58 protein-coding genes (2 of these 58 cut by a window edge) are annotated in these 54,509 nt (G+C 64.2%); 22 read left to right on the top strand and 36 right to left on the bottom strand.

Annotation, left to right across the window (positions count from 1 at the left end):
* Positions 1 to 68, top strand: partial view of a M3 family metallopeptidase gene (locus ACCO56_RS30155; RefSeq protein WP_433644648.1) — the 3' end only. 1,984 nt of this gene lie to the left of the window's left edge; 68 of the gene's 2,052 nt are visible here — the last part of the coding sequence; its start codon lies off the left edge, out of view; the stop codon is at positions 66 to 68.
* Positions 69 to 275: 207 nt separating this feature from the next.
* On the opposite strand, the gene ACCO56_RS30160 is transcribed toward ACCO56_RS30155, so the two are convergent.
* The 8 genes from ACCO56_RS30160 to ACCO56_RS30195 form a co-directional block, all read right to left on the bottom strand.
* Complete coding sequence (locus ACCO56_RS30160) at positions 276 to 1,196, bottom strand: dihydrodipicolinate synthase family protein (RefSeq protein WP_433644649.1); 921 nt, start codon at positions 1,194 to 1,196, stop codon at positions 276 to 278.
* A 27-nt stretch (positions 1,197 to 1,223) separates the two neighbouring features.
* On the bottom strand, positions 1,224 to 1,565 hold the full coding sequence (gene fdxA, locus ACCO56_RS30165) for a ferredoxin (protein ID WP_433644650.1): 342 nt from the start codon (positions 1,563 to 1,565) through the stop codon (positions 1,224 to 1,226).
* A gap of 6 nt (positions 1,566 to 1,571) precedes the next feature.
* Entirely contained in the window at positions 1,572 to 2,351 is a 780-nt protein-coding gene (locus ACCO56_RS30170; protein WP_433644651.1) for an enoyl-CoA hydratase-related protein, read from the bottom strand.
* Positions 2,348 to 3,559, bottom strand: coding sequence for a CaiB/BaiF CoA transferase family protein (locus ACCO56_RS30175; RefSeq protein ID WP_433644652.1), 1,212 nt, complete (start codon positions 3,557 to 3,559; stop codon positions 2,348 to 2,350). The genes ACCO56_RS30170 and ACCO56_RS30175 overlap by 4 nt, the downstream gene beginning before the upstream one ends.
* 250 nt (positions 3,560 to 3,809) lie before the next feature.
* Positions 3,810 to 5,159 carry an FAD-dependent oxidoreductase gene (locus ACCO56_RS30180; RefSeq protein WP_433644653.1) on the bottom strand — a complete coding sequence of 450 codons (1,350 nt, stop codon included), beginning with the start codon at positions 5,157 to 5,159 and terminating at the stop codon, positions 3,810 to 3,812.
* Positions 5,160 to 5,189: 30 nt separating this feature from the next.
* Positions 5,190 to 6,032, bottom strand: coding sequence for an ABC transporter permease (locus ACCO56_RS30185; RefSeq protein ID WP_433644654.1), 843 nt, complete (start codon positions 6,030 to 6,032; stop codon positions 5,190 to 5,192).
* A gap of 1 nt (position 6,033) precedes the next feature.
* The gene (locus ACCO56_RS30190; RefSeq protein ID WP_433644655.1) at positions 6,034 to 6,861 is read right to left on the bottom strand and encodes an ABC transporter ATP-binding protein; all 828 of its coding nucleotides are present in this window, start codon (positions 6,859 to 6,861) and stop codon (positions 6,034 to 6,036) included.
* Between the two features lie 92 nt (positions 6,862 to 6,953).
* A complete protein-coding gene (locus ACCO56_RS30195) occupies positions 6,954 to 7,988 on the bottom strand; it encodes an ABC transporter substrate-binding protein (protein WP_433644656.1) in 1,035 nt (344 codons plus the stop codon).
* Between the two features lie 190 nt (positions 7,989 to 8,178).
* Between ACCO56_RS30195 and ACCO56_RS30200 the strand changes: the two genes are divergently transcribed.
* Entirely contained in the window at positions 8,179 to 9,105 is a 927-nt protein-coding gene (locus tag ACCO56_RS30200; protein WP_433644657.1) for a LysR family transcriptional regulator, read from the top strand.
* A 71-nt stretch (positions 9,106 to 9,176) separates the two neighbouring features.
* On the opposite strand, the gene ACCO56_RS30205 is transcribed toward ACCO56_RS30200, so the two are convergent.
* The 7 genes from ACCO56_RS30205 to ACCO56_RS30235 form a co-directional block, all read right to left on the bottom strand.
* Complete coding sequence (locus ACCO56_RS30205) at positions 9,177 to 9,647, bottom strand: MarR family winged helix-turn-helix transcriptional regulator (RefSeq protein ID WP_433644658.1); 471 nt, start codon at positions 9,645 to 9,647, stop codon at positions 9,177 to 9,179.
* A 127-nt stretch (positions 9,648 to 9,774) separates the two neighbouring features.
* On the bottom strand, positions 9,775 to 10,383 hold the full coding sequence (locus ACCO56_RS30210; protein WP_433644659.1) for a glutathione S-transferase family protein: 609 nt from the start codon (positions 10,381 to 10,383) through the stop codon (positions 9,775 to 9,777).
* 100 nt (positions 10,384 to 10,483) lie between these two features.
* A complete protein-coding gene (locus tag ACCO56_RS30215) occupies positions 10,484 to 11,230 on the bottom strand; it encodes a DUF899 domain-containing protein (protein WP_433644660.1) in 747 nt (248 codons plus the stop codon).
* 42 nt (positions 11,231 to 11,272) lie between these two features.
* Positions 11,273 to 11,812 (bottom strand): dihydrofolate reductase family protein, encoded by a 540-nt coding sequence (locus ACCO56_RS30220; RefSeq protein WP_433644661.1) that lies wholly within the window; start codon positions 11,810 to 11,812, stop codon positions 11,273 to 11,275.
* Positions 11,813 to 11,917: 105 nt separating this feature from the next.
* Entirely contained in the window at positions 11,918 to 12,397 is a 480-nt protein-coding gene (locus ACCO56_RS30225) for an SRPBCC family protein (protein WP_433644662.1), read from the bottom strand.
* Positions 12,394 to 12,894 carry an SRPBCC family protein gene (locus ACCO56_RS30230; protein WP_433644663.1) on the bottom strand — a complete coding sequence of 167 codons (501 nt, stop codon included), beginning with the start codon at positions 12,892 to 12,894 and terminating at the stop codon, positions 12,394 to 12,396. Before ACCO56_RS30230 ends, ACCO56_RS30225 begins: the two co-directional genes overlap by 4 nt.
* 36 nt (positions 12,895 to 12,930) lie before the next feature.
* A complete protein-coding gene (locus tag ACCO56_RS30235; protein WP_433644664.1) occupies positions 12,931 to 13,584 on the bottom strand; it encodes a glutathione S-transferase family protein in 654 nt (217 codons plus the stop codon).
* Positions 13,585 to 13,771: 187 nt separating this feature from the next.
* On the opposite strand from ACCO56_RS30235, the gene ACCO56_RS30240 reads away from it, so the two are divergent.
* Together ACCO56_RS30240 and ACCO56_RS30245 are read left to right on the top strand one after the other, a co-directional pair.
* Positions 13,772 to 14,290, top strand: a complete 519-nt coding sequence (locus tag ACCO56_RS30240; RefSeq protein ID WP_433644665.1) for a winged helix-turn-helix transcriptional regulator — start codon at positions 13,772 to 13,774, stop codon at positions 14,288 to 14,290.
* Positions 14,291 to 14,575: 285 nt separating this feature from the next.
* The gene (locus tag ACCO56_RS30245; protein WP_433644666.1) at positions 14,576 to 15,610 is read left to right on the top strand and encodes an aspartate-semialdehyde dehydrogenase; all 1,035 of its coding nucleotides are present in this window, start codon (positions 14,576 to 14,578) and stop codon (positions 15,608 to 15,610) included.
* 60 nt (positions 15,611 to 15,670) lie between these two features.
* Here the strand turns inward: ACCO56_RS30245 and ACCO56_RS30250 are convergent, their stop codons facing one another.
* Positions 15,671 to 16,075 (bottom strand): ACT domain-containing protein, encoded by a 405-nt coding sequence (locus tag ACCO56_RS30250; protein WP_433644667.1) that lies wholly within the window; start codon positions 16,073 to 16,075, stop codon positions 15,671 to 15,673.
* A gap of 117 nt (positions 16,076 to 16,192) precedes the next feature.
* Here ACCO56_RS30250 and ACCO56_RS30255 point away from each other — a divergent pair, with 117 nt between their 5' ends.
* A complete protein-coding gene (locus ACCO56_RS30255) occupies positions 16,193 to 17,476 on the top strand; it encodes an MFS transporter (RefSeq protein ID WP_433644668.1) in 1,284 nt (427 codons plus the stop codon).
* Here the strand turns inward: ACCO56_RS30255 and ACCO56_RS30260 are convergent.
* Entirely contained in the window at positions 17,473 to 18,279 is an 807-nt protein-coding gene (locus ACCO56_RS30260; protein ID WP_433644669.1) for a mechanosensitive ion channel family protein, read from the bottom strand. The genes ACCO56_RS30255 and ACCO56_RS30260 overlap by 4 nt on opposite strands.
* A 271-nt stretch (positions 18,280 to 18,550) precedes the next feature.
* Between ACCO56_RS30260 and rsfS the strand changes: the two genes are divergently transcribed.
* The 9 genes from rsfS (at position 18,551) to ACCO56_RS30305 (ending at position 27,246) form a co-directional block, all read left to right on the top strand.
* On the top strand, positions 18,551 to 18,922 hold the full coding sequence (gene rsfS / locus ACCO56_RS30265) for a ribosome silencing factor (RefSeq protein ID WP_433644670.1): 372 nt from the start codon (positions 18,551 to 18,553) through the stop codon (positions 18,920 to 18,922).
* A gap of 77 nt (positions 18,923 to 18,999) precedes the next feature.
* Positions 19,000 to 19,482 (top strand): 23S rRNA (pseudouridine(1915)-N(3))-methyltransferase RlmH, encoded by a 483-nt coding sequence (gene rlmH, locus ACCO56_RS30270; RefSeq protein WP_433644671.1) that lies wholly within the window; start codon positions 19,000 to 19,002, stop codon positions 19,480 to 19,482.
* A 132-nt stretch (positions 19,483 to 19,614) separates the two neighbouring features.
* The gene (locus ACCO56_RS30275) at positions 19,615 to 20,979 is read left to right on the top strand and encodes a murein hydrolase activator EnvC family protein (RefSeq protein ID WP_433644672.1); all 1,365 of its coding nucleotides are present in this window, start codon (positions 19,615 to 19,617) and stop codon (positions 20,977 to 20,979) included.
* On the top strand, positions 20,969 to 22,294 hold the full coding sequence (locus tag ACCO56_RS30280) for a S41 family peptidase (protein WP_433644674.1): 1,326 nt from the start codon (positions 20,969 to 20,971) through the stop codon (positions 22,292 to 22,294). Before ACCO56_RS30275 ends, ACCO56_RS30280 begins: the two co-directional genes overlap by 11 nt.
* Before the next feature lie 89 nt (positions 22,295 to 22,383).
* A complete protein-coding gene (locus ACCO56_RS30285; RefSeq protein ID WP_433644675.1) occupies positions 22,384 to 23,529 on the top strand; it encodes a divergent polysaccharide deacetylase family protein in 1,146 nt (381 codons plus the stop codon).
* Between the two features lie 26 nt (positions 23,530 to 23,555).
* Positions 23,556 to 24,077, top strand: coding sequence for an RNA pyrophosphohydrolase (locus ACCO56_RS30290; protein WP_433644676.1), 522 nt, complete (start codon positions 23,556 to 23,558; stop codon positions 24,075 to 24,077).
* A gap of 219 nt (positions 24,078 to 24,296) precedes the next feature.
* Entirely contained in the window at positions 24,297 to 25,517 is a 1,221-nt protein-coding gene (locus ACCO56_RS30295; RefSeq protein WP_433644677.1) for an NAD-dependent epimerase/dehydratase family protein, read from the top strand.
* Entirely contained in the window at positions 25,514 to 26,329 is an 816-nt protein-coding gene (locus ACCO56_RS30300; protein ID WP_433644678.1) for a glycosyltransferase, read from the top strand. The genes ACCO56_RS30295 and ACCO56_RS30300 overlap by 4 nt, the downstream gene beginning before the upstream one ends.
* Positions 26,326 to 27,246 carry an NAD-dependent epimerase/dehydratase family protein gene (locus ACCO56_RS30305; RefSeq protein ID WP_433644679.1) on the top strand — a complete coding sequence of 307 codons (921 nt, stop codon included), beginning with the start codon at positions 26,326 to 26,328 and terminating at the stop codon, positions 27,244 to 27,246. The genes ACCO56_RS30300 and ACCO56_RS30305 overlap by 4 nt, the downstream gene beginning before the upstream one ends.
* Positions 27,247 to 27,334: 88 nt before the next feature.
* Here ACCO56_RS30305 and ACCO56_RS30310 read toward each other — a convergent pair whose 3' ends face one another.
* The 7 genes from ACCO56_RS30310 to ACCO56_RS30340 form a co-directional block, all read right to left on the bottom strand.
* The gene (locus ACCO56_RS30310) at positions 27,335 to 27,742 is read right to left on the bottom strand and encodes a F0F1 ATP synthase subunit epsilon (RefSeq protein WP_433644680.1); all 408 of its coding nucleotides are present in this window, start codon (positions 27,740 to 27,742) and stop codon (positions 27,335 to 27,337) included.
* A gap of 104 nt (positions 27,743 to 27,846) precedes the next feature.
* A complete protein-coding gene (gene atpD / locus ACCO56_RS30315) occupies positions 27,847 to 29,406 on the bottom strand; it encodes a F0F1 ATP synthase subunit beta (protein ID WP_433644681.1) in 1,560 nt (519 codons plus the stop codon).
* A 65-nt stretch (positions 29,407 to 29,471) separates the two neighbouring features.
* Complete coding sequence (locus tag ACCO56_RS30320) at positions 29,472 to 30,350, bottom strand: F0F1 ATP synthase subunit gamma (protein WP_433644682.1); 879 nt, start codon at positions 30,348 to 30,350, stop codon at positions 29,472 to 29,474.
* Between the two features lie 18 nt (positions 30,351 to 30,368).
* Complete coding sequence (gene atpA / locus ACCO56_RS30325) at positions 30,369 to 31,898, bottom strand: F0F1 ATP synthase subunit alpha (protein WP_433644683.1); 1,530 nt, start codon at positions 31,896 to 31,898, stop codon at positions 30,369 to 30,371.
* Positions 31,898 to 32,458: a F0F1 ATP synthase subunit delta gene (locus ACCO56_RS30330; RefSeq protein WP_433644684.1), complete on the bottom strand. Its 561-nt coding sequence runs from the start codon at positions 32,456 to 32,458 to the stop codon at positions 31,898 to 31,900. The genes atpA and ACCO56_RS30330 overlap by 1 nt, the downstream gene beginning before the upstream one ends.
* A 236-nt stretch (positions 32,459 to 32,694) precedes the next feature.
* On the bottom strand, positions 32,695 to 33,090 hold the full coding sequence (locus ACCO56_RS30335) for a DUF4345 family protein (protein WP_433644685.1): 396 nt from the start codon (positions 33,088 to 33,090) through the stop codon (positions 32,695 to 32,697).
* An 81-nt stretch (positions 33,091 to 33,171) separates the two neighbouring features.
* Positions 33,172 to 35,355: a primosomal protein N' gene (locus ACCO56_RS30340; RefSeq protein WP_433644686.1), complete on the bottom strand. Its 2,184-nt coding sequence runs from the start codon at positions 35,353 to 35,355 to the stop codon at positions 33,172 to 33,174.
* Between the two features lie 87 nt (positions 35,356 to 35,442).
* Between ACCO56_RS30340 and fsa the strand changes: the two genes are divergently transcribed.
* Both fsa and ACCO56_RS30350 read left to right on the top strand, forming a co-directional pair.
* Entirely contained in the window at positions 35,443 to 36,096 is a 654-nt protein-coding gene (gene fsa, locus ACCO56_RS30345; protein ID WP_433644687.1) for a fructose-6-phosphate aldolase, read from the top strand.
* 3 nt (positions 36,097 to 36,099) lie between these two features.
* Positions 36,100 to 36,903 carry a 2-keto-4-pentenoate hydratase gene (locus ACCO56_RS30350; RefSeq protein WP_433644688.1) on the top strand — a complete coding sequence of 268 codons (804 nt, stop codon included), beginning with the start codon at positions 36,100 to 36,102 and terminating at the stop codon, positions 36,901 to 36,903.
* Positions 36,904 to 36,920: 17 nt separating this feature from the next.
* Here the strand turns inward: ACCO56_RS30350 and ACCO56_RS30355 are convergent, their stop codons facing one another.
* The 3 genes from ACCO56_RS30355 to leuS form a co-directional block, all read right to left on the bottom strand.
* Positions 36,921 to 37,829, bottom strand: a complete 909-nt coding sequence (locus tag ACCO56_RS30355) for a GNAT family N-acetyltransferase (protein ID WP_433644689.1) — start codon at positions 37,827 to 37,829, stop codon at positions 36,921 to 36,923.
* Positions 37,830 to 37,928: 99 nt separating this feature from the next.
* Positions 37,929 to 38,489 (bottom strand): LPS assembly lipoprotein LptE, encoded by a 561-nt coding sequence (gene lptE, locus ACCO56_RS30360; protein ID WP_433644690.1) that lies wholly within the window; start codon positions 38,487 to 38,489, stop codon positions 37,929 to 37,931.
* Positions 38,476 to 41,121: a leucine--tRNA ligase gene (gene leuS, locus ACCO56_RS30365; RefSeq protein WP_433644691.1), complete on the bottom strand. Its 2,646-nt coding sequence runs from the start codon at positions 41,119 to 41,121 to the stop codon at positions 38,476 to 38,478. The genes lptE and leuS overlap by 14 nt, the downstream gene beginning before the upstream one ends.
* A gap of 159 nt (positions 41,122 to 41,280) precedes the next feature.
* Here leuS and ACCO56_RS30370 point away from each other — a divergent pair, with 159 nt between their 5' ends.
* The 3 genes from ACCO56_RS30370 to ACCO56_RS30380 all read left to right on the top strand — a co-directional run bounded on the left by ACCO56_RS30370 (position 41,281) and on the right by ACCO56_RS30380 (position 42,685).
* A complete protein-coding gene (locus tag ACCO56_RS30370) occupies positions 41,281 to 41,943 on the top strand; it encodes a YggS family pyridoxal phosphate-dependent enzyme (protein ID WP_433644692.1) in 663 nt (220 codons plus the stop codon).
* A gap of 77 nt (positions 41,944 to 42,020) precedes the next feature.
* Positions 42,021 to 42,275: a type II toxin-antitoxin system Phd/YefM family antitoxin gene (locus tag ACCO56_RS30375; RefSeq protein ID WP_433644693.1), complete on the top strand. Its 255-nt coding sequence runs from the start codon at positions 42,021 to 42,023 to the stop codon at positions 42,273 to 42,275.
* Positions 42,275 to 42,685 (top strand): type II toxin-antitoxin system VapC family toxin, encoded by a 411-nt coding sequence (locus ACCO56_RS30380; protein ID WP_433644694.1) that lies wholly within the window; start codon positions 42,275 to 42,277, stop codon positions 42,683 to 42,685. Before ACCO56_RS30375 ends, ACCO56_RS30380 begins: the two co-directional genes overlap by 1 nt.
* On the opposite strand, the gene ACCO56_RS30385 is transcribed toward ACCO56_RS30380, so the two are convergent.
* The gene (locus ACCO56_RS30385) at positions 42,682 to 43,593 is read right to left on the bottom strand and encodes a LysR family transcriptional regulator (RefSeq protein ID WP_433644695.1); all 912 of its coding nucleotides are present in this window, start codon (positions 43,591 to 43,593) and stop codon (positions 42,682 to 42,684) included. The two genes, ACCO56_RS30380 and ACCO56_RS30385, sit on opposite strands and share 4 nt — an antisense overlap.
* Positions 43,594 to 43,711: 118 nt before the next feature.
* Between ACCO56_RS30385 and ACCO56_RS30390 the strand changes: the two genes are divergently transcribed.
* Both ACCO56_RS30390 and ACCO56_RS30395 read left to right on the top strand, forming a co-directional pair.
* A complete protein-coding gene (locus ACCO56_RS30390; protein ID WP_433644697.1) occupies positions 43,712 to 44,896 on the top strand; it encodes an MFS transporter in 1,185 nt (394 codons plus the stop codon).
* Positions 44,897 to 44,926: 30 nt separating this feature from the next.
* Positions 44,927 to 45,961 (top strand): aldo/keto reductase, encoded by a 1,035-nt coding sequence (locus ACCO56_RS30395; RefSeq protein WP_433644698.1) that lies wholly within the window; start codon positions 44,927 to 44,929, stop codon positions 45,959 to 45,961.
* Positions 45,962 to 46,129: 168 nt separating this feature from the next.
* On the opposite strand, the gene ACCO56_RS30400 is transcribed toward ACCO56_RS30395, so the two are convergent.
* A complete protein-coding gene (locus tag ACCO56_RS30400) occupies positions 46,130 to 46,402 on the bottom strand; it encodes an usg protein (RefSeq protein ID WP_433644699.1) in 273 nt (90 codons plus the stop codon).
* Positions 46,403 to 46,709: 307 nt separating this feature from the next.
* On the opposite strand from ACCO56_RS30400, the gene acs reads away from it, so the two are divergent.
* Positions 46,710 to 48,674 (top strand): acetate--CoA ligase, encoded by a 1,965-nt coding sequence (gene acs, locus ACCO56_RS30405; protein ID WP_433644700.1) that lies wholly within the window; start codon positions 46,710 to 46,712, stop codon positions 48,672 to 48,674.
* A 360-nt stretch (positions 48,675 to 49,034) separates the two neighbouring features.
* Here acs and purH read toward each other — a convergent pair whose 3' ends face one another.
* The 7 genes from purH to ACCO56_RS30440 all read right to left on the bottom strand — a co-directional run.
* Positions 49,035 to 50,651, bottom strand: a complete 1,617-nt coding sequence (purH, locus tag ACCO56_RS30410; RefSeq protein ID WP_433644701.1) for a bifunctional phosphoribosylaminoimidazolecarboxamide formyltransferase/IMP cyclohydrolase — start codon at positions 50,649 to 50,651, stop codon at positions 49,035 to 49,037.
* Between the two features lie 127 nt (positions 50,652 to 50,778).
* The gene (locus tag ACCO56_RS30415; protein WP_433644702.1) at positions 50,779 to 51,495 is read right to left on the bottom strand and encodes a helix-turn-helix transcriptional regulator; all 717 of its coding nucleotides are present in this window, start codon (positions 51,493 to 51,495) and stop codon (positions 50,779 to 50,781) included.
* Positions 51,492 to 51,698: a hypothetical protein gene (locus tag ACCO56_RS30420; protein WP_433644703.1), complete on the bottom strand. Its 207-nt coding sequence runs from the start codon at positions 51,696 to 51,698 to the stop codon at positions 51,492 to 51,494. The genes ACCO56_RS30415 and ACCO56_RS30420 overlap by 4 nt, the downstream gene beginning before the upstream one ends.
* Positions 51,699 to 51,771: 73 nt before the next feature.
* Positions 51,772 to 52,140: a VOC family protein gene (locus tag ACCO56_RS30425; protein WP_433644704.1), complete on the bottom strand. Its 369-nt coding sequence runs from the start codon at positions 52,138 to 52,140 to the stop codon at positions 51,772 to 51,774.
* A 57-nt stretch (positions 52,141 to 52,197) separates the two neighbouring features.
* Positions 52,198 to 52,797: a DJ-1/PfpI family protein gene (locus tag ACCO56_RS30430; RefSeq protein ID WP_433644705.1), complete on the bottom strand. Its 600-nt coding sequence runs from the start codon at positions 52,795 to 52,797 to the stop codon at positions 52,198 to 52,200.
* Between the two features lie 23 nt (positions 52,798 to 52,820).
* Positions 52,821 to 52,979, bottom strand: coding sequence for a hypothetical protein (locus tag ACCO56_RS30435; protein WP_433644706.1), 159 nt, complete (start codon positions 52,977 to 52,979; stop codon positions 52,821 to 52,823).
* Positions 52,980 to 53,085: 106 nt separating this feature from the next.
* Positions 53,086 to 54,509 carry the 3' portion of a propionyl-CoA synthetase gene (locus ACCO56_RS30440; RefSeq protein ID WP_433644707.1) on the bottom strand. It continues 484 nt past the right edge of the window, so only the last 1,424 of its 1,908 coding nucleotides appear in the window; its start codon lies beyond the right edge, outside the window; its stop codon occupies positions 53,086 to 53,088.

A 54,509-nucleotide genomic window follows, 5' to 3' on the forward strand; every position in this document is an offset into this window, starting at 1 on the left:
TTTATCTCGCCTTCCGCGGCAAGATGCCGACACCCGAAGCCATGATGCGCAAGCGGGGATTGGACTAGGGGCATACCCATCCGGCCTCGCGATGACCCCTCATCCGGCCCTTCGGGCCACCTTCTCCCACAAGGGGAGAAGGGAGACCGGCGGCAACGCCTATGCCAATCGCCAAAGCGTTTGCGGTTGGCAGGAGCGCTAATGCAAAACTCCCCCTTCTCCCCTTGTGGGAGACGGTGGCCTCGCGAAGCGAGGTCGGATGAGGGGTGGTCGGATCACACCACCGGCGCTGCGCGCCGTTCGAACAGCGCCGTTGCCCTGAGCGCTTTCGCAAGCGACTCGCGCTCGTTGCCGGCAAGCGGCGAAAGCGGCGGCATCATGCGCCGCCAGGTGGCTTCGCCGGAAAGCAGGGCAAGCGTCTCCTTGACCGCCGCCACCAGCGGGAACCTGGCGATTTCCGCCCTTATGCGCACGGCCTCGGCGAGAGCCGCCTCTCTCTCCGCCTGCGTCCTGCCGGTGAAGGCGGCCTGCGCGAAGGGTCCCGTGACATTGGCCGTCGCCGAAATGCAGCCAGCCAGGCCGAGTTCGGCGGCCTTGCCGATCGCCGCTTCCGCACTGGGGAAGACGTCAAACCCTGGCAGTAGCTTTGCCAGGCCGCCGGAATAGTCGAGGTCGCCCGTGCTGTCCTTCAGGCCTTTCAGCGTCTCGGGGAAATGGTCGCGCAGCCACGCGACCGCGTCCGGCGCGTAGGGCACCCCCGAATTGGCGGGGAAGTGGTAGAGATATAGCGAGAGGCCGTCGGGCCCGACCCGCTCGGTCACCGCCGTCACATAGGCCACGACGGCGTCGGAATCGATGCCCTTGTAATAGAAGGGCGGCAGGAGGAGCGCGCCGGCAAAACCGAGCGCCTTGGCCTCCGCCGTCAGCCGGCAGGCATCGTCGAAAGCCGCCGCTCCCGTGCCGACCATGAAACGCGACAGCGGCAAACCCGACGCGGCGACGGCCTGCATGGCGGCAAGGCGCTGGTCCAGCGAAAAGGATGTTGCCTCCCCCGTGGTTCCGAGCAGGTTGATGCCGTCGCAACCGCCTTCGCCCAGCAAGTAGCGGCAATGACCGACGAGCCGGTCGAAATCGATGGCGTGGTCATCGGTCAGCGGGGTCGCGGCGGCGGCGATGACGCCCCTCAGAGTATTCATGTCCAAGGCTCCGTAAGGCTATCGAGATTATCCGTGCACCTTTTCCTGCGGCGCGACGGCAGCCACCTCGGCGTGGTCGAGCTCGGTCCGGTAGGTGGCCGACGCACCGCCCGGCTCGCCCCAGCCGGTGACGCCGGAGCCGAAGAATTCGGCATTGATCCTTCGGAAATGCTCCTCATGCGGCGGCAGCTCGTCTTCGGACCAGATCGCATCGACCGGACATATCGAAAGACACAGGCCGCAGCTGATGCACTCCACCGGATGGATGTACATCATGCGGCCGCCTTCGTAGATGCACTCGACCGGACAGACATCCTGGCAGGCGCCGTCCTTCACGTCTATGCAGGTCGATGCGATGACATAGACCATGGCCGGCTATCTGCCCTTCCATTGCGGCCGGCGTTTCTCGCGAAATGCCGCCACGCCTTCGTCCTGGTCGGTCGACTGCAGGGCTTCGACGAGTTGCGGCAGCCGCAGCATCTGGGCCTGGCCGGCCGTCATGCCTTCTCCGGCCCGCACCATCGCCTTGATCGCCCGTGTGGAGAGCGGCGCGCAGGCGAGAATGTCCGCGATCCACCGATCGATGGCGGCATCGAGTTCCTCATGCGCGACGACCTCATTGACGAGACCGAGTGCATGCGCCTCCGAGGCCGGGATCCGCCGCCCGGTGAGCAGCAGACCCATCGCCTGGACATGCGGGATGCGGCGGGTGAGAAGCGCAATGCCGCCGTCCAGCGCAAGCCGCCCGACCCGCGGCTCGGGCAGTCCGAAGCTCGCTTTGTCGGACGCGACCACGATGTCGCAGCCCAGCACCATCTCCATGCCGCCCCCCAGCGCATGGCCATTGACGCGGGCAATGACCGGCACGTCGAGCGTGGCGCGCAGGGCGATACCGCCGAAACCGCCGGGGCGTGGCGCCGCCCAATATTCGAGGCCGGACAGGCCGTCGCCTCCGCCCTTCATATCCGCCCCCGTGCAGAACGCACGGTCGCCTGCCCCGGTCAGCACGACGACGCGGACATCGCGATCCCGCTCGATCGCCTCCCAGATCCGCACAAGCTCGGCTTCGGTGGCGAGGTCGACCGCATTCATCCGGTCCGGGCGGTCGATGGTGACCCGAGCGACATGGTCGCTCACATCGAAGGTGATGCTCATGCCGCCGCTCCGCGGCGCTCGCCGGAGAGGATGCCGGAAGCGATGAGCGCGTCGATGTCGGCGGGCCTATAGCCGGCTTCCTCGAGCACGGCACGGCCATCGGCACCCAGGCCGGGCGGCGCATGGCGCAGCCTGAAGGCACCCTCACCCATGGTGAGCGGCGAGCCCAGAAGCCGCGCCGTTCCGTCACCCGCGGGATCGATGATCGACCCGTTGGCCTCGGTCTGTCCGTGGGCGAGCGCTTCGGGCAGCGTCAGCACCGGGGCGCAAAGCAGGTCCTGCTCTTCCAGCTTTGCCAGCCAATGTTCGGTGGTGTTCGAGGCGAAGCGCTCGCGGAACATGGCCTGCAATTCGGCCTTGTTCTCCGTCTGACGCGCGAAGCTCGAGAAACGCTCCTCGAGCGACAGGTCCGGCAGGCCGAGCGCGGCCGAGATGTCGCGCAGCGGATTGGCCTTGAAGGCGCCCACCAGCACCACCGCGCCGTCTGTGGTGGGGAACACGCCAGTGAGCGGGAAGGAAGCCCAGTTGAGATCCTTGCGGCGCTGCAGCCACATCGCCGCTTCCTGCATCTGCATGGCGAGCATCGACTCGAACAACGACACGGAGACGGCCTGACCCCGGCCGGTCTTCTCGCGCTGCAGCAGCGCGAGAAGGATCGCCTGGACGAGATGCATGCCGGCGGAATAGTCGGCAAGCGCCGTCGGATAGATGGTCATCGGGGTCGAGGAGTCCGCACGCCGGGCCATCACACCGGACAGGGCCTGGGCCAGGATATCCTGCCCGCCCTTGTGCGACAGCGGGCCGGAAGGGCCAAAGCCCGAGCCGAAAGCCGATATGATGCGCGGGTTGATCGCGGCGAGCGCCTCGTGGCCGAATCCCATGCGCTCCATGACGCCGGCGCGGAAATTGTTGACGACCACATCGGCCGTCCTGGCCAGCCGGTAGATCACCTCCTTCGCCTCGTCCTTGCGCAAGTCGAGAGCGATCGAGCGCTTGTTGCGATTGAGGCTGCGGAAGACCGGATTGTCATGCCCGTCGGGGTCGTCGGCGATCGAAGTGCGCGACAGGTCGCCCGCCCCCGGCCGCTCGATCTTGATGACGTCGGCACCGTAATCGGCCAGCACCTGCGTACAGCAGGGCCCGAGCATGACCTGGGTGAAATCGATGACCTTGATGCCCGAGAGCGGCTGCGTTCCGGCTGCTTCCATTCTTCCTGCTCCTCTCATATTCCCGGCCCTGGATGTTGACACACCCAGGGCGCCTCAGTCGCCGGCGCGGCCCATTCCGGCCGCTTGGCTTTCGCGCCACCGCATCGGCCCGAACCGAAGGTTCGGAAAGCACGATGCGGCAACTCCAAAGTGGCAGAGCGTCCTTTGCGCGTCCGAACGGACGCGCGGCGCTCTGCTGGCGCGGCGCGCAGTCGCGCGCTCCGACGGCCAACGTTGTTGGACGTCGGTATCATTCCGCTGCAATCGAGAAAGTGGCGTTCGACGCCGGCTGGTCTCCGGGATCGGCGCCCTGCTCGCGCAGCAGGCGCTGCACCTTCGCGATATCGACCTTATCGACGCTCACACCCTGGTCCAGGGCCACGGCAGCCGCGACACCGACCGCCTCGCCCATCGCCATGCAGGGCGGGATCTCGCGTGAGATGCGCTGAGCCGCAGCCGTCGACGAATAGTGCCGGCCGGCGACCAGCAACTGCCCGACATTCCGGGGCAGCAGCGAGCGATAGGGATAGTAGTAATCACGGCCGCGCGCGACGGAATCGGCGAAGTGCCGGCGCGACGCCACATCCTCCTTGCTCATGACATAGGCGCCTTCGAGCAGTCGCGACGTGCGTACCCCGAGCTGCGGCGCGACATCGATGACGAAGGCGTTCCGGAAGCCCGGCATGTTCGCCCGCGCATATCCGACGAGCGCCGCAATGCGCTCGCGGCCCCTGGCGTCGGCGCGCGTCAGGTCCTCCACCGAGGTACCGTCGAAACCGGCCATATGCGGGCAGTTGCACCACACGACCCCGTCGAGCGGCGTTTTCAGCCACCAGCGTTCCCACGAGCCGCCCATGATGCGCTTTGCCTCCCGGTCGGCGGCGGCGAAGGCTTCCGGCTCCTCATATTCGAAGCGCTCCGCCTCCTGCGTGTCTACCCCGCCAAGGCGGAAGACGGTGGTGACGATGAACGAACCCTGGCTGTAGGCCGCACCGGCCGACGCGGCGACGTCGAGGTCGCCGGTCGCATCGACCACGACCTTGCCGAGAACCGCCTGCCGCCCGGCCTTGGTCTCGCAGACGACGCCTTTGACGGCGCCCTCCTCGACGATGGCGCGGGAGAACCAGCTATGAAGGCGCAGGTTGATGCCGGCTTCGGCGACCATGTCGTTCGAGGCGCGCTTGAAACCGTCGGGGTCGAAGGCCGAGGCATAGCAGATCGGCTGCGGCTTCTGGTGGGAATGGAAGTTGTAGACACCCCAGCGCGCCCATTGCCGGAACTTGGTCTCGTCCGAGACCCAGTCCGCCTCGGGCGGCGTGACGCAGAGACCCATGCCGGTCATGCGGTCGATCAGCTCTGAGCAGAGGCCCCGCACCGTGACCTCGTTGCCGTTGCACATGTCGTCCAGGACGAGCACCATGCCGCCGGAGGCCAAGCCCCCGAGATAGGGGTAGCGTTCGAGAAGCGTCACGGAGAGGCCGTTGCGGGCGCCGGCGACAGCCGCGGCTATCCCCGCGGGGCCGCCGCCGACCACAACAAGGTCGGCCTCGGCCACCACCGGCAGCTTCCCGCCGGGTTCATCGATCATTCGAGCAGGCATTCTTGATCTCCCTGAGGGTGAGGCCGCGGTTCAGCGCACGCCGCCGACATTCCATTTGAGGAAGCGGCGTTCGGCCCACGAGATGGCGGCGAAGAAACTTGCGGAGAAGACGGATCCGACCACGATCGTGGCATAGAGCAGCGGCGAGTCGAAATTGTAGGTCGCCTGGATGATCAGCGCGCCGATGCCCACCGTCGAGCCGATCCATTCGCCGACGATCGCACCGATGACCGCCGTGGAGGCTGCGATCTTCAGGGCCGAGAACAGATAGGGCAGGGCGTTCTTGAGGCGGACCTTCAGGAACACTTCGCGCGGCGAGGCCGACAGGACATGCATCAGCTCGAGCTGTTGCTTGTTCACATCGCGCAGGCCGCGCGTCATGTTGACCAGCGTCGGGAAGAAGCAGATCAAAGCCGCGATGGCGATCTTCGGCTCCATTCCGTTGCCGAGAAGCAGCACGAGAATCGGCGCCTTGGCGACGACGGGGATCGTGTTGATCATCACCGCGATTGGGAAGAAGGCCTCTTCCAGCGTTTCCTTGTAGGCGAAGGCCGTGGCGATGGCGATTGCCGCCAGATTGCCGATGAGAAAGCCGGAAACCGCCTCGATGGCGGTGGGTGCGAGATTCTGCATCAGCATGGGGAACTTGCCGACGAGCACCGTGAAGATGGCGCTCGGTGCCGGCGCGATGAAGGGTTTGATGTCGAACACCCGGACCGCGACCTCCCAGATGACGACGAGTGTCAGGAAAGTGACGAGCGGCAGCAGCCGACGGCGCCATTCCATCCGGCGCTTGGCGGCGAGATAGACGGCCTGGGCCTCGTTGTCGTCGGCGAAGGCGCCGAGCGGCGTGTCGGTGGCGGAAATGGACATGTCAGCAGCTCTCCAGGACGCGTCGCAGATGAGAGACGAGGGCGACGAATTCGGGCGTCTCGCGCATGGCGATCTTGCGCGGCATCGGCAGATCGACGGCTACGCGTTCGCGCACACGGCCCGGCCTGGCCGCGAGCAGCAACACTTCCTGGCCGAGGAATGCCGCCTCGTAGATCGAATGGGTGACGAAAAGGATCGTCGTGCCGGTGCGTTCCCAGACCGCGAGCAGCTCCTCGTTCAGCCGGTCGCGGGTGATCTCGTCGAGCGCCCCGAAGGGTTCGTCCATGAACAGAAGGCGAGGGCTGGAGACCAGCGCCCGGGCGATGGAGACGCGCTGTCGCATGCCGCCGGACAGTTCGTGCGGGAGGGCATTCTCCCAGCCGCCGAGGCCGACGAGATTGAGCAACTCGCGGGGATCACGCTCGCGCCCGGCCGGCGCGCCGCCGCCCACCTCGAGCGGCAACGTCACATTCTCCAGCACGGTGCGCCAGGGCAGCAGCGCGGCATCCTGGAATACGAAGCCGATGTCGCGTCGCGAGCGGGCCTCGGAAGGGTAGCCGCCGAAGACCCGGGCCGTCCCCGTGGTCGGCTTGATGATGTCGGCCACGACCCGCAGCAGGGTCGACTTGCCACAACCCGACGGGCCCAGCAACGTCAGGAAGCCGCCCTTCGGCACGGCGAGATCGATGCCGTCCAGCGCGGTGATGGTTCCGCGATCGGTGGTGAAGCGCACCGAGACCTTCTCGAGCTCGACCGCGTGATCGGCGGCCGAGGGCGCTTCCGGCGCAGGGCGCGCCCTGTCATAGTCGACGGCTGCGGCTAGAGCCATTTGGGAGATCCTCCTTCTGCTTCCGGGCCGAGAGCACGGGATCGAGGCGCAGAGCACCGACCGATCAAAGTCGATGCACGCGGTCTGAGCGTTCAGCCGATCTTGGGACGGGCAGCAGCCGTGGCGTCGAGGATCGCCGCGCTGACGACGTCTTCGAGTTTTGGGGCTCCCGCGGAGAATTGCTCGAGCTCGTCGTAGAGGGTGATCTGCGCCTGCCAGACGGTGGGATCGAAGGTGCCCCAGCCGTTTTTGGCGGTGGCTGCGGTGAACATGTGCTCGAGCAGAACGTCCGCGGCCTTGACTTCGTCCGCCTTGACCAGATTGGGGTAGTCCTTGAGCAGGAGATCGACCGCCGCCTCGCGGTTGCTGTAGGCGTATTCCCAGCCCCTGGCGGCGGCGCGCAGGAAGCCGGCCAGGACCTCCGGCTCTCCTTCGATCATGGCGGTGGTGGCGTAATAGGGGTTGGCGTAGAGCTGGACGCCATTGTCCCACAGCTTCATCGCCACCCTGTCCTCGCCGAGCACGGCAATGGCCGTCGTATTGGTGAGCCAGCCGGTGACGGCGTCGACCTGGCCGGAAACGAGCGGCGTCATGTCGGCACCGACGACGACCACCTCGACGTCGCTTTCCGGGATGTCATGCTTTCTCAGGAGTGCCGAAAGCAGCACCTTGCCGGTCGCCTGGATGCCGATCTTCCTGCCGACCATGTCCTTCGCCGTCTTGATCGGCTTGGAACCGAGCGAGAAGAAGGCGTAAGGGTGTTCCTGGACGCTGACGGCGAAGGATTTCACCGGGATGCCCTGCGAGGCGGCGAGCATCAGCGACGGGCTCGACGAGACTTGCCCGATCTCGTACCGGCCCGACGCCACGATGGCGACGCCGTCGATGTTGGGTCCGCCCGGCTGAATGACGAAATCGAGCTTCTCTTCCTCGAAATAGCCGAGATGCTTGGCCGCCACCTCTCCGAGCTGGTTGCCGCCGCCGAGCCAGCCGAGCTGCATGTTGATGGTGCGCGTGCCGCCGGCGGCACGCACGCGGCCCGGAACAATGGTCGGCAGCGCCAGAGCACCAGCGGCGGCAGCGCCTGCCTTGAGAAGTCCGCGGCGTGATAGTCCGGAATTCAGCATGTCTTCGTTCCCCTGTCGCGAGAGAGATCGTTCCTCGAATCTCGAATGCTCGTGTCGGTCCGGCGGGGCATCTTCGGCCCTTTGTCCTAACCCGGAAGCGACTTTACGTTTGCAAAAGTGCTCTCGGGAAGCATAAAGTTTCGAGATAGGTGATGCCATTTCGGCATCACCTTCCCAAACGGAAGAAACCATGCACGCCGTCGTGCTGCGTTACATCGATCAGGTAGCCCGCCTGGGCTCTATTCGCAGGGCGGCGAGCGCCCTGCACGTCGCCTCCTCCGCGGTGAACCGGCAGATCCTGAAGCTCGAGGCGGAGATCGGAACGCCGCTCTTCGAACGCATCGGCAACGGCGTTCGCCCTACGCCGGCCGGCGAGTATGTGATCCGCCATGCCCGCGAGACACTGGCGCGCTGGCAGAATGTCCGTGGCGAGATCGCGACGCTGTCGGGCGATATCCATGGCGAGATCCGCATCGTTTCCATCCCCGCGCCGATCGTTCGGATTCTTCCCACCGCCATCGCGGCGACGTCGAAGAAGCACCCTCACATCACCTACCGCATCATCGACGCGACACCTCAGGAACATGGCGAGGAGATGCGGGCGCGCCGCCCGGATATCGCCGTGCTGTTCATCGACCGCCGCTATCGCGGCTACGACGTCATCGCGCGCGTCAGGCTGAAGCTCGGAGCGATCATGCGTCCGGACCATCCGTTGGCCGCCCGCAAGGAGCTGACGCTCACCGAATGCGCCGCCCACCCGGTGATCATGCTGAGCGACCCCTGGATCCTGAATGCCACGGCCGAGACGGAATTCACGCATAGCGGTGCCCAGTTCAAGGCGGTCGCTCTGACCAATTCGCTGGCTATGACCAAGGAGATGATGCGTTCCGGGCTCGGCATAGGCTTTTTCACGCCGACCGGCTTCATCAACGAGTTGAAGGCCCGCGAACTGGTGCATGTGCCGCTGGCCGAGCGCGACTTCTCGTCCAGCGAGATCGGCGTTCTCGTCCATCGCGAAAGGCACACGGATCGTGCCGTGCGGGCTCTCGCGACCCAACTCGTCGAGGAGTTCGAGAATCTGGAGCGCGACGTGAGGTCCTGGTCGGCAGCAACCTGAGCATTTTTCAGCCAGGTGGAATCACCTGGCGCCGCACAATGCGGCCAAAACAAATGGATGGAAACAGCGCTCTATCCGGCGTCGGCCAGGCTGCCGCGGGCGGCGCGGCGCAGAAGCTTGAAATCCTCGCGAATGGCTTCGTCCTTGTCGGTCGGCAACCGTGACAGCAGATCGTTCTGCGCATTGCGCCACAGCGGCAAGGCATCGGCCACGAGGTCGAGCCCCCGTTCGGTCAGTCTGTGGGTGATGCGCCGACCGTCGCCTTTTTCCGCGACGACCAGACCGGAGGCGACCAGCCGGTCGAGATTACGCGCCAGCGTGGAGCGTTCGACCCCGACCATGTCGGCCAGCTCGGATGCCGACTTCGCCCGCCCCAGCGCGATCGTGCACAGGATGGTGAATTGCGTGATCTCGATACCGAGGGGGCTGAGATGATGATTGTAGGCGCGCGTCACCAGATTGGCCGTGCGGCGGGCGGCGCGGCCGAGACAGGCAGCCCCGATCAGCGTCAGCTCGAAGAGCGGCGAGTTGTCTGTACTCATATTGTGTATTTACAACTTATGACCCTCGACTGGCAAGCCTTCGCTGCACAATCACGATAGCTTCACGGGACCGACAAGCCGGCGTCATGCGCCGGCAGCTTCGCGCTTCTCCAGGCGACTCCTGACGTCATGCCTTCCAGCTCGGCCGTGCGCGCATGGCCTTGTCCCAGCGGTGCACATTGTCGACGCCGTCCGGTATCGGCATGCCGAAGACATCGCCCAGCCAGGACGCAACCATGCCGATAATGTCGGCGGTGGAGAAGAACTCGCCGGCGATGAAGGGCCGTCCGTCGGCAAGCTCGTTGTCGAGCCATGCCCACTTCTGGGGCACAGCGGCGCGTTGCGCCTCGGCGAAGGCAGGCACCTGGGTATGACGCTCCTTGAAGAACGGATCGGAATGAAGCGCGACATTGCCGATGGTGGCGGAGATCTGCTGCTCCATTCGCCTGTTCCACATCTCCACCTTGCCGCGGCTCGGCGCATCGTGCCCGAACAGCGGCGGCTGCGGATAAAGCTCCTCCAGATACCGGCAAATAGCGATGCTCTCGGTGATCGCCGTGCCGTCGTCGAGCTCGAGGACCGGAATCTGGCCGAGGGAGTTCAGCTTCAGGAATTCCGGCGCCCGGTGTTCCCGTTTGGCAAAGTCGATCCTCACCATCGGCACTTCGATGCCTTTCTCGGCCATGAAAATCCGAACACGGTAGGAATTCGGGCCATCGCCCTGATAGAGCCTCATCGTCTCCTCCTCTATTTTTGCTTCCTCAGCCCTGGCAGGACAGGATCGCTCCCGGTACGTCGAGCAAGCGTTCGCTCATAATCGTCTCCCGGGCTTGAGGCTAATTCTCGAATGTCGGCGAGGCGGAGCGCGCAAAGCCCGCGCGGCCCTTGGGCTCTTCCCATTCCTCCTGGCGCCCGAGCGCGGTGAGGTCGAGCCAGTAGTAGGAACCGCCGAACATCTCCGCGCCGCGTCCGAATGTCGAATAAGTGTGAAAGATCCGATCGCCGTCGCGCAGGAAAAAGCTCGTGCCCGGCTGTTCCAGCGGTGGCTCGCCCTGAAAATAGTAGCCGGTGCCGTCCTTCTCGTGGTCCTCACGTGTCTTGTAATTGTACGTTGCGGGCTTCACCCGTTCGTCGATCGTGACGTCGAAGTCATAGTTGAAATCGCTGCCGAAGGACGAATACCACGGGAACCGCCAGCCCTTCTCCGCCTTATAGGCCTCGATCTTGGCGATGGGTGCGCGCGAGACGGCGGCATAGGTGGTGTCGCGCCTGTGGAGATGGGCAAGCAGCCCGTCCGACACTTCATCGGCACCGGCGGAGCATCCCGGGCAACCCTTCTCCCAACGGGGGTCGAACATGAAATGCCCGAGGATGAGCTGCCGCCGCCCTTCGAATAAATCGAGAAGGCTTGCCTTGCCCTTGGGGCCTTCGAACGCATAATCCTTTTCGATCGGGACCATGGGCAGCATGCGCCGCTCGACGTTCAGCGCATCCCGCGCCCGGGTCATCGCCTTTTCCTTTTCGAGAAGCGCCTTGCGCGCGATCAGCCACTCCTGGCGCGATACGATCTGGGGAAGTGCCATGACGTTTCTCCTTTCGCTTGATTGTCAGCTTTGTCGCCAGGCTCAACGCTGCGGTGCGTAGTGCAGGATGACGACGCCGGACGTCAGCGGCCGCGCTTCCAGGAGCTTCAGCCCACGCCGGGGCTCGCCGCCCTTGAAGAAGGGCGTGCCGCGGCCGAGGATCACCGGATTGATGCCGATCCGGTACTCGTCGACGAGATCGTTACGAATGAGTTCACTGCTGAAATCGGCGCTGCCAAAGACGAAGATATCGCCTCCGTCGCTGGTCTTGAGGGTTTGGACGGCCGTCACGACATCCCTTTCCACCCGGGCATTGTTCCAGCCGGGGTCGGTCATCGTTTTGGAGAAGACGACCTTCTCGATTCCATTCATGAAGTCGGCGATCCGGCCGGTCGCGGTTGGCCAGTGTGCGGCCATCATTTCATAGGTCACGCGACCGAAAAGCAGCGTGTCGGCCTGTTCCTGAGTCTCAAGGATGTAGTGCTCGAGCTCCTCCTCGAAGACGAACCAGTCGAGGGCGTGGCCGGGGCCTTCGAAGAAGCCGTCGACCGTCACCATGTCCCACAGGATCACTTTTCTCATGATATTATCCCCTTCGGATCTGCATTGCTTTGTTTGAAACGAACCTTCTCGGGCTGCGGCCGTCGCGTGACACCGACCAAGACGCTGGCCTTCAGGCCCATCTGGTCAGGCAGCGGCATCTCGTTCGAGTTCGGCCGCGAGATTGTCGAGCGCGCCCTCGAGCCCCGCCCTGTGACCCTCGATCATGCGCCCGCCGCCATAGGCCGCGACCTGGTCGGTGAGAACGAGCCGACTGCCGTTCTCAATGGCCTCGAAATCGACAGTGATGAGCGCGAAGGACAGCGGGAGCCGGTCCTGGGTAACCACCTCCGTGTAGACGATGCGCTCCCTGGGGATGATGTCGTGATAGCGCGTCTCGACACGATAGATCAGCCTGCATCGCGGGCCGCAGTGGCCGATGTCGAGGCCGCCGACACGGAAATCGGTCTCGTCATAGACGAGCTCGACATTGCTCGACGGCACGCCCCAGCGCATGCGTGCGACGGGATCTGCGAAAGCCGCAAACAGGCGCGCGGGTGAAGCTTCGTAACGGCGTTCGAGTACGAGCGTGTCGTGATTGACGGGCGGCTTCGCGACTTCGGTCATGTCGCCCTCTCCTCCGCTCTCAGCTCAGCTGCCGACCTGTTGCGCTCCAGCTCTTCACCAAGCTGGTCGAGCATCTGGTTCCAGCCTCCTTCATGGTTCTCGGGGTAGTCATGGCCGTCGAGGAACACGCCCTGCTCGGTGAGCACCATGCGGCAGCCATTGCCCGAAGGATGGAATTCGATCGTGAGCAGCCCGGCAAAGAGCCTTCGGTCGCCGGTCGTCATCGTACCCGCCGAGACGATGCGCTGGTCGGGAACGATGTCGAAGTAACGTGTCTCGTTGACGTAGACCGCACCGCCTTTGGGCCCGAAGCGGCAGATGTCCCCGCCGCCTTCACGAAAATCGAAGCTCTGATAGGTCATGTCCCAGTCTTCGCCCGGCGAGCCCCAGCGCAGCAAGGCCTGCTGATCCGACCAGGCGGCGAAGACGCGCCCGGGCGGCGCTTCATAGATGCGTTCCATGACAATGGTGGCAGGGTGGGTGGTGCGTTCGGGCATTTGCCTCCTCCTTCGCTTGTTTGGATCGCTTGGCCGTCATTGTCCCGCCGGGAACATGCCGAAATAGGGCTGCGCCTCGCGCAGAACGCGCACCACCGAGGGACGCTCCATCAACCGATCAAGGTAGCGGGCGGTTTCCGGATGGTTTTCCGCGAAGGGAGCGACCTTTGCGGCATAGAAAAGTGCCGGCATAGCCGCGCAGTCGGCGAGGCTGAAGGCCTCACCCACGGCCCAGCGTTTCCCCGCCATGTCTTTTTCGATCATCGCATAGGAGTTCTCCAGCTGTGCCCGCGCCGCTTGGACGCCATAGAGATCCTTCGCGCCGTCCGGCCGCAGCCGATCAAGGACGATCTTCTGCATGGGTTCATGGACGTAGAGATCGTAAAAGCGGTCGGCGAGCCGCACCTGAAGAGCAAGATCGGAATCCGCCGGGATCAAGCTTTCAGAGCCGAGGTAGAAGCGGTCGAGGTATTCAATGACTATCGTTGATTCCGGCACCGTCCGGCCGCGCGCCTCGTCACGCAGCACCGGCATCTTTCCCAGCGGCGACAGCTCCAGGAACGCCGCCCGCGAGATCTCGTCCATAAGGTCGACGACGATCGGCTCGAAGGAAACACCGTTCTCATAGAACGCGATCAATGCCTTCCAGCAGTAGGAGGCGAGAGGATGCAGGTAGAGCTTCAAGGTCATGCCAGGGACTCGCTTTCGTGGGTCTGCGGGGCAAATTGTGAAGCGAAGACTTAACTATTGCCTTGAAGCACGGTGACAACAGTTAAGTCAAGGCTTCAGTGTTAAATACAACTGCTTTCGATTTAAAACTAGTTGCAGGTTATGACCAATGATGCGATCATGCAACCGGTTTTTTTGAGGCGGCAGGATGAACGAAGCGCACCGGTCGGCATGCCCGATCAATCTTTCGCTCGAAGTGTTCGGCGACAAATGGAGCCTGCTGGTGCTGCGCGACATGATCTTCGGTGGCAAACGACATTTTCGCGAGTTGTTGCGTTCGGAAGAAGGGATATCGTCCAACATCCTTGCGGACCGGCTAAAGACACTGATGGAACTGGGCATGCTCACCCGGGCCGACGACCCGACCCATAAGCAGAAGGCCATCTACAGCCTTACCGAGATGTCCATTTCGCTGGTTCCGATCCTCGCCCATCTCGGCGCCTGGGGCAGCAAATGGCTGCCGGTCAGTCCGGAACTGTCGATCCGAGCCATCCTGATGGAGGAGGGCGGTCCTGCATTGTGGGAACGTTTCATGGCCGAGTTGCGTGAGGAGCATTTGGGCAAACCGGCGGGCACCGCCGGACCCTCGGTTCGCGAAACCCTGCAGGCCGCCTATGAAGCCAAAGTCGCGAATCGGCAGAAAGCGGAACGCCTGCCGCTCGATTGACTCTTGTACGAAACCGCGTAAAAGGCGGGCGTTCACGGAGTTCCCCATGCGCGGCCTTTTGATGGCGCTTTTTGCAGTCGATTTCCCTGGCCATGCCGGGGCAAGCGATCGCGCTCGTCTCCGTTCGACCAAAACCCCGGCCAACAAAACGACGACCAAAACCGTCTGATCTCCCTTGGCCTGCTCGCCCTCTCCCCGGGTCCGGCCCAAGGGGAGAGGAACCCCGCGTCGGCCGGCGGTGTTCCCCGAAGCAAACCGAGCGGAGAGGGACAGGAGACTGGAACTATGGGTTTCAAGGTTGCGATCGCCGGCGCCACGGGCAATGTGGGCCGCGAAATGCTCAATATCCTCGAAGAGCGCGGTTTCCCGGCCGACGAAGTGGTGCCGCTGGCATCCCGGCGTTCGGTGGGCACGGAAGTGTCCTACGGCGACCGCACTCTGAAGGTGAAGGCGCTCGACGGATACGACTTTTCCGATACCGACATCTGCCTGATGTCGGCGGGCGGCAACGTCTCGAAGGAATGGTCGCCCAAGATCGGCAAGCAAGGCTGCGTCGTCATCGACAATTCCTCGGCCTGGCGCTACGACGCCGAGGTGCCGCTGATCGTGCCGGAAGTGAACCCGGATGCGATCACCCAGTTCTCCAAGAAGAACATCATCGCCAATCCGAACTGCTCGACCGCGCAGCTCGTGGTCGCGATGAAGCCGCTGCACGACCGCGCCACCATCAAGCGCGTCGTCGTCGCGACCTACCAGTCGGTGTCCGGCGCCGGCAAGGAAGGCATGGATGAGCTTTTCACCCAGACCCGTGCCGTCTTCGTGGCCGATCCGGTCGAGGCCAAGAAGTTCACCAAGCGCATCGCTTTCAATCTCATCCCCCATATCGATGTGTTCATGGAAGACGGCTACACCAAGGAAGAATGGAAGATGGTGGCCGAGACCAAGAAGATGCTCGACCCTAAGATCAAGCTGACGGCCACCTGCGTGCGCGTACCGGTGTTCATCGGCCATTCCGAAGCCGTCAACATCGAATTCGAGAAGCCGATCTCTGCCGACGAGGCGCGCGAGATCCTGCGCGAGGCGCCAGGTTGCCTGGTCATCGACAAGCCGGAGGACGGCGGTTACATCACGCCGGTGGAATCGGCCGGCGAGGACGCCACCTACATCTCCCGCATCCGCGAGGATGCTACCGTCGAGAACGGCCTTTCGATGTGGGTGGTCTCCGACAATCTGCGTAAGGGAGCGGCTCTCAATACCGTCCAGATCGCCGAACTGCTCGTGGCGCGGGGCCTTATCCAGCCGAAGCAGAAGGCCGCCTGACAGGGACGAAGCAGGGCCGAAAGCGGACTTCGTTTTCGGCCCGCGCGTTCTCGTCTCCTCTTAACGATTCCTGGTGGCCAGCCTCTCCAGTACGGCAACAGCCTCTTCGGCCCGGTCCGCCGGCACGAACAGATGATCGTGATGAAAGGCGGAGACCGGGTTGACACCGAGCCCGGCCGCCGCGAGCCGCGCCGTTATGGCCGCCAGGAAACCCACCGCCTCCAATGACGAGTGTATTTCCAGGGTGATCATCCGGCAGCGGAAAACGCCTCTCAGTCCGGCCTCTTGCGCCTCCGCTTCTGGAACGATCGCGGTGAGGCCCTCCGCCTCCCGGAAGATCATGATCGGCTGCAGCGACGGTGGCAGGCTTTCACCGGGTGGAATGGTGGCGAAAACATAGATTTCATTCTGCAGTCTCGGCTCCATTCCCCCGAGAAGCTTCGCAAGGTTTTTCTCACCGGCCATTTCCAACCTTCCTCATTCCCAAGCGCCGTGCATTTTTTTGCGGCCTGCGTCCTAACGCTCGGCGATGTCGTTTTTGCCGCCGCTTTCCCGCGAACTTGCCGGCACCTTCTGCCCATCATGACGATGTTGGATGAAAGACCAGGGGAAAACACCATCGTTCTGGCGCCGGCGGCGCCGCTCGCCGCCATCGCCAGCGTCATTCTCTCCACGACTCTGATCGCGATCGGCAACGGACTGCTCTTCGCCTATATTCCGGTCCGGCTCGGCGCCGAAGGTTTTCCCCCGGCATGGGCGGGCATCATCCTGACGGGGCTTTCCGCCGGCGGCATCGTTGGCTGCTTTCTCACCGGCCGCATCGTGCGCCGCGTCGGCCACGCCCGGGCCTACATGCTCTTCTCGGCCTTGATCATCCTCGCCAACGCCGCGATAAGCGCCGGCACTTACCCGTTCCTGTGGACCGCGTCGCGGGCACTGTACGGCTTCGCCATCTGTGGCCTCTTCATCGTCGCGCAGAGCTGGCTGAACGATGCGGTCGCCAACGCCATCCGCGGCCGCGTCATGGCCATTTTCTACATTTGCTACATCGTCGGCCTGGGGCTTGGCTCGCTGGCCTTGAGCTTCATCGAAATCGACACCACGGCGGCGCCGATCATCGCCATCGTTTTCGCAGCCCTGTCGATCATCCCCGTCGGCCTGACCAGCCTCAGGCCCCCACCGCCGCCGGAGGTGGCCTCGATCGCGTTGTCCGCCGCGTGGGGCGTCTCTCCGGTCGGCATTGCCGGCATGCTGGCGGTCGGCGGCCTGTCCATGATGGTCGCCGGCTTCGCTCCGATTTATGCCACGGCGAGCGGTTTTTCGAAGAACGAAGTCTCGCTGCTCATGCTGTCGATGCAGCTCGGCACCATAATGGTGCAACTGCCCTTCGGCTGGCTCTCCGACCGCACCGACCGGCGTTATGTGCTGGTCGCGGCCTCGGCGCTCGTGACGACGGCCGGCATCGTGGCAAGTCAGACGATCGGAGCGCCCTTCCCGTTGGTCGTGCTGGTTTTCATGATCTGGAGCGGCGCGACGGAATCCATCTATTCCATTGCCAACGCTCATGCCGGCGACCGTGCCACCAAGGAGGATCTGGTGGCGCTGTCGAGCACCATGCTGTTCGCCTGGTCCCTGTCGGGCTTTCTCATACAAGGGGCTGCAACGGCGCTGACGGCAGCTTTCGGCACCGAGGCCTTCATGTATGTCGCGATCCTCGTCGCGGCTCTCTTTTGCGGTTTCGTGCTGTGGCGGCTCACCCAGGCTACGCCGCCCGATACCGCAGCATCCTTCGCGCCGATGTCGGCGCAGGCTCCGCTCGCCGCCGAGCTTGCCTTTCCGCAGGACGAGACGCCAGGGAACGACTAGACCTGCGCGATCCCTTCGTCGCCGAGCGCTCCGCGCGTCCGTGCCGCAATATCGGTCCTGGCGGCGGCGAAATCGCTGGGCCGCGTCCAGTAGCCGAGAGCCAGCGTCACGGCGGAAGCACCGGCTTGCGAAACGGCAACCGCGGGTGGCGGCTGCTTGAGCACGCGATCATCCGTCTCGGCGAGGCCCTTGAGCGCCTTGCGGGCGGCTTCAACGTCGCTATCCGGCGCGATGTTCACCGCGATCTCGTTGCGCCTGGAACCGTTCCTGTCGAAATTGCGGACCGGCTCGTTCCATAGTTTGGAGTTGGGAGCGAGGATGAATATCCCGTCGGCCGACCGAAGCTGCGTCGCGAACAGGCCGATCTCCTCCACCGTGCCCGCGACCGCGCCGATCTCGACATACTCCCCGACCCGGAAGGGCCGCAACACCAGGAGCATGATCCCGGCGGCGATGTTCTGCAACGTGCCCTGCAGCGCCAGGCCTATGGCCAGCCCTATGGCGCCCAGGGCGGCTACGATGGATGCCGTCTGGACGCCGAACTGGCCCAGCACCATCACGATGACAAGCGCCAGGATGGTGTACCGCGCCACCTGGGAGAAGAAGTGGCGCAACGTGAGATCGAAGCCGCGCACCTTGCCGAGCCCCGTAAAGATCGAACGCTCGATGATGCCGGCGAGCAGGTAGCCGAGTATGATGAGCAGGATCGCGCCCAGCACCGAGAATGAGTAGGAAATGAAAAGCGCGCTCGCTGCGTCGATGCCGGCCTCGATGGCGGCCGCGGGATCGCGGGTGAGATCCATGGGTTCCTCTCCTCTGCCGTTTCGATGCGGGTAATCGGTAATCGGCGATTGTGTTCCGCATATGGGCCGGCAGGACTGCGGTGCCTCCGACGCCAGCACACCCGTAAGCCAAGCCGCATGCTTTAACGTCGCAGCGGAAGGGTCTGAGTCTTGAAACTGTCACCCATCTTTGCCTATCTTTGTTCTGTTACCTGCATAGACAGGTGATTTGGTTGTTCTTGTCGCGAAAGGAAAGACACTGAGAACAGCACTACGGAAGAAGGCCGATATCGTGCCTTCGCCGGCCGGGATGAACGATATCGTGTCCCGCGCCCTCTCCACGGTCCTTGCCAGTCTGGAAGACTCCAAGGCAGAAAACATCGTCCCCATCGACATCCAGGGAAAATCGAGCCTAGCCGACTACATGGTGGTCGCCTCGGGCCGCTCGCATCGCCATGTTGCAGCGGTGGCCGACAAGGTGCTCGGCGCGCTGAAGGACGCCGGCTTCGGCAATGCCCGCGTCGAAGGCCTGAGCTCGGCCGACTGGGTGCTGATCGATTCGGGCGACATCATCATCCATGTCTTTCGTCCGGAAGTACGCGAGTTCTACAATCTGGAGAAGATGTGGCTAGCCCCGGACCTCGAGGAAGAGACGCTGCACTAGTTTCGTCCGGCGTCGGACCCGAACCGGCAACCGAGGTTGCGGGTCCGATGTCATAGCGTTTCTCCCGAGGAGCGGACATGCGTATTGCGGTACACGCCGTGGGTCGGATGAAGGCCGGCCCCGAGAAGGAACTGGCGGACCGCTTTTTCAACCGCTTCTCGAAAAGCGGACCGGCGGTCGGGCTGGAATTCGCCGGGGTTTCCGAAACGCCCGAGAGCCGCGCCCGCGGCGCGGCCGAGCGTAAGCGCGAGGAAGCGGAAAAGCTGCGCGGGCAGCTCGGGCCGGGCACGGTACTTGTGCTGCTCGACGAGCGCGGCAAGAACATCTCCTCCGAAACCCTGGCCGAAAAGATCGGCTCATGGCGCGACAACGGCCTGAAGGCTCTGGTCGTTGCCATTGGAGGCGCCGACGGGCATGACGGCTCGCTTCGCGAGAGCGCCGACCTGGTTGTTTCCTTCGGCGCGGCGACATGGCCGCATCAACTCGTGCGCGTGATGCTGGCCGAGCAGCTCTATCGTGCCGCGACCATACTTGCCGGGCATCCCTACCACCGCGCTTGAGGGCTTCGGCCCGCATTTCGACACGATGCAGGGCGAAACTGATCGTCGGCCGTATGGTTGATGCTTCGTTAACGAGACGGCGTTAGAGCATACGCATACGCAGCCGAGCGGAATCGTTATGGCATCGCACGAATGCAACAAAGGTGGGACAGCAATCCGTCCGACATGGTGACCTTCTTCGCTTCCAGCTTGACGCGCCTTGTTGCCGCCCTGTTTTTGGCCGCCTCGGTGGCTGGGCCGGTCATGGCCGTCGAGGGAGACGGCACAGCCGAGCTGGAGGCGAGAAGAGCCCAGAGCCAGGAGGAATACGACCGGATCGCCAGGGAGGTCGTGCTCTCGCATGAGCGCCTTGCAGCCCTTTCAGAAGAGATTTCGACGATCCGCAAGGACCACGCCAACGTCACCGCTGCCCTGATCCAGGCGGCCAAGACCGAAAAGAAGCTGGCGCAGGATGTCGAGGACATCACGGACCGGCTGACCGGCATGAAGCAGCAGCAGGAAGACCTGCGCCTGTCCTTGATCGCCCGGCGCGACGTGCTCGCCGAGGTGCTGGGCGCCCTGCAGCGCATGGGACTCAATCCGCCGCCCGCGCTCCTGGTCAAGCCGGAGGACGCCTTGTCGTCTGTACGCAGCGCCATCCTGCTCGGCTCGGTCGTACCGGAATTGCGCTCGGAAACCGCCATCCTGCTCGCCGATCTCGAGGAAATGAAGCGCATCGCAGCCTCGATCGAGGCGGAGCGCGGACGCCTGACCGCAACGATCGGGGAACAGATCGCGGAAAAGGAGCGGCTCAACCTGCTGCTCAAGGAGAAGGAAGCGCTCCAGGCAAGATCCGAGACGGCGCTCGGCGAAGAAATGCGCAAGTCGGAGGAGCTCGCGTCCAAGTCGAAGAACCTCAAGGACCTGATCGCCTCGCTGGAGCAGAACATCATCGACACCCGTTCGGCGGCCGAACGGGCCCGCAAGGCCGAAGAAGCCCGTCTAAGGCGGGAAGCCGCTCTCGCCGCGATGCCGGTGCCCGAGGGAAACCGTCTCGTCGAGGCAGCACCTTTCTCGAGAATGCGTGGCAAATTGGCCCTGCCCGCCGCAGGCCGGTTTTCCCGCCGTTTCGGAGCATCCGACGGTAACGGCGGCGTGATGCGGGGCGACACGCTTGCGACACAATCCGGAGCCATCGTCACAGCGCCCGCAGACGGCAGCGTCCTGTATGCTGGTCCCTTTCGTTCCTATGGTCAACTCTTGATCCTGAACGCGGGCGACGGTTATCATGTCGTGTTGGCTGGAATGGGCAGAATCAGCGTATCGCTGGGTCAGTCCGTGCTAGCAGGCGAGCCGGTCGGCACGATGGGGGAAGCCAGGGTGGCGAGCACTGCGGCTTTCGAGAATGGAAATACTGCGCCGGAACTATATGTAGAGTTCCGCAAGGATGGAAAACCCGTCGATCCGGCCCCTTGGTGGTCGGAGCGTCTTTCTGGAAGGACAGGAAATGATTCGTAAGGTGTCGCTTCTGCTTGCGGGCGCCCTGATGGGGGCCTCGGCCATGAGCCTTGTCCACGGGGCCGTGGGTACGACGGCCAACGCAGCGGGTTCCGAGACCTACAAGCAGCTCGCCATATTCGGTGACATTTTCGAGCGCGTGCGCGGACAATATGTGACGCCGCCCGACGAAAAGGCTTTGGTGGAGAGCGCCATCAACGGCATGCTGACCTCGCTCGATCCGCACTCCTCCTACCTCAACCCCGATGCCGCGAAGGACATGCGCGTCCAGACAAAGGGCGAGTTCGGGGGCCTCGGCATCGAGGTGACGATGGAGAACGAGCTGGTCAAGGTGATCACGCCGATCGATGATACGCCCGCCGCCCGGGCCGGCGTCCTGGCCGGCGACTACATCTCCGCCATCGACGGCGAGGAGGTCCGCGGCCTCACGCTCAACGATGCCGTCGAGAAGATGCGCGGTCTCGTCAACACGCCGATCGAGCTGACCATCCTGCGCGAGGGCGCGGACAAGCCGATCAAGCTGACGATCGTTCGCGATGTCATCAAGGTCAAGGCGGTGAAGTTCCGCGTCGAGAACGATGTGGGCTACATGAAGATCACGTCGTTCACCGAGAAGACCTTCGATGATCTCGAGAACGCGATCGATACGATCAAGAAGCAGGTTCCCGCCGAGAAGCTGAAGGGCTACGTGCTCGACCTCAGGCTCAATCCGGGCGGTCTGCTCGACCAAGCGGTGAGCGTCTCCGATGCCTTCCTTGAGCGTGGCGAGATCGTCTCGACGCGCGGCCGCGACCCCAAGGACATCTCGCGCTTCGACGCGCGCGCCGGCGATCTGGCCGACGGCAAACCGATGATCGTGCTGGTCAATGGCGGCTCGGCCTCCGCTTCGGAGATCGTGGCCGGCGCGCTGCAGGACCAGCGCCGGGCAACGGTGCTCGGCACCCAATCCTTCGGCAAGGGCTCCGTGCAGACGATCATCCCGCTCGCCGAGAACGGCGCCCTGCGTTTGACGACGGCGCTCTATTACACGCCGGCAGGCAAGTCGATCCAGGGCAAGGGCATCACGCCGGATATCAAGGTGGAGCAGCCGCTACCGCCGGAACTCCAGGGGCGCGACGTATCGCGCGGCGAGTCCGATCTGAAGGGGCACATCAAGGGCGTCGAAGAAGGCGACCAGGGTTCCGGTTCGGCCGCCTACGTGCCCCCGGAGCCGAAGGACGACATCCAGCTCAACTACGCGCTCGATTTGATGCGCGGCGTGAAGACGGATGCTGCCTTCCCGCCCAATCCGGATCAGGCAGTGCTCAACCGCTGACCCTCTGACGGCCGGCGGACGGCCGTCCTGTGTTGCGTTGACTGCCGGAGTCCTTGCGATTCCGGCAGTTTCGATTCGAAGAGGACGCCTTGCCGCCGCCGAACAACTCCCTGGACCGCCCTCTTGGACAATCGATCGGGCCTCGCCCGGCCGCGCGGAAGCGGATTTCCTGGGGCGGCCTCGTGCTGGGCCTGACGGGCATCGTCCTGTTCGTGAGCTCGGGCGCGATCGCCTTGCGCGATCGCCCGTTCCGCACCCCTCCCCCGATCGCCTCCGCTGAGCCGCCCGCCGCGACGCCGACCGCTGCCGAGGCCGCCCCGGTCAAGCCCGTCGGCGACGGGCCGCAGATCATCAAGGTCGATCCCGAAGCGCCGCGTCCCGCCGACAATGTGGTGATCGTGCGCGATCCCTCCGCAATAGGCCAGAACCTCAGGGTCGCGCATCTGCCGGACAAGGCATTGATCGAAGACTCCGAGACAGGGCCGTTGCCGATCCGCGCAGCCGACGGCAGGCGCCCTTTCGACGTCTACGCCCGCCCCTGGTCCGGAGCGCGCGGCGCCCGCGTCGCCATCGTCATCGGTGGGCTCGGCGTCTCGCAGACCGGCACGCAGGAAGCAGTCCGCAAGCTGCCGCCGGAAGTGACGCTCGCCTTCGCTTCGGGCGGCAACAGCCTGGGCCGCTGGATGCAGGCGGCGCGCCAGAAGGGCCATGAGATCGTCATGCAGGTGCCGCTGGAGCCCTACGATTATCCGAATGTCGATCCGGGCCGCAACACGCTCACGGTCGCCGCGAGCAGTCGGGAGAACCTGGCCGCTCTGCGCTGGGCGCTGTCGCGCATCACCAACTACACCGGCGTGATGAACTATATGGGTGCGCGCTTCTCCGCCGACCCGAGTGCCATGGCGCCCGTGATGGATGAGCTCGCGAAGCGCGGCCTGCTCTATCTCGACGACGGCTCCTCGGCGCGCAGCATCGCGCCGGAGCTTGCGATGAAGGCGGGTGTTCCCTTTGCCGTCGGCGACACGGCCATCGATGCCGTGCGCGAACGCGGCGATATCCTGAACAAGCTGGACGAGTTGGAGCGCATTGCCCGCGCGAAAGGTTTCGCCATCGGCATCGGCGCGGCTTTCGACGTAACGGTGGATGCCGTGGCGAGCTGGGTGCAGGAAGCCAAGAAACGCGGCATCGAGATCGTATCCGTCTCGGCGATTGCCAGCGATCCCGAGCGCGGTTAGCCCCAACCGAGGAACAAAGATCCAGCATGTCCAAGAAGCAACAACAGATCGATCCCGAAACATTGCCGTACCGGCCCTGCGTCGGCATCATGGTGCTCAACCGGGCAGGCCTGGTCTGGGCCGGCCGGCGCATCGCTTCCACCGACAGCGAGTTCGCCGGCAGCACGAAGCTCTGGCAGATGCCGCAAGGCGGCATCGACAAGGGCGAGGATCCGCTGCCCGCCGCCCACCGCGAGCTCTATGAGGAGACCGGCATGCGCTCGGTATCCCTTCTCGCCGAGGCGCCGAGCTGGATCAACTACGACCTGCCGCGCGAGGTGCTCGGCATCGCGCTCAAGGGCAAGTATCGCGGCCAGACCCAGAAATGGTTCGCCTTTCGCTTCGAGGGCGACGACGGCGAGATTGCCATCCAGCCACCCCCCGGAGGCCATGAGCCGGAATTCGACGCCTGGGCCTGGAAGCCCATGGCCGATCTGCCTGAGCTGATCGTCCCGTTCAAGCGCAAGGTCTACGAGCAGGTCGTCGACGCTTTCCGGCACCTCGTCTGAGATCTGGCTCGCCGCTACACCGTATTTGCTCTAAGCTCTAAGCTCTCGCCTGGCATCCAGCGGGCGTTTGATGGGGCGCATGGGGTCAGCGCCGCCTCCTGCAGTTCACGATGTAAGACAGAACGATACTTGGTATGAAGTCCCCCTGTCATATATCACACTGGAATTGCTGCCAAAGTAGGATTCGAAGCAAAACGAATCCTGGGAAGGAGTGATTCCATGCGGCTGGCGGTTCTCGGAGGCGACGGCTTCATCGGCTGGCCGACAACCCTCCATCTCTCGGCTCGTGGCCACGAAGTCCACATTATCGACAACCTCTCCCGGCGCTGGATCGACACGGAGCTGGGCGTCCAGTCGCTCACCCCAATGGACTCCATCCAGGAGCGTACCCGCATCTGGCATCAGGAAACCGGGCGGCGGATCCATTTCCACCTCATCGACCTTGCACGCGACTACGAGGTGATGAAGCGCTGGCTGGCGGACCATCGACCCGACGCCGTGATCCACTTCGCGGAACAACGCGCGGCTCCCTATTCGATGAAGAGCGACCGCCACAAGAACTACACCGTCAACAACAACGTCAACGCCTCGCACAACCTTCTCAACGCGCTGGTCGAACTCGACCTCGACGCCCATCTCGTTCATCTCGGCACGATGGGAGTCTACGGATATTCCAACGTGGGCGCGGCCATCCCCGAAGGATATCTTTCCGTCGGCGTCGAGACCCTCGATGGCGAGACGGTGAGCCAGGACATCCTTTATCCGGCCAATCCCGGCTCCATCTACCACATGACCAAATGCCTGGATCAGCTCCTGTTCCAGTTCTATGCCAAGAATGACGGCGTGCGCATCACCGATCTTCACCAGGGCATCGTGTGGGGCACCCATACGGACGAGACACGGGTCCATCTGCAGCTCATCAACCGCTTCGATTATGACGGCGACTATGGCACGGTGCTCAACCGTTTCCTGATCCAGGCGGCGATCGGCCATCCGCTGACCGTTCATGGCACGGGCGGCCAGACGCGGGCCTTCATCCATATCCAGGATTCCGTGCGCTGCATCGAGCTGGCGTTGATGAACCCGCCCAAGCGAGGCGACAAGGTCAAGATCTTCAATCAGATGACGGAGACGCATCGCGTTCGCGACCTGGCCAGGATCGTTTCCGAGTTGACAGGGGCGCAGGTCGCACATCTGCCCAACCCTCGGAAGGAAGCGGTCGAAAACGACCTCGTGGTGCGCAACGACCAGTTCCTGGCGCTCGGGCTTCAGCCGATCACGCTACAGGACGGGCTGCTCTCCGAGGTGATCGATGTCGCCCGCAAATACGCCTATCGGGTCGACCGCAGTCGTATTCCCGCCATGTCGGCCTGGACAAAGGACATAGCGCCAACGCTCGAACGCGACCCCGAGGGCAAGCGCCTCAAGAGCGTCTCGTGAGCCGATACGCCTACGCGACCCTCGTCACCAATGCCGACTACGCCAAGGGCGCGCTGGCCCTCATCCGCTCGCTCCGGCTGAGCGGCACCGGCGCCGACATCATCGTGCTTCATACCGGCGGCGTCGAGGCGTCGCATCTCGCGCCGCTTTCGGCTCTGGGGGCTTGCCTGCTGCCGGCCGACCTCCTGCCGACCTCCGAAGCTTTCGACGAACGCCACGTCCGGGCGAGACTCCACGCGCAAGCGCCGTTCACCAAAGGCCGCAAGCCGGCCTTCCACACGCCGCTGGACAATTTCGTCAAGCTCCGGCTGTGGGAGCGAACCGAATATGACAGGATCGTCTTCATCGACGCAGACGCGATCGTGCTCAGGAATGTCGACCGGCTCTTCGCCTATCCGGAGTTCTCCGCCGCGCCCAATGTCTATGAACGACTCTCGGATTTCCACCGGCTGAACTCCGGCGTCTTCGTCGCTACCCCCTCGCAAGAGACTTTCGCGGCGATGCTCGATCGCCTGGACCGTCCGGACGCTTTCTGGCAGCGCACGGACCAGACCTTCCTGCAGGCGTATTTCCCCGACTGGCACGGCCTGCCAGTGTTCTTCAACATGCTGCAATATGTCTGGTTCAACCTGCCGGAGCTCTGGGACTGGCCGTCGATCTCAATCCTCCACTATCAGTACGAGAAGCCTTGGGAGGAGGACCACCCGAAGACCGAATTGTTGCGCCCGCTGATCGCGCTCTGGCACGCATTTCATAGCGGCGAGGGCTTGCCCGACATCTCGGCCTTGCCGAACCCTCTCTCGCCAAGATGAAGCCCGCCAGGACGCTGGTCTCCGGTGGGACGGGCTTCGTTGGACGTTTCATCGTCGAGCGGCTCATCGCCGAAGGGCATGACGTCGCCGTGTTCGGGCGCGAGGCACCCCCGGCAGGCTGTTTCAGCCGCCCTGTGCGCTTCTTCGCCGGCATGCTCGACCCAGCCCAGGATTTCTCGGCGGCCTTCGTCGGCGCCGATTTCCTGGTGCACGCCGCCTTCGATCATGTTCCCGGCCGTTACCGCGGCGGCGAGGGGGATGATCCCGGAGGCTTTCGACGCCGCAACTTGGAAGGAACCCTTGCCTTTTTCCAGGCGGCGAAACAGGCCGGGCTTCGCCGCGCCGTCTTTCTGTCCAGCCGCGCCGCCTACGGCGACGATACGACGGGAGCGCCGCTTACCGAGGACATGCCCTGCCATCCCCTATCCCTCTACGGCCGCGTCAAGCTCGCGACGGAAGAAGCGCTGCGTGCCATGGCCGGTTCGGGCTTTGCCGCGATTTCGCTCCGCGTGACCGGCGTCTACGGCCCTGCCGGGCCGGGCCGGACGCACAAATGGTCCGAACTGTTCACGGATTATCTTGCGGGCAAGCCGATCGAGCCTCGCGCCGGCACAGAGGTGCATGGCCAGGATGTCGCAGCAGCGGTGAGCCTGATGCTATCGGCGTCGGACCGGTCTGCGCCGGCCCATGTGTTCAACGTCTCGGACATGCTGGTCGACCGCCATGACATTCTTGCGATCGTCCAGACGGTGACAGGTTCGGCGAATGCCCTGCCCGCACGAGCCGACACGGCGAGCCTCGGCATCATGGTGACGGAGCGGCTGCGCGCGCTCGGCTGGCGACCGGGGGGCTGGCCGTTGTTTCGGGAAACGGTGGAAGAGTTGGTAAAGCAGCACCGGGGCATTACCCGCCCTTGAGGCGGAGGAAGGGCGTCCGGTCGAGATTTCCTCCCACCAAAAAAAGCCGGGACGAGCCCGGCTTTTTCGACACGGAAATCGCCGGCAATCACGCCGGCAGGATGGCGCCTTCCAAAGTGGTGAGCTGCGCCAGGAACTGCTCGGCCTTGGTCCGGCCCTGGTCGTCCTTGGCGTCGGCAACATCTTCCCGCGCTTCCTGGATGCGGCGCGCCAGGTCGGCACGGTCGATATCCCTCACGGCAACCGCCGATTCGGCGAGCAAGGTGCAGCCCGACGGCAGGATGTCGGCGAACCCGCCGAACACGACGTAGCGCTCCTCGCCGCCAGAGGCCGGCTTGACGGTCACGACGCCCGGCTTGACGGTGGTCATGACCGGAGCGTGGTTCGCCATCACCGTCATCTCGCCTTCCGCTCCGGGAATGACGACCGACTCGACCGCTTGCGAAACGAGCAGACGTTCCGGCGAGACCAGTTCGAATTTGAAAGCTTCAGCCATGTCGTCTCACAAACGCTTCTTCAGCTTGGGATCATCGATCCCATTTCAATAGGCAGGCGGTCTTGCGAAGGCGCGGGCCGAAGCCCGCGCCAATGCTCGAATGGTTACGCCGCTTCGGCGGCGAGACGCTGGGCCTTCTCGACGGCTTCCTCGATGGTTCCGACCATGTAGAAGGCCGCTTCCGGCAGGTGGTCGTAGTCGCCGTTGCAGAGACCCTTGAAGCCCTTGATCGTGTCGGCCAGGTCGACCAGCTTGCCCGGCGAGCCGGTGAACACTTCGGCCACGAAGAACGGCTGAGACAGGAAGCGCTCGATCTTGCGCGCGCGGGCGACGATCAGCTTGTCCTCTTCGGACAGCTCGTCCATGCCCAGGATCGCGATGATATCCTGCAGCGACTTGTAGCGCTGAAGCGTCGACTGAACCTGGCGCGCGACCTGATAGTGCTCCTCGCCGACGATCATCGGGTCGAGCATGCGGGAGGTCGAGTCGAGCGGATCGACCGCCGGGTAGATGCCCTTCTCCGAGATGGCGCGGTTGAGAACGGTGGTCGCGTCAAGGTGCGCGAACGAGGTCGCTGGTGCCGGGTCGGTCAGGTCGTCGGCCGGCACGTAGATGGCCTGCACCGAGGTGATCGAGCCCTTGGTCGTCGTCGTGATGCGTTCCTGCAGCGCACCCATGTCGGTGGCGAGCGTCGGCTGGTAACCCACGGCCGAGGGAATGCGGCCGAGCAGCGCCGACACTTCCGAGCCGGCCTGGGTGAAGCGGAAGATGTTGTCGACGAAGAACAGCACGTCCTGCCCCTGGTCGCGGAAATATTCCGCGACGGTCAGGCCGGTCAGGCCGACGCGGGCGCGGGCGCCGGGCGGCTCGTTCATCTGGCCATAGACGAGCGCGGCCTTCGAACCTTCGCCGCCGCCCTTCTTGTTCACGCCCGATTCGATGAACTCGTGATAGAGGTCGTTGCCCTCGCGGGTACGCTCGCCCACCCCGGCGAACACCGAGAAGCCGCCATGGGCTTTCGCGACGTTGTTGATCAGTTCCTGGATGAGCACGGTCTTGCCCACGCCGGCGCCGCCGAACAGGCCGATCTTGCCGCCCTTGGCGTAGGGAGCGAGCAGGTCGAGAACCTTGATGCCCGTCACCAGGATCTGGGCTTCGGTCGACTGGTCGACATATTCCGGGGCCGGCTGGTGGATCGCGCGAAACTCGGTCGCGGAGACCGGACCTTCCTCGTCGACCGGCTCGCCGATGACGTTGATGATGCGACCGAGCATGCCCGGGCCGACCGGCACCGAGATCGGCGCACCGGTGTCGGTGACCGACTGGCCACGCACCAGACCCTCGGTGGAGTCCATTGCGATGGTGCGGACCGTGTTCTCGCCGAGATGCTGGGCGACTTCGAGAACCAGGCGGCTGCCACGATTGTCGGTCTCGAGCGCGTTCAGGATCGGCGGCAGATGATCTTCGAACTGCACGTCGACGACGGCGCCGATGACCTGACGAACCTTGCCCGCCGCGCCGACGGCCTTGATGGGAGCCTTGGTCGCCGCTGCCTTGGCCGGGGCGGCCGCCTTCTTCGCCGCGGGTGCCTTTGCCGCCGCTGCCGGAGCCGCGGCTGCCTTCGCGGCGGCCGGAGCCTTCTTAGGGGTCGCTGCTTTCGCCATTTCTCGTTACCCTTTGTCTATCCTGTTCTCCACGGGCGCCGCCGGATCGGCGTCGGCTGCCCGTGCTAGAGCGCTTCCGCGCCCGAAATGATCTCGATCAGTTCCTTGGTGATCTGCGCCTGACGCTGACGGTTATACGTGATCGACAGCTTGTTGATCATGTCGCCGGCGTTACGGGTCGCATTGTCCATGGCGCTCATCTTGGCACCCATCTCGCCAGCTGCGTTTTCAAGCAGCGCACGGAAGATCTGGACGGCAATGTTGCGCGGAATGAGGTCGGAGAGGATCTCGCCCGGCTCCGGCTCATACTCGTAGACGGCGCCGGCCTCGGCATTGCCGCCATTACCGGCCGTTGCTGCCGGGATGATCTGCTGCGCGGTCGGCACCTGCGCGATCACCGACTTGAATTCCGAATAGAACAGCGTGCAGACGTCGAACTGGCCTGCCTCGAACAGGCCGATCACCTTCTTGGCGATGGCGTCCGCATTGGCGAAGCCGAGCGTCTTCACTTCGCGCAGGTCCACGCGGTCGATGATCAGCGAATTGTATTCCCGGCGCAGTATGTCGTAGCCCTTCTTTCCGACGGTGATGACCTTCACGGTCTTGCCGGCCGCAAGGAGCTTGCGGATGTGATCGCGTGCAAAACGCGCGATCTGGCTGTTGAAGCCGCCGCACAAGCCGCGCTCGGCCGTGCAGACGACGAGCAGATGCACGTCGTCCTTGCCCGTGCCGGTCATCAGCGCCGGCGCGTCGCCGCCGCCACCCACCGCCTGGGTGATGTTGGCCAGCACTGCGCCCATGCGTTGCGAGTAGGGGCGCGCGGCTTCCGCCGCCTCCTGGGCACGGCGCAGCTTCGCCGCGGCGACCATCTGCATCGCCTTGGTGATCTTCTGCGTCGCCTTCACCGAGGCGATGCGGTTGCGGAGGTCTTTTAGCGAAGGCATGCGCCTAACCTATTCCCTTCAGGCGAAATTCTTCGCGAAAGCGTCGATCTGAGCCTTGAGCTTGGAGCGGAGGTCGTCGGAAAGTGCCTTTTCGGCGCGAATGCCGTCGAGCACTTCCTTCCCGTCCGAGCGGAGATGCGCAAGCAGGCCCTGCTCGAACTTCTGCACCTGATTGAGGGCGAGCTTGTCGAGATAGCCGTTGACGCCGGCGAAGATCACTGCGACCTGCTCTTCCGTCTTCAACGGCGAGAACTGCGGCTGCTTCAGGAGTTCCGTCAGACGGGCGCCACGGTTCAGCAGGCGCTGCGTGGCGGCGTCCAGGTCGGAGCCGAACTGCGCGAAGGCCGCCATTTCGCGGTACTGCGCCAGCTCGCCCTTGATCGACCCGGCGACCTGCTTCATCGCCTTGATCTGGGCGGAAGAGCCGACGCGCGACACCGACAGGCCGACGTTCACGGCGGGACGGATGCCCTGGAAGAACAGGTTGGTCTCCAGGAAGATCTGGCCGTCGGTGATCGAGATCACGTTGGTCGGGATGTAGGCCGACACGTCGTTGGCCTGCGTCTCGATGATCGGAAGCGCCGTCAGCGAACCGTTGCCGTTCTCGTCATTCATCTTCGCCGCGCGCTCGAGCAGGCGCGAATGCAGGTAGAAGACGTCGCCCGGATAGGCTTCGCGGCCCGGCGGGCGGCGCAGCAGCAGCGACATCTGGCGATAGGCGACGGCCTGCTTGGAGAGGTCGTCATAAGCGATCAGCGCGTGCTTCTCGTTGTCGCGGAAATACTCGCCCATGGCGCAGCCGGCGAACGGGGCCAGGAACTGCATCGGCGCCGGGTCGGAGGCCGTGGCCGCGACGATGATAGAATATTCCAGCGCGCCGCGCTCTTCGAGCACCTTCACGAACTGCGCGACGGTCGAACGCTTCTGGCCGACGGCGACGTAGACGCAGTAGAGCTTCTCCGCTTCCGGACCGCTCTCGTGGATGGCCTTCTGGTTCAGGATCGTGTCGAGGATGATGGCGGTCTTGCCGGTCTGACGGTCGCCGATCACCAGCTCACGCTGGCCGCGGCCGATCGGGATGAGCGCGTCGATCGCCTTGAGGCCGGTCGACATCGGCTCGTGCACCGACTTGCGGGGAATGATGCCGGGCGCTTTCACGTCGACGCGGCGACGCTCGGTGGCCTTGATCGGGCCCTTGCCGTCGATCGGGTTGCCGAGAGCGTCGACGACGCGGCCGAGCAGGCCCGGGCCCACCGGAACGTCGACGATGGCGCCGGTCCGCTTGACAGTGTCGCCTTCCTTGATGTCGCGGTCGTTGCCGAAAATGACGACGCCGACATTGTCGCTTTCGAGGTTCAGCGCCATGCCGCGGATGCCGCCCGGGAACTCGACCATCTCGCCGGCCTGGACGTTGTCGAGACCGTAGACGCGGGCGATGCCGTCACCGACGGAAAGAACCTGACCAACTTCCGAAACCTCGGCCTCCTTGCCGAAGTTCTTGATCTGGTCCTTCAGAATTGCGGAAATTTCCGCTGCGCGGATATCCATCAGCCGACCTCTTTCAGTGCAAGCTTGAGCGAATTGAGTTTGGTTTTGAGCGACGTGTCGATCTGGCGTGAGCCCATCTTCACGACAAGGCCACCGAGCAGGGAAGGATCGACCGTGACGGCGATCGTGACGTCCTTGCCGGCAACGCTCTTGAGCGCGGCCTTGAGTTCGGTTTCCTGCGCCGCCGACAGTGCGTGCGCGGAGGTGACGTCCGCCGCGACCTCGCCGCGATGGGCGGCGGCGATGCGGCGGAATGCCTGGATCATGCCCGGAACGGCGAAAAGACGACGGTTACGGGCGACGACCCGCAGGAAATTGCCGGCGAGACCCCTTATCTTCGCCTTGTCGGCGATTGCGGCGATCGCCTTAGCCTGGTCATCCGCCGAGAAGACCGGGCTCTTGATCAGCCGTTGCAGGTCGGCGCTGCCGTCGAGCAGGGTTTCGAATTTCTTGAGATCGGCCTCGACCGCGGCCACGGCATTCGATTGAAGAGCAAGCTCGAACAGGGAACTCGCATAGCGCTCGGCGACACCGGAGATGGGCGAGGTTGACTGGGCCACGGACCGTCTTTTCTCTGTCTGGACAGGCCGTCGATTCTTGGCGCGAGCAGGGTACTCTAGCTAAATCTTTGACCTGATTTACATTTTACCGGCCGCAGAAGCGCAAATACGGCGTCCCCGGGCCGAAAGTCGAAAGCCGTCTAGCACAGGCTTCTGACGACCGCAACACATCCTCTAACAGGCGTTCCGGCAGTTTTGTCGCAGTGACGGCCTGCGCGCGGCCAATGGCTGTGGATTCAGGGGAGAAAGCCGAATGCGAAGCCGAGCGGCAAGGCCGCGAGCACCAGCGCGACGACCAACGACAACCAGTTGTAGATCGTGTTGCCCTTGTCCGACAGCATGGAAATGATGCGGCCGAAAGCGGTGAACAGCCAGGAGAAGCCAAGCGCCATGTAAAGCAGCGGTTGCGCGAGCAGGATGCAGGAAAGGCCGGTGCCGAGATAGAAACCGGCAATGGTGGCGCGGGCCTCCGCCACGGCCTCAGGGTGCTTCTCGGTCGTCTGCAGCCGCAGGATGCGCAGCGAGATGCGTGGCGCGAAAAGCAGGAGCAAGCCGAACAGCACCGTCAGGGCGGCCGCCAACCATGCCAGCCACTCGCCCTGGCTCATCGGCCACGGAAATACGAACTCCATCGGCCCTCTCCAATGCGGTCGATTCGCGATGATACTAGATCATCAACAAAAGAAGTTGAATCCGTCTCGTCCGCAGCGGCGTCAGAGGAAGCTCTGCGGATCGATGTCGACCTGGACCCTCACCGAGCCACGTTGCTTCGGCCCGTTCGCCAGGAGCGCCCGGATAAAGCCCTGCATGTCCGAGCGCCGCTCGCCATGGACGAGCAGGCGGAAGCGATGGCGCCCGCCGACCAGCGCCAGCGGCGCCTCGGCTGGGCCGAGGATCTGGATGTCCTTCGCAGGCGCCGCCGCCCGGCGGAGCTGCCGGGCATGGGTTTCGGCCTCGGCCCTGGTGGCCGCCGAGACGATAATGCCGGCCAGCCGGCCGAAGGGTGGCAGATGGGCGTGCTCGCGTTCGGCCGTTTCGCGCTGGTAGAAGGCTTCCGCGTCGCCCGACACGATCGCCCGCATCACGGGGTGGTCGGGCTGATAGGTCTGCAGCAGGCCGAGGCTTTTCTTGCCTGTCCGGCCGGCGCGCCCGGTGACCTGCGACAGGAGTTGGAAGGTGCGCTCGGCGGCGCGCGGGTCGCCATTGGCGAGGCCGAGGTCGGCGTCGACCACGCCGACAAGCGTCATGTTCGGAAAGTTATGGCCCTTGGCGACGAGCTGCGTACCGATGACGATGTCGGCCTCGCCATTGGCGATGGCCTCGAGCTCGAGCCGCAGGCGCTTCACCCCGCCCAGCATGTCGGAGGAAAGCACGATCGTGCGGGCCTCCGGGAAACGGCCGACGACCTCCTCGGCGATCCGTTCGACGCCCGGACCGCAGGCCACGAGGTGATCGAACGTTCCGCATTCCGGGCAGGCTTCCGGACGTGTCTCGTTGTGTCCGCAATGGTGGCAGACGAGCTGTCCGCGAAACCGGTGCTCGACCAGCCAGGCGGAGCACACCGGGCAGCCGAAACGATGCCCGCAGACACGGCAGAGCGTCAGCGGCGCATAGCCTCGCCGATTGAGGAAGAGCAGCGACTGCTCGCCTCGCTCGAGCGTCCTGTCCATCTCTTCCAGCAGGACCGGCGACAGGAAGCCGCCGCGTGCCGGCGGCGCGCGGCGCATGTCCACGGCCCTGAGATGCGGAAGCGCGGCCTCTGCATAGCGGCCGGGAAGGACGACGCGCCGATAGCGCCCCTGTATTGCATTGACCCGGCTTTCGAGCGACGGGGTCGCCGAAGCGAGCACGACCGGGAAGTTGCCGAGGCGGCCGCGCACCACGGCCATGTCGCGGGCATTGTAGAAGACCCGGTCCTCCTGCTTGTAGGCGGGGTCGTGCTCCTCGTCGACGACGATCAGGCCGAGCTCCTGGAAAGGCAAGAAGAGCGCCGAGCGTGCTCCGGCCACCACCCGCACGCTGCCCTCCGAAACCTGGCGCCAGACCTTCTCGCGCATGCGCGGCGGCAGATCCGAATGCCACTCCGCCGGCCGGGCGCCGAAGCGTCCCTGGAAACGTTCGAGGAATGCCTGCGTCAGGGCGATCTCGGGCAGCAGGATCAGCACCTGGCGGCCCTTCGCGATCGCCGCCGCGACGGCCTCGAAATAGACTTCCGTCTTGCCCGAACCGGTGACGCCGTCGATGAGCGTGACCCCGAATCCGCCCGCCTCCACGCCGTCGCGCAGCGCGGCGGCGGCAGCGGCCTGATCGGCCGTGAGCTCGGGCCGCGAATAGGTCGGGTCGGGCGCGGCCACCACCGGGCGCGGTGGCAAAAAAGTCGTTTCGAAGACGCCCTGCGTCCTCAGCCCGTCTATGACGGTGAGCGAGACGCCTGCGGCATGGGCAAGGCCCGAGCGGGTCCAGGCCGGCGCCTCGCCGGCAAGCTCCAGCACGCGCTGGCGCGCAGCCGTCATCCGGTCCGGCGCGACGCCAGTGTATTTCAGCCCTTCGGTCCATGGCTCGGGATCGAAGGCCTCGGGGGCACGCAGGAACATGCGGGCTACCATGCCGGGCGGCGAGAGCGTATAGGCCGCGATCCAATCGACGAAACGACGCGCCGCATTGTCGAGCGGCGGGCAGTCGAAAACCTGGGCGATGGGGCGCAGCTTTCTCGGTTCGACGGCTTCGCCGGGCCCGTCCCACACGACACCCGCAACCTCGCGCGGCCCCAGGGGAACGCGCACGATCGAGCCCGGCACCACCATGATGTCTTCTGGCACCGCATAGGTGTAGGGGCGCTCTGCCGGCATCGGCACGAGCACGGGCGCGGCGCGCAATCTGGGCGAATCTTGCTTCATTGCGCGTGACCTTGCCCCGAACTTGGTCTAGAGCAAAGGCCAAAAGGGGCGGCCCTTCGCCGCCGGCTCACTCGCAAGGAGACCGTCATGAAATTCTTTGTCGATACTGCAGATGTGAAGGAGATCCGTGAGCTGAACGATCTCGGCCTGCTCGACGGCGTAACGACCAACCCGTCCCTCATCCTGAAGTCGGGCCGCGACATCAAGGAGGTCACCCGTGAAATCTGCGAGATCGTGGCTGGACCGGTTTCGGCCGAAGTGACGGCGACCGAATATGAGGAGATGATGCGGGAGGCGGCGGTGCTCGCCAGGATCGCCGACAATATCTGCATCAAGCTACCGCTGACGTTGGACGGCCTCAAGGCCTGCAAGGCGCTGACGTCGGATGGCCAGAAGGTCAACGTCACGCTCTGCTTCTCGGCCAACCAGGCCCTGCTCGCCGCCAAGGCCGGCGCCACCTTCATCTCGCCCTTCATCGGCCGCATCGACGACATCGGCATCGACGGGATGGAATTGATCTCCGAGATCCGTACCATCTACGACAATTACGATTTCAAGACCGAGATCCTGGCCGCCTCGATCCGCACGGTGAACCATGTGAAGCAGGCTGCGCTCATCGGCGCGGATGTGGCGACCGTCCCGCCGGCGACGCTGAAGGCCCTGGTGAAGCATCCCCTGACAGACAAGGGGCTGGAGACGTTCCTGGCCGACTGGGCCAAGACCGGACAGAAAATCGGCTGAGCCGTGAGCGCGAGCGTCGCAGCCGAAATCCTTGCGGCGCTCGACGCCGGGACGCAGATTGAGCCCGTCACGGATCGTATCCCGGCCTTTGACAAGCAGGCCGGCTATGCCGTCGCCGCTGCCTTGCGCGGCCTGCGCCAGGCGCGCGGCGAAAAGCCGGTCGGCCGGAAGATCGGCTTCACCAACCGCAACATCTGGGCCGAATACAGCGTCTACGAGCCCCTCTGGGGCGATGTCTACGACAGTACGCTGCACGACATCGCTCCCGAAGCGTCGATCAAGGCCTCGCATCTTCCTGAACCACGCATCGAGCCGGAGATCGTTCTCGGCCTCGGCCAGGACATCGAGCCCGGCATGGGCGTCGACGACATCGCCCATTCGATCGACTGGGTCGCGCACGGCTTCGAGATCGTGCAATCCGTCTTTCCCGGCTGGCGCTTCACCGTGGCCGACTGCATCGCCGATGGCGGGCTCCATGGCGCCTTGTTCGTCGGGCCGCGCCGACTGCTGCGCGACGAGGAGCGGGTCGGGTTGGCGGCTTCCCTCTCGGACCTGCAGGTCTTGCTTCACCGTGACGGCACCAGAATCGACGAGGGCAGCGGAGCGAATGTGCTCGACGGGCCGATCCATGCATTGGGATATCTTGTGGAAGTCCTGGCCGGCGATCGGCTCAACCCGCCGCTTCGCCGGGGTGAGCTCGTCACGACGGGTACGATGACCCGGGCCTTTCCGGTCAGCACCGGCGAACGCTGGTCGACGACGATCAGTGGGTTCGACCTGCCGGGACTGTCGGTCGAGATCGTCTGACCAGCCGTTTCTTCACGTCATTTGGCGGGCAGGGGAGGCCCCGTGAACTCCGCGTTGGGATCGGCCGCCAGCTCGTGGACAGCGTAATGCTGCAACCGCGCCGTTACCTCCGAGGCGTCGCCGCCGAGCGCTTCCACCGGAACGGGCTTGCCGATGGTGACGGAGAAGGGCTTGCTCTTCTTGTTCAGGAACTCGTGGAAGATGGTGATGTCGCGCAACTCGGTTGAATATTTCGAGAGCAGATAGAACAGTCCCGAATTGCGCGCCGAAAGATTGGCCGGCACGATCGGGAAATTGTAGCGCCGCGCCAGTGCCACCACCGAATTCTGCCAAGGGCGCTCGGTCAGGCGGTCCACGTTCCAGTAGGCGATGCGGCCCGCGGGAAAGAGGACGATCGCCTTGTCGGCGGCGAAGGCCTTCGCCGTCATCTCCAGCGTGTCGCGGCTCTTGGCATGGCTTTTCTCCCCTTGCCGCCACTCGACGGGGATTATGATGTCGCGGAACCCAGGTGCTGCGCGCTGTGCGTCGCGATTGGCGAAAATCGCCATGTCCGGCCGCACGCTCTTGAGAAGGTCGAACACCGCTATCCCGTCGGCAATGCCGGTTGGATGGCTGGGCGCCAGGATGAATCCGCCTCGCCGCGGCAGGTTCTCGAGCCCGCGCACCGTCAATTTGAGATCTAGCAGCTTGCTGAGGTAGCTGAATGCGTCCCAGCCCGACATGTCGGCAACGTCGTCGCACATGCGGACGGCCTGGCGGTAGTGAAAGAAACGCAGGAGCAACGGCTTGGCGATCGGCCACAGGAAATGCTGGGAAAGCTGAACCGAGCGCTCGTCGATCAGTTGATCGACGATGTGCCCGCCGGGCCGCTTGCCGCCTTGCCTCGTGCCATCCGCCACGGCGGCCGGCCCGCTCCTCGAATCCATGAGGTCAACCCTCCTGCCGCTCCTCCGTGGCCGGCGCCTGTGACAGTGCGATGACATTCACGGGCGGGGCCAGGAACCGATCTGGCGCGGCGAGCCACGTCACTTCCGGGTGATATCCTGGGCGATCGCGAGATGCAGCATTTCGGCGAGCTCGCGCGCCGCACGGTTCTCGGCGTCGCGCTGCGCGCGCAGGGCCGCGAATTCCTGCCGCGGCACGTCGAAGGAGGATGTCACTTCACGCCGCCCGGTCGCCACCACTTCACCGGTCTTGGCCCTCTTGATCGCATAGGAGCCTGTCATCGTGACCGTCGAGGCGGTCGGCTCGTCGTCGAGGGTCGTGACCTGGACGGTGGCCGCCCATTCGACGATGCTCGCGACGGTGAGGTCGAGCGAATATTCGGGAGACGACGGTGCGGCCGCGCCGCCATACATCAGGAAAATCAGGTGGTTGCGGACCTCCTGAGCCTGGCGGGTGGAGACCGGCTTGATGCTCACCGACGACAGCCTGGAAGCCATCGACACGGCGCCGGTCCCTTCGGGCGGATTGTAGTAGAGCGGCCGCACGGTGCAGGCCTGCAGCGCCATGGCGGAAACGACCACGGCCAAGCCTAGCAGGCCGCCCTTCTTTACCGGATTGCTCTTCCGCTCAGGCGACGACATTCACGATCCTCTGCGGGACGACGATGATCTTGCGCGGCGGCTTGCCCTCCAGCGCCTTCTGCACGAAATCGAGCGCCAGCACCGCCTGTTCGACCGCACCTTGATCTGCGTCGCGAGCGATTGTCAAATCCCCCCGCTTCTTGCCGTTGATCTGGACGGGCATTACGATCTCGTTGTCCACCGTCAGCGCCGGATCGAATTTCGGCCATTCACGGTCGCCCGCAAGGCCGGCCCCGCCCAGTGCTTCCCAACACTCCTCGGCCAGATGCGGCATCATCGGCGCAAACAACGCGACGAGGATTTCGACGGCTTCGCGCAAGGCGGGCAGCGCGCCGGGGTCGCCCTTACCGTCCGCCTGGGCAGCCAGCGGCGCTTGCAGCGTGTTCACCAGTTCGTAGATGCGGGCCACCGCCTTGTTGAAGGAGAGTTTCTCGATATCCTCGCCGACAGCTTTGAGCGCCTTGTGGGCCGCCTTGGACACCGCCGCGGCCTCCCCCTCGGCGGCGGCCTTCGGCGTGATTCCCTTCAACTGCGGCGCGGCCTCCGAGACGAACCGCCAGACGCGCTGCACGAAGCGATGGGCGCCTTCGACACCGGCCTCCGTCCAGATCACGTCGCGGTCGGGCGGCGAATCGGAGAGCATGAACCAGCGCGCCGTGTCGGCGCCGTAACTCGCGATGATATCGTCGGGATCGACGACATTCTTCTTCGATTTCGACATCTTCTCGATCGAGCCGATCTCGACCGGCGTGCCGTCCGCAATCAGCGAGGCGCGCCGTTTGCCGTCGACCTCCTCGACCCTGACCTCGGCCGGCGTCACCCAGGCGGCGTTCTGTCCCGTGCCCAGCCGATATGTCTCGTGAACGACCATGCCCTGCGTGAACAGGCCCTCGAAGGGTTCCTCCACTTCCGTCAGATGGCCGGTCGCCTTCATGGCGCGGGTGAAGAAGCGCGAATAGAGCAGATGCAGGATCGCATGCTCGATGCCGCCGATATACTGGTTGACCGGCAGCCATCCCTTGGGCCCGTCGGCATAGGCGACCGTCGTCGGCTGCGTTTCGTTCCACGGGTCGGTGAAGCGCGCGAAGTACCAGGACGAATCGACGAAGGTGTCCATGGTGTCGGTGTCGCGGCGCGCCGGCTTGCCGCAATTCGGGCAGTCGGCATGCTTCCAGGTGGGATGGTGATCCAGCGGGTTGCCCGGCCGATCGAAGCTGACGTCGGTCGGCAGCACGACCGGCAGCGCGCTTTCGGGCACCGGGACGGCGCCGCAGGCTTCGCAATGGATGACTGGGATCGGGCAGCCCCAATAGCGCTGGCGCGAGATCAGCCAGTCGCGCAGGCGGAACTGCACCTTGCGCTCGCCCATCGGCCGCCCGCCGATGGTCACGCCGGAAAGCCGCGTGGCGACCTCGTCGAATGCCTGTTTCGGCGTCAGGCCGTCGAGGAAGCGCGAGTTGATCATCACGCCGTCGTCGACATAGGCTTCTTCCGTGATCTGGAAGGTCGCGGCATCGGCACCTTCCGGCATCACGACCGGCACCACCGGCAGCCCGTATTTGTTGGCGAAGTCGAGATCGCGCTGGTCGCCGGACGGACAGCCGAAGATGGCACCGGTACCGTATTCCATAAGCACGAAATTCGCGACATAGACCGGCAGCGTCCAGTCGGGATCGAAAGGATGGGCGACGCGGATGCCGGTGTCGAACCCCTTCTTCTCGGCAGTCTCGAGGGCAGCCACGGACGTTCCCATATGGCGGATCTCGGCGACGAACTCGGCCAGCGCGGGATTCGACTCGGCCGCCTTCCTGGCCAGCGGATGGTCGGCGGCGATCGCCATGAAGGATGCGCCGAAGATCGTATCGGGCCGGGTCGTATAGACTTCGAGTTCGGTCTCGCCGGCGGGCGCCGTCCCCTTCGCGAGCGGCCAGCGGATCAGCATGCCTTCAGAGCGGCCGATCCAGTTCTGCTGCATGACGCGGACTTTTTCCGGCCACCGGTCGAGCGTATCGAGGCTGTCGAGCAGTTCCTGGGACATCGACGTGATCTTGAAGAACCACTGAGTCAGGTCGCGCTGCTCGACGGGAGCGCCGGACCGCCAGCCGCGGCCATCGATCACCTGCTCGTTGGCGAGCACGGTCATGTCGACCGGATCCCAGTTGACCTTGGCCGATTTGCGTTCGACAAGCCCGGACCGCCAGAAATCCAGGAACATCTTCTGCTGATGCCGATAGTAGGTCGGGTCGCAGGTCGCGAATTCGCGCGCCCAGTCGAGCGACAGGCCCATCGTTTTCAGCTGGCCCTTCATCGTCTCGATATTGGCATAGGTCCAGTCGCGCGGATTGACCTTGTTGTCGCGCGCCGCGTTCTCGGCCGGCAGGCCGAAGGCGTCCCATCCCATCGGGTGAAGCACGTTGTAGCCCTTTGCACGGCGGAAGCGCGCGACCACGTCGCCCATCGTGTAGTTGCGCACATGACCCATATGGATGCGCCCCGACGGATAGGGGAACATCTCGAGCACGTAATATTTCGGGCGCGGATCGTCGTTCTTCGTCTCGAACAGCTTGGCGTCCGCCCAGGCCTTCTGCCATTTGGGTTCGGAAGCGCGAGGATTGTATCGTTCGGTTGCCATGCCCGGATTTTCACTTAAAAGACGTGCGGGAAAACCGCCTGGCGCCTAAGCCGCGCGGTCGAAAGCTCGGTCCGGGTCTTCACCATGGATTGCCGGACCCGTCAACCATATGGGCGCCGGCGGCGCCAAAATCTCGCTCTGACGGCAGGAATCGAGGACATGAACGACGTGGTCGCGCGGCTGGAACAGGTAAGGAACAACATCGCGTCGGCCGAGGACGAGGCCAGCCGCACAGCGGGCTCGGTGACGCTTGTGGCGGTTTCCAAGACCTTCGAAGCAGCCGCCATCGTTCCGGTCATCGAGGCGGGCCAACGCATCTTCGGCGAGAACCGCGTCCAGGAAGCGCAAGGCAAATGGCCGGCTCTCAAGGAGGCCTATCCCGGCGTCGAGCTGCATCTCATCGGCCCGCTGCAATCGAACAAGGCCAAGGAGGCTGTGGCGCTGTTCGACGTGATCGAGACGGTCGACCGCGAGAAGATCGCCGCTGAACTGGCGAAGGAAATAGCCCGGCAGGGCAAGGCACCGAGACTCTACGTCCAGGTCAACACCGGCTCCGAAGCGCAGAAGGCAGGCGTCGACCCGCGCGAGGCGGTCGCCTTCGTGAACCGCTGCCGCGACGCCCATGGCCTCGCGATCGAAGGGCTGATGTGCATCCCGCCGATCGACGAGAATCCCGGGCCGCATTTCGCGCTGCTGGAAAAGCTAGCCCACGAGGCAGGGTTGGACAAACTGTCGATGGGCATGTCCGGCGACTACGAACTGGCGATCGCCTTCGGCGCGACGAGCGTGCGTGTGGGCTCGGCCATTTTCGGCGAGCGCTGAACGTCAAACGATCGCTTGAAGGATTGTTCTGGCCGGCTATATGGTAGGCTAGCCAAGCTAGCTAGAAAGAAATAGCCATGAATTGGCATCTTCAGGATGCAAAGAACAATTTCTCCAAGGTGGTGCAACGAGCGCGAACCGAGGGGCCGCAGACGGTGACGATACGTGGCGAAAGGGCCGCCATCGTGATTTCGGCGGAAGAGTATGACCGTCTCGTTTCCGACAGGCCGACTCTGACTGATCTCCTGATATCCGGACCCGAGTGGGACGAGGAGTTCGCCGAAGAAGTCAACCGCCGGGCCAAGGCCCCGAGCAGGGATTTCGATTTTTAATGTACCTACTCGATACGAATATTATCTCCGACATCCGCAAGGGGTTGCCGAAAGCGGTGAATTGGCTTCGGTCCACCAACCCGGCTGGAAATTATCTAAGTGTCATCACCTTGGGAGAGATCGAGCGCGGAATCGCGAAGAAAGAACGGAGCGACAGGGCGGCCGCCGGACATCTCAAGGCCTGGCTCTCCACGATCAGAACGGAGCAATCAAGCCGTATTCTGCCTATCGATGACGAGGTTGCTCTGGCTTGGGGACGTATCTCAGCCCAGCGCCCCCGAGGAGAGGCCGACGGGCTGATTGCCGCCACCGCCCTTGTGCACAACCTGGTTCTGGTAACCAAGAATGTCGCCGATTTCCATGATACAGGCGTTGCCGTCTTGGATCCGTGGGAGGGGTGGAAGGCTTAAACGGCCGGGCGCACATTGGCCGCCAGGAAATCCAGGAAGGCACGCACGCGGGCAGGCAAGTGGCCGCCCTGCCCGACATAGATGGCGTGAAGCGCCTCCTCGTCGCCGGGATTGAACTCTTCCAGCACCGGCACCAGCCTGCCCGCGCCGAGATCGCGCGCTATGTGGAACCGTGATAGGCGGGCGAGCCCCAGGCCGGAGAGGGCGGCGAGCCGCATCGCCTCGCCGTCGCTTATGAGGGCATTTCCCTGCGGCCGGATCCTGACGTCGCGACCGGCCGAATCGCGGAACGGCCAGCCCTCGACCAGCCTCGAAAAGGAGAATTCCAGGCAATTGTGCAGAGCAAGATCGTCAGGCGTCTTCGGCGTGCCGTGCCGTTGGAGGTAGGCGGGGGCCGCCACAACCGCCATCCGGCTTTGCCAGAGCTTGCGCGCCACGAGGCGCGACTCGCGGAGCGGTCCGGCCCGAATGGCGATGTCGGCCCTTTCCTCGAGGAGATCTACTACCCTGTCGGTGAGCGAGATGTCGGCGATGATGTCGGGATGTGCCGCGAGGAAGGATGGCATCAGCGGCAGGAGATAATGCTGGCCGAAAGGCACGTTGCAATTGATCCTCAGGCGCCCGCGTGGAACGGCACCTGCCGCCGCATCGCGTTCGGCGGCATCGATCTCGGCAAGGATCCGCAGCCCCCGTTCATAGAAGGCCCCGCCCTCCGGCGTAAGTCGCAACTTGCGGGTCGTCCGATTGACCAGCCGCGCGCCGAGCCGGGCTTCGAGGCGGCCGATCAGCTTGCTCACCGCCGAGGGTGTCATGCCGAGTGTTCCGGCCGCAGCCGAGAAGGTCCCGCGCTCGACGACACGGACGAAAACCTCGATCTCACCCGAGCGGTTGATGTCTTGGCGCGCCATTCGTGAATTGGTCTCACAAATCATGTGAGCGCCGCAAGGCTGTTCCGACTGCATCCGCATCCCGATCTTGGAGCGGCCCGGATCGGCGGGCATTCCAATTGATTCCTGGATGATGTTCATGCCCCTAGCGCTTTATGCCCTCACTGCCGGTGCGTTCGGCATCGGCGTCACTGAATTCGTCATCATGGGTCTCCTCATTGAGGTCGGAAACGATCTCGGGGTCTCCATCTCCGCCGCCGGCATGCTGATCTCCGGCTATGCGCTGGGCGTGGTGGTCGGTGCGCCGCTGATGACGACGCTGACGTTCGGCTGGCCGCGCAAGACGACGCTCGTCGCCCTCATGCTGATCTTCACCTTCGGCAATCTCGCCTGTGCCCTGGCGCCCGGCTATTGGCCTCTGATGGTGGCGCGGGTGCTGACCGCCTTTGCCCATGGCACCTTCTTCGGCGTCGGCTCTGTCGTGGCCACCAGCCTTGTCGCAGCCGACAAGCGCGCCTCGGCGATCGCAATCATGTTCACGGGCCTGACTGTCGCCAACATCCTGGGCGTGCCTCTCGGCACCTGGCTCGGCCAGACCTATGGCTGGCGCTCGACTTTCTGGGCTGTCACGCTGGTCGGCGTCCTGGCCATGGCGGTGATCGCGCTCTTCGTGCCGCGCGACACAGCCGAGAGAAACGGGCAAGGCGATTGGCGTTCGGATCTCGTCGTGCTCGGCCGGCCCCAGGTGCTTCTTGGTCTCTTGACCACGGTGCTGAGCTGGATCGGCGTATTCGCCGCCTTCACCTACATCGCACCGATGCTGACCGAAATCGCGGGCTTTCCAGAGGCGGCCGTCTCGCCGATCCTGCTCGTCTTCGGCGCCGGCCTGATCGCCGGTAACCTGATCGGCGGCCGGCTTGCCGACCGCCGGCTGGTGCCCGCGCTGCTCGGCAGCCTGCTTCTGCTCACCGTTGTGCTGGCCGGCATGACGTTCGCCATACACGACCGCATCGCTGCCGTCGCCTTCGTCGCGCTTCTGGGGGCGGCAGGTTTCGCTACCGTTCCTCCCTTGCAGATTTGGGTGCTGGACAAAGCGACGGGCGCCGGACAGGCACTCGCCTCCAGCCTGAACATCGCCGCCTTCAATCTCGGCAACGCCGCCGGCGCCGTGCTGCGGGGCCTTATCATCGACCACGGGCCGGGGCTAGGCGCGATCCCGTTGGTGGCGGCGCTGGCGCCGCTGATGAGCTTCGGAGTCGCATTGCTGGGCCTGCGACGCGCACGCAATGCCACGCTCACCGCGCCCGCAACCTCCTGTCCCTGATCCACCCAATGCAACGGAAGGAATCTTGTTATGGAATATAGACGTCTCGGCGTTTCGGGCCTGAAAGTGCCGGTCCTCAGCTTCGGAACGGGAACCTTCGGCGGTTCCGGACCACTGTTCGGTGCGTGGGGCAATACCGATGCCGGTGAAGCGCGACGACTGATCGACATCTGCCTCGAAGCCGGCGTGAACCTCTTCGACACGGCCGACGTGTATTCCAATGGCGCGTCCGAAGAAGTCCTGGGCAAGGCGATCAAGGGCCGGCGAGATCGTGTGCTGATTTCCACCAAGACTTCGCTGCCGATGGGCGAAGGACCAAACGATGCCGGATCCTCGCGCCCGCGGCTGATCCGTGCCGTCGACGATTCCCTTCGGCGACTGGGCACCGATCATATCGACCTTCTCCAACTTCATGCCTTCGATGCCGGGACACCGGTCGAGGAGGTGCTGAAAACGATCGACGACCTCGTGTCGGCCGGCAAGCTTCGTTATGTCGGCGTTTCGAATTTCTCAGGCTGGCAATTGATGAAGTCACTCGCCGCCGCCGAGCGCCACGGCCATCCTCGCTACGTCGCGCATCAGGTCTATTACTCGCTGGTGGGACGCGACTACGAATGGGAACTCATGCCGCTCGGCCTCGATCAAGGCGTCGGCGCCCTCGTCTGGAGCCCGCTCGGCTGGGGCCGCCTCACTGGCAGGCTGCGCCGGGGGCAGGAACTGCCTGCGGGCAGCAGGCTTCACGAGACCGCCGACTACGGCCCACCCGTGGACGAGGACCGCCTGTTCGCCATCATCGACATCCTCGATGCTATCTCCGCCGAAACCGGCAAGACAATTCCTCAGATCGCCATCAATTGGCTGCTCGCTCGGCCGACGGTGTCGTCCGTCATCATCGGAGCGCGTAACGAGGACCAACTCCGGCAGAATCTCGGCGCGACCGGCTGGTCCCTGACCGAGGACCAGATCGCACGTCTCGACGCTGCCAGTTCGGTGACGGCGCCTTATCCCTATTTCCCCTATTATCGGCAGGAGGGTTTCGCCCGTCTGAACCCGCCCGTGGTCTGAAACGCAGGTCTGAAACGGAACTGATTCTCGGAAGGCCAGGCTCCACTCCCGGCCTGCATGACCCGCGTCCAAAGGACGCAAGGCGCTCTATGTGGCGCCGCTCGGCAGATGGCGAGCATCAGACCGCCGGCCGCTGGCTCAAGCCGTTCGTGCCAAAAGCTGAACGGGTCAGTGCAGCAGCAGCTCGCCGTCGACCTTGCGCCACTCGTTGGGCGCGATCAGCCGCTTATGGGTATAGGTAACCGAGTGGAGAGGGCCTTCCAGCCTGGTCTTCCAGAATTCGATGAAGCGGAAGAGCGCGGGGAATTTCGGTGCTAGATCATAGTCCTGCCATACGTAGGTTTGAAGCAGGTGTGGGTGGTCAGGAAAATGATAGAGGATCCTGGCTGTCGTCAGCCCATAACCGTTGAGCATCAGCTTTAATTCGGAATTCTCGCGCATCGGCCTTTCCCTTTCGGCGCTGATTGTTCCCTTCGAATTCTGCGCCGGCATCGTTGATGGTCTACCGAAACGCTTTCCGTGTCGATAGGTTTCATGAGCAAAAACAACGCGTTAGCAGCATGTTGGAATGAGTGCTGTCAAAGCGCCGTAGCTCATCGTACGGAAAGGGGGCGCACGGCCGAAAGGTGCGACTCCAACGTCTAATATTGTCCCCCGGCGCGAATTGATAATAATGCGCGCCGACGCGCCGCTTGACGGCGCAAGCACCGGCCGCAATGGCCGGAAATGGTTCCGGGGAGAAAGCTTTATGTCCGAGGTTCATGTCCACCGCGTCCAGCAGGCGTGGAAAAAGCGCGCGCTCATCGACAACGACACCTATCTGAAGTGGTACGCCGACAGCGTGAAGAACCCGGACAAGTTCTGGGGCAAGCACGGCAAGCGCCTAAACTGGATCAAGCCCTACACCAAAGTGAAGAACACCTCCTTCACCGGCAATGTCTCGATCAAATGGTTCGAGGACGGCCTGCTCAATGTATCGGAAAACTGCGTTGACAGGCATCTCAAGAAACGTGGCGACCAGACGGCCATCATCTGGGAAGGCGACAACCCGTATGATGACCGCAAGATCACCTATCGCCAGCTTTACGAGCATGTCTGCCGCATGGCGAACGTGCTGAAGAAGCATGGCGTCAAGAAGGGCGATCGGGTCACCATCTACATGCCGATGATTCCCGAGACCGCTTACGCGATGCTCGCATGTGCCCGGATCGGGGCCGTTCATTCGGTGGTTTTCGGCGGCTTTTCGCCCGATTCGTTGGCCGGCCGCATCGAGGATTGCAACTCGACCTTCGTCATCACCGCCGACGAAGGGCTGCGCGGCGGCCGGACAATCCCGCTCAAGGAGAACACCGACCGCGCGATCGACATTGCCGGTCGCATGGGCGTCGTCGTCAAGAAGGTGCTCGTGGTGCGTCGCACCGGCGGCAAGATCAACTGGGCGGCGGACCGCGACCTCTGGTACCACGAGGAAGTGGCCACGGTGAAAGCCGAATGCAAGCCGGAAAAGATGAAGGCCGAGGATCCGCTCTTCATCCTCTACACCTCCGGCTCGACGGGCAAGCCGAAGGGCGTGCTCCACACGACCGGCGGCTATCTCGTTTATACCTCGATGACGCACCAATATGTCTTCGATTATCACGACGGGGACATCTATTGGTGCACCGCCGATGTCGGCTGGGTGACCGGCCACAGCTACATCCTCTACGGGCCGCTCGCCAACGGCGCCACCACGCTGATGTTCGAGGGCGTGCCGAACTACCCGTCCGCCTCGCGTTTCTGGGAGGTGGTCGACAAGCACCAGGTCAATATCTTCTACACCGCGCCGACCGCCATCCGGGCCCTGATGGGCGCCGGCGACGCCTTCGTGAAAAAGGCCTCGCGCAAGAGCCTGCGTGTGCTCGGTACGGTGGGCGAGCCCATCAACCCGGAGGCCTGGGAATGGTACTTCAACGTCGTCGGCGAGAAGAAGAGCCCGGTCGTCGACACGTGGTGGCAGACAGAGACGGGCGGCATCCTCATCACGCCGCTGCCGGGCGCAACCGACCTGAAGGCCGGCTCGGCCACGAGGCCATTCTTCGGCATACAGCCGCAGCTCGTGGACAATGAGGGCGATGTTCTGGAAGGCGCCGCCGACGGCAATCTCTGCATTGCGGATTCCTGGCCGGGCCAGATGCGCACCGTCTATGGCGATCACGAGCGTTTCGTGCAGACCTATTTCTCGACCTACAAGGGCAAATATTTCACCGGCGACGGCTGCCGCCGTGACGAGGACGGCTACTACTGGATCACCGGACGCGTCGACGACGTGATCAACGTGTCGGGTCACCGTATGGGTACGGCCGAGGTGGAATCGGCGCTGGTCAGCCACGACAAGGTGTCTGAGGCGGCCGTTGTCGGCTATCCCCATGACGTCAAGGGACAGGGCATCTACTGCTACGTCACGCTGATGACCGGTGTCGAATGGTCGGAGGATCTGCGCAAGGAGTTGATCACTCATGTCCGCAAGGAGATCGGCGCAATCGCCACGCCCGACAAGATCCAGTTCGCGCCGGGCTTGCCCAAGACCCGCTCCGGCAAGATCATGAGGCGCATCCTTCGCAAGATTGCCGAGGACGATTACGGCTCGCTCGGCGACACCTCGACGCTGGCCGATCCCTCGGTGGTGGACGACCTCGTCGCCAACCGGCAGAACAAGCGCGTCGCTGCCGCGTGAGAACAGGCCCCGCCGGCGCGACGCAGGCGGGGCCGACGCAGCCGCCCGAAGATTTCGAGCCTGTGACCTTTTTGCACTTGCAAGTGAACACGAGGGACCTCAGCTTTCCCTGCATGTTCAACCAATCGAAAGGAGGTGATCCGATGTCGAGTGATTTCGTTTTCCAGAGCGTGGCCTCAGCGGATTGCCCTTTCGGGAAGCAGCCTTCCTGAAACGCGAGCATGACGTGCGGCCGGTGATCCGTTGATCACCGCTAGCGGCCGCGCCATGGACGAAAACACGGGCCGCTGCCTCGATGCGAGGCAGCGGCCTTTTTCGTTTCGCCGGAAGGGCGCATCCCCGGAAGCGGGGATGAAGGTCTCAATGCCTGAAATGCCGGACGCCGGTGAAGACCATGGCGATGCCATGCTGGTTGGCGGCCTCGATCACTTCGTCGTCGCGCATTGAGCCACCGGGCTGGACAACGGCCGTCGCACCGGCCTCAACCGCGGAAAGCAGGCCGTCGGCGAAGGGGAAAAAGGCGTCGGAAGCGACGACCGATCCCTTGGCCAGCGATTCCGCAACCCCTGCAGCCTGGGCGGCATCCTCGGCCTTGCGCGCTGCGATGCGTGACGAATCCACCCGGCTCATCTGCCCGGCACCGATCCCGACCGTCGCACGATCCCTGGCATAGACGATGGCATTCGACTTGACGTGCTTGGCCACACGGAAGGCGAACCTCAGATCGGCCATCTCCTGCTCGGACGGGGCCCGGCGCGTCACGACCTTGAGTTCGATGTCGTCGACGACAGCGTTGTCGCGCGATTGTACGAGCAGGCCGCCGGCAACGGACTTGACGGTCGTGCCCTGCGCCCGCGGGTCGGGCATGCCCCCGGCGAGCAGCAGGCGAAGGTTCTTCTTCCCCGCCACGATCGCCTTCGCCTCTTCGGTTGCGTCTGGCGCGATGATCACTTCCGTAAAAATCTTGACGATCTCTTCGGCCGCTTCGGCGTCGAGCAATCGATTGACGGCCACGATGCCGCCGAAGGCCGACACGGGATCGCAGCGCAGCGCCTTCAGATAGGCGTCCTTGAGCGAAACACCTTCCGCGACGCCGCAAGGATTGGCATGCTTGATGATGGCGACGGCGGCGGTCCGCGCGGGATCGAACTCGCCTGCCAGTTCGAACGCGGCGTCTGTATCGTTGATGTTGTTGTAGGACAGTTGCTTGCCTTGAAGCTGCCGGGCCGTGGCGACGCCAGGCCGCTTGTCGCCCGAGACATAGAAGCCAGCCTGCTGGTGCGGGTTTTCGCCATAGCGCATGACGTTGTCGAGCTTGCCGCCGAATGCCCGCCAGGTCGGATGCTCGATATCGAGCGCCTCGGCGAACCAGCCGGAGATCGCCGCGTCATAGGCGGCCGTCCGGGCAAACGACTTGGCGGCGAGCCGCTTGCGGAAGTCGAAGGAGAGGCTGCCGAAATTGACCTCCAGCGCATTGACGACGGAGGCGTAGTCTTCCGGATCGGTCACGACGGCCACATAGGCATGGTTCTTGGCGGCGGCGCGAAGCATGGCCGGACCGCCTATGTCGATATTCTCGACGACCTCGGGATAGTCGCCTCCGGCGTAGCGGACCTCCTCGAATGGATAGAGATTGACCACGACGAGGTCGATCGGCGCAATGCCATGGGCGTTCATCGCCTCGACATGCTCCGGGTCGCCACGCACGCCGAGCAATGCGCCGTGGACGGCCGGGTGCAAGGTCTTCACACGGCCGTCCATGATCTCGGGAAATCCCGTGAGTTCCGAAACGTCGCGTACCGGAATGCCCGCCGCTGCGATCGCCTTGGAGGTCCCGCCGGTCGAGACCAGCTCGACTCCGGCTTTGGACAAGGCAGCGGCGAATTCGACGAGCCCGGTCTTGTCGGAAACCGAAAGCAGGGCGCGACGGACGGGCACCAGGTCTGGCGCCGGAATCTTCTTGGATGCGACGGCCATAAGCCAAGTCTCCTATGCCGGTATCTAACGGGAGTTTGCGCGCGGCCTAACACAAGAGAAGGCGGAACGAAACGCCCCGAACGCCGGGTAAGGAAATCTTGATATGGGAAAGCCGTCCCCCCGATGATCAGGTACGGCGCCAAACCTGGTCGGCCGCGGGAGCCTCGCTGCGTTCGATGCTGCGATAGTAATCGGCGAGCAGCTTGCCGCGTTCCGGCCGGAAGCTGCGGCCGGCGCATTTGACCGTCGCGATACGGTCGATGCGGAAGGCTCGGAAATCGTCGCGCATCTCGCACCAGGCGATCAGCGTCCACACCTTGCCCCAGAACCACAGGCCGAGCGGCCGGACGTCGCGGGCCGTGCCGCGCCCCGCCTCGTCGTGATAGTCGAGCGTCAGCACGTCGCGCTTCTCGATCGCACGCTCGATGAGATCGATCGCCTCGCGGTCGGCATCCGTCACCACCCACATCGGCGTGTGGATCTCGGTCCGGGCGATGCGGTCCCTCTCCGTATCGGGCAGCACCGCGCCGATCTTGACCAGCGCCTCTTCGGCGGCGCGCGCCATTGCCGCCCCGCCGAAAGCCCGCACCATGCGTGCGCCAGCGACCAGCGCCACGATCTCGTCGCGCGTGAACATCAGCGGTGGGAGGTCGAAGCCTTCCCTCATCATATAGCCGACACCGGCCTCGCCATCGATCGGCACGCCGGTGGACTGCAGGTCGGCGATGTCACGATAGATCGTGCGCTCGGAAACCTCCAGCCACATGCCCAGCTTCTGTGCGGTCACCAGCCGGCCACCGCGCAGATGCTGCACGATCTGAAACAAACGGTCTGCACGTCTCATTCGGGCAAGCCTTCTTCGCGGCGGTTCTCGTGAACGAAAGCGGCTCCGAAAGTGAGTCGCTTGGTGGTCGGCGGGGCCTTGTCGAGGACCCGCCAGAAAGGAACCAGCATGACTTCTCCCGCCCTCATGCCGGCAATACTGACGGGCGCCGGCTTGATGGCGACACGCGCAGGAGCATTGAACTTTTCTGTCCAGCTTTTCATGGCCCGGTGCCTGAAAGCATCAGCTTGTCGCCGGTTCTTGTCGCAAATCGTGAGACACTTTTGCGCAACCTGCCTAGACGAACAGCCCGAAGCTGTTTCCGTCGGGATCGAGACAATATACGAAACGGCCTGCGGGGATAGTAACAATCGGCGACACAACCTGCCCGCCGTTTTCCGTCACCCGTTTCATCGCGTCTTCGAGCGGATCCGCGATGGAAAGATGCAGGGTGATCCCCGTGCCGGCCGCGGCCGGCTTGCCTTCATAGAGGTGGCCGGAAGCCATCTCGTCCTTGGCCGGGAAAATCGCGATCGGGTTCGGTCCGCCTTCGGTCACCGGGATATCGGTCTGCAGGACCGCGCCGTAGAAGGCGCGGGCCTTGTCGAGGTTGGTGACCGGGATCTCGAACCATGCGGAAGCCTTGGCCGGAATAAACGAACCCATGATCTACCTCCTTCAAACGGAAGCGCATCCTGACACCGTCCTCCTGACAGCATTCTGTCAGGAGGATTGGCGGGAGCCGTATTCCTTGGCGAACATCGCCAACATGTCCGAAAGCTGCGCTTCCCGTTCAGGATAAAGCGCCAGCAGGAACCGATGCGCGAATGTTCCGGGCGCGTTACCGGGCGCCGAGACGATCCTGCCATCCGCGACGGCATGGGGCACATCCTGATAGTGCGCGGCCCCTTTATAGGCGGGCAAATGTTCGAGAATCCATTTCCGTCCGTTGCTGGTGTGTCTGACCTCGGCGAAGAGGCCGGCACCCGCGAGCGCAAGCGTCCCTGCGCAGATACCGCCGACGACCCCGCCCCGGGCTGCAACCGAGGTCAGCAGCTGCGAAACATCCGGAGCATCGGGCGTCGGCCAGACATCGGAACCGATCACCGCCACGGCATCCAGATCGGCATTCGCAGCCGGTTCCAGGCCGCGATCGCCGGCCAATCGCACCCCCGCGGCGGAGGCGACAATGCCGCCGCCGGGCGTCAACGCCAGCACCCTGGCGCCAAACCACTCCACGGCGGAGGCCGCGAGCAGCCCATACTCCCAGTCGGCATAACGGCGGATGAAAACCAGGCCGACCGTCTTGGGTTTCTGGTCCATTCTCGTCTTCCCTTACCGATCGGTCAGGCGCGCCTGGCCCAGCGTGAGGCATAATTATCCGGCCAGCCGATATCCTTGCGGATCTCCCTTGGGAGCGAGTTGATGAGTTGCTCGGTGCGGATTTCCTCGCGCATCCTGCGAATCTGGCCGATATAGCGTCGAGCGAATTCGAACGCGGTCATGACGTGACTCCTTCCCTGAGGTTATGGAGACACTATCGCACATCGCTCCTGACAGCAGTCTGTCAGGAGCGCGTCAGCCCTTGTTCTCTTCTTGTTCCGGGCCGGGTCAGACGCCGATGCCGCGCGCCTTGAGCGCCTCGGTGATCTCGTCGAGAATGGCGGGATCATCGATCGTCGCGGGCATCGCCCAGGTTTGCCTGTCGGCGATCTTCTGCATGGTGCCACGCAGGATCTTGCCGGAGCGCGTCTTGGGCAGGCGCTTGATCGCCACCACCGTCTTGAAGGCCGCGACCGGCCCGATGCGCTCGCGCACCAGGGCGATCGCTTCCCGTTCGACGGTGGCCTCGTCGCGAGACACGCCCGAATTGAGCACCACGAAGCCGCAGGGAACCTGGCCCTTCATGTCGTCGGCGATGCCGATCACCGCGCATTCGGCGACGTCGGGGTGCTCGGCCAGGACTTCCTCCATCGCTCCCGTGGAAAGCCGGTGCCCCGCGACGTTGATGATGTCGTCCGTGCGCGCCATGATGAAGAGGTAGCCGTCCTCGTCGATGTAACCGGCGTCGGCCGTCTTGTAGTAGCCGGGGAACTCCACGAGATAGGCGTCGCGGAAGCGCTGGTCGGCGTGCCAGAGGGTCGGCAGGCAACCCGGCGGGAGCGGAAGCTTGATGACCACATTGCCGAGAGTGCCGGGCGGCACCTCATGACCGGCGTCGTCGAGCACCCTGACGTCGTAACCGGGCATCGGCACGCCCGGCGATCCGTATTTCACCGGCAGCAGGCCCAGTCCGACCGGGTTCTGGCTGATCGGCGAGCCTGTCTCCGTCTGCCACCAATGATCGATCACCGGCACGCCCAGGCGCTGCTCGGCCCATTTGATCGTTTCAGGGTCGGCGCGCTCGCCGGCGAGGAACAGGGTGCGGAAGTGCGCGAGGTCATAGCCCGGAATGAGCTCGCCCCGGGGGTCTTCCTTCTTGATGGCTCGGAAGGCGGTCGGCGCGGTGAACAGCGCCACCACGCCATGCTCGGCGATCACCCGCCAGAAGGTACCGGCGTCCGGCGTGCCGACGGGTTTGCCTTCGAACAGGATCGTCGTGCAGCCATGCAGCAGCGGCGCGTAGACGATATAGGAATGGCCGACGACCCAGCCGACGTCCGATGCCGCCCAGAACACCTCGCCGGGTTTCACGCCGAACTGGTTATCCATGGACCATTTGAGCGCGACCATATGGCCGCCATTGTCGCGCACCACGCCCTTGGGCTGGCCGGTGGTGCCGGAGGTGTAAAGCACGTAGAGGGGATCGGTGGCGAGCACGGATACGCAAGGCACATCCCGGCCGGCGGCCTTTGCGACGGCTACGGCTCCGGCATAATCGATGTCGCGACCAGGGACCGTGTCGCAGGCGAGTTGCGGCCGCTGCAAGATCAAGCACCGTTCGGGCTTGTGGGCGGCAAGGTCGATGGCGCCATCGAGCAGCGGCTTGTAGGCAACCACGCGGCCGGGCTCCAGGCCGCAGGAGGCCGAGACAA

This window comes from Mesorhizobium sp. 1B3, assembly GCF_050958605.1.
Taxonomy (GTDB): Bacteria; Pseudomonadota; Alphaproteobacteria; order Rhizobiales; family Rhizobiaceae.

What these genes read in the sequence shown, in the direction of transcription:
- ACCO56_RS30160 (WP_433644649.1), bottom strand. Translation starts at nt 1,196, where the DNA reads ATGAATACTCTGAGGGGCGTCATCGCCGCCGCCGCGACCCCGCTGACC.
- fdxA (WP_433644650.1), bottom strand. Translation starts at nt 1,565, where the DNA reads ATGGTCTATGTCATCGCATCGACCTGCATAGACGTGAAGGACGGCGCC.
- ACCO56_RS30170 (WP_433644651.1), bottom strand. Translation starts at nt 2,351, where the DNA reads ATGAGCATCACCTTCGATGTGAGCGACCATGTCGCTCGGGTCACCATC.
- ACCO56_RS30175 (WP_433644652.1), bottom strand. Translation starts at nt 3,559, where the DNA reads ATGGAAGCAGCCGGAACGCAGCCGCTCTCGGGCATCAAGGTCATCGAT.
- ACCO56_RS30180 (WP_433644653.1), bottom strand. Translation starts at nt 5,159, where the DNA reads ATGCCTGCTCGAATGATCGATGAACCCGGCGGGAAGCTGCCGGTGGTG.
- ACCO56_RS30185 (WP_433644654.1), bottom strand. Translation starts at nt 6,032, where the DNA reads ATGTCCATTTCCGCCACCGACACGCCGCTCGGCGCCTTCGCCGACGAC.
- ACCO56_RS30190 (WP_433644655.1), bottom strand. Translation starts at nt 6,861, where the DNA reads ATGGCTCTAGCCGCAGCCGTCGACTATGACAGGGCGCGCCCTGCGCCG.
- ACCO56_RS30195 (WP_433644656.1), bottom strand. Translation starts at nt 7,988, where the DNA reads ATGCTGAATTCCGGACTATCACGCCGCGGACTTCTCAAGGCAGGCGCT.
- ACCO56_RS30200 (WP_433644657.1), top strand. Translation starts at nt 8,179, where the DNA reads ATGCACGCCGTCGTGCTGCGTTACATCGATCAGGTAGCCCGCCTGGGC.
- ACCO56_RS30205 (WP_433644658.1), bottom strand. Translation starts at nt 9,647, where the DNA reads ATGAGTACAGACAACTCGCCGCTCTTCGAGCTGACGCTGATCGGGGCT.
- ACCO56_RS30210 (WP_433644659.1), bottom strand. Translation starts at nt 10,383, where the DNA reads ATGAGGCTCTATCAGGGCGATGGCCCGAATTCCTACCGTGTTCGGATT.
- ACCO56_RS30215 (WP_433644660.1), bottom strand. Translation starts at nt 11,230, where the DNA reads ATGGCACTTCCCCAGATCGTATCGCGCCAGGAGTGGCTGATCGCGCGC.
- ACCO56_RS30220 (WP_433644661.1), bottom strand. Translation starts at nt 11,812, where the DNA reads ATGAGAAAAGTGATCCTGTGGGACATGGTGACGGTCGACGGCTTCTTC.
- ACCO56_RS30225 (WP_433644662.1), bottom strand. Translation starts at nt 12,397, where the DNA reads ATGACCGAAGTCGCGAAGCCGCCCGTCAATCACGACACGCTCGTACTC.
- ACCO56_RS30230 (WP_433644663.1), bottom strand. Translation starts at nt 12,894, where the DNA reads ATGCCCGAACGCACCACCCACCCTGCCACCATTGTCATGGAACGCATC.
- ACCO56_RS30235 (WP_433644664.1), bottom strand. Translation starts at nt 13,584, where the DNA reads ATGACCTTGAAGCTCTACCTGCATCCTCTCGCCTCCTACTGCTGGAAG.
- ACCO56_RS30240 (WP_433644665.1), top strand. Translation starts at nt 13,772, where the DNA reads ATGAACGAAGCGCACCGGTCGGCATGCCCGATCAATCTTTCGCTCGAA.
- ACCO56_RS30245 (WP_433644666.1), top strand. Translation starts at nt 14,576, where the DNA reads ATGGGTTTCAAGGTTGCGATCGCCGGCGCCACGGGCAATGTGGGCCGC.
- ACCO56_RS30250 (WP_433644667.1), bottom strand. Translation starts at nt 16,075, where the DNA reads ATGGCCGGTGAGAAAAACCTTGCGAAGCTTCTCGGGGGAATGGAGCCG.
- ACCO56_RS30255 (WP_433644668.1), top strand. Translation starts at nt 16,193, where the DNA reads ATGACGATGTTGGATGAAAGACCAGGGGAAAACACCATCGTTCTGGCG.
- ACCO56_RS30260 (WP_433644669.1), bottom strand. Translation starts at nt 18,279, where the DNA reads ATGGATCTCACCCGCGATCCCGCGGCCGCCATCGAGGCCGGCATCGAC.
- rlmH (WP_433644671.1), top strand. Translation starts at nt 19,000, where the DNA reads ATGCGTATTGCGGTACACGCCGTGGGTCGGATGAAGGCCGGCCCCGAG.
- ACCO56_RS30275 (WP_433644672.1), top strand. Translation starts at nt 19,615, where the DNA reads ATGCAACAAAGGTGGGACAGCAATCCGTCCGACATGGTGACCTTCTTC.
- ACCO56_RS30280 (WP_433644674.1), top strand. Translation starts at nt 20,969, where the DNA reads ATGATTCGTAAGGTGTCGCTTCTGCTTGCGGGCGCCCTGATGGGGGCC.
- ACCO56_RS30290 (WP_433644676.1), top strand. Translation starts at nt 23,556, where the DNA reads ATGTCCAAGAAGCAACAACAGATCGATCCCGAAACATTGCCGTACCGG.
- ACCO56_RS30295 (WP_433644677.1), top strand. Translation starts at nt 24,297, where the DNA reads ATGCGGCTGGCGGTTCTCGGAGGCGACGGCTTCATCGGCTGGCCGACA.
- ACCO56_RS30305 (WP_433644679.1), top strand. Translation starts at nt 26,326, where the DNA reads ATGAAGCCCGCCAGGACGCTGGTCTCCGGTGGGACGGGCTTCGTTGGA.
- ACCO56_RS30310 (WP_433644680.1), bottom strand. Translation starts at nt 27,742, where the DNA reads ATGGCTGAAGCTTTCAAATTCGAACTGGTCTCGCCGGAACGTCTGCTC.
- atpD (WP_433644681.1), bottom strand. Translation starts at nt 29,406, where the DNA reads ATGGCGAAAGCAGCGACCCCTAAGAAGGCTCCGGCCGCCGCGAAGGCA.
- ACCO56_RS30320 (WP_433644682.1), bottom strand. Translation starts at nt 30,350, where the DNA reads ATGCCTTCGCTAAAAGACCTCCGCAACCGCATCGCCTCGGTGAAGGCG.
- atpA (WP_433644683.1), bottom strand. Translation starts at nt 31,898, where the DNA reads ATGGATATCCGCGCAGCGGAAATTTCCGCAATTCTGAAGGACCAGATC.
- ACCO56_RS30335 (WP_433644685.1), bottom strand. Translation starts at nt 33,090, where the DNA reads ATGGAGTTCGTATTTCCGTGGCCGATGAGCCAGGGCGAGTGGCTGGCA.
- ACCO56_RS30340 (WP_433644686.1), bottom strand. Translation starts at nt 35,355, where the DNA reads ATGAAGCAAGATTCGCCCAGATTGCGCGCCGCGCCCGTGCTCGTGCCG.
- fsa (WP_433644687.1), top strand. Translation starts at nt 35,443, where the DNA reads ATGAAATTCTTTGTCGATACTGCAGATGTGAAGGAGATCCGTGAGCTG.
- ACCO56_RS30355 (WP_433644689.1), bottom strand. Translation starts at nt 37,829, where the DNA reads ATGGATTCGAGGAGCGGGCCGGCCGCCGTGGCGGATGGCACGAGGCAA.
- lptE (WP_433644690.1), bottom strand. Translation starts at nt 38,489, where the DNA reads ATGTCGTCGCCTGAGCGGAAGAGCAATCCGGTAAAGAAGGGCGGCCTG.
- leuS (WP_433644691.1), bottom strand. Translation starts at nt 41,121, where the DNA reads ATGGCAACCGAACGATACAATCCTCGCGCTTCCGAACCCAAATGGCAG.
- ACCO56_RS30370 (WP_433644692.1), top strand. Translation starts at nt 41,281, where the DNA reads ATGAACGACGTGGTCGCGCGGCTGGAACAGGTAAGGAACAACATCGCG.
- ACCO56_RS30375 (WP_433644693.1), top strand. Translation starts at nt 42,021, where the DNA reads ATGAATTGGCATCTTCAGGATGCAAAGAACAATTTCTCCAAGGTGGTG.
- ACCO56_RS30380 (WP_433644694.1), top strand. Translation starts at nt 42,275, where the DNA reads ATGTACCTACTCGATACGAATATTATCTCCGACATCCGCAAGGGGTTG.
- ACCO56_RS30385 (WP_433644695.1), bottom strand. Translation starts at nt 43,593, where the DNA reads ATGGCGCGCCAAGACATCAACCGCTCGGGTGAGATCGAGGTTTTCGTC.
- ACCO56_RS30390 (WP_433644697.1), top strand. Translation starts at nt 43,712, where the DNA reads ATGCCCCTAGCGCTTTATGCCCTCACTGCCGGTGCGTTCGGCATCGGC.
- ACCO56_RS30395 (WP_433644698.1), top strand. Translation starts at nt 44,927, where the DNA reads ATGGAATATAGACGTCTCGGCGTTTCGGGCCTGAAAGTGCCGGTCCTC.
- ACCO56_RS30400 (WP_433644699.1), bottom strand. Translation starts at nt 46,402, where the DNA reads ATGCGCGAGAATTCCGAATTAAAGCTGATGCTCAACGGTTATGGGCTG.
- acs (WP_433644700.1), top strand. Translation starts at nt 46,710, where the DNA reads ATGTCCGAGGTTCATGTCCACCGCGTCCAGCAGGCGTGGAAAAAGCGC.
- purH (WP_433644701.1), bottom strand. Translation starts at nt 50,651, where the DNA reads ATGGCCGTCGCATCCAAGAAGATTCCGGCGCCAGACCTGGTGCCCGTC.
- ACCO56_RS30415 (WP_433644702.1), bottom strand. Translation starts at nt 51,495, where the DNA reads ATGAGACGTGCAGACCGTTTGTTTCAGATCGTGCAGCATCTGCGCGGT.
- ACCO56_RS30420 (WP_433644703.1), bottom strand. Translation starts at nt 51,698, where the DNA reads ATGAAAAGCTGGACAGAAAAGTTCAATGCTCCTGCGCGTGTCGCCATC.
- ACCO56_RS30425 (WP_433644704.1), bottom strand. Translation starts at nt 52,140, where the DNA reads ATGGGTTCGTTTATTCCGGCCAAGGCTTCCGCATGGTTCGAGATCCCG.
- ACCO56_RS30430 (WP_433644705.1), bottom strand. Translation starts at nt 52,797, where the DNA reads ATGGACCAGAAACCCAAGACGGTCGGCCTGGTTTTCATCCGCCGTTAT.
- ACCO56_RS30435 (WP_433644706.1), bottom strand. Translation starts at nt 52,979, where the DNA reads ATGACCGCGTTCGAATTCGCTCGACGCTATATCGGCCAGATTCGCAGG.